At 54.2% G+C, this 57,671-nt stretch carries 49 protein-coding genes and 7 pseudogenes (3 of these 56 running past the window's edge); 28 read left to right on the top strand and 28 right to left on the bottom strand.

Annotated features, from left to right (window positions below):
- A protein-coding gene (locus tag FEJ81_RS22325) for a glycoside hydrolase family 13 protein (RefSeq protein WP_138247394.1) crosses the window boundary here: on the top strand, window positions 1-969 show its 3' portion. The gene continues 705 nt to the left of window position 1, outside the view; the window shows 969 of its 1,674 coding nt (coding positions 706-1,674); the start codon falls outside the window, past its left edge; its stop codon occupies window positions 967-969.
- A 184-nt stretch (window positions 970-1,153) separates the two neighbouring features.
- Here FEJ81_RS22325 and FEJ81_RS22320 read toward each other — a convergent pair whose 3' ends face one another.
- On the bottom strand, window positions 1,154-2,224 hold the full coding sequence (locus FEJ81_RS22320; protein WP_229504859.1) for a glucodextranase DOMON-like domain-containing protein: 1,071 nt from the start codon (window positions 2,222-2,224) through the stop codon (window positions 1,154-1,156).
- A gap of 27 nt (window positions 2,225-2,251) precedes the next feature.
- Window positions 2,252-3,103 (bottom strand): annotated as a pseudogene (locus FEJ81_RS24035) (glycoside hydrolase family 97 N-terminal domain-containing protein); the annotation flags it as partial.
- A 349-nt stretch (window positions 3,104-3,452) separates the two neighbouring features.
- Here FEJ81_RS24035 and FEJ81_RS22310 point away from each other — a divergent pair.
- From FEJ81_RS22310 to FEJ81_RS22295, 3 genes are all read left to right on the top strand, one after another.
- Complete coding sequence (locus FEJ81_RS22310) at window positions 3,453-4,523, top strand: TrmB family transcriptional regulator (RefSeq protein WP_138247391.1); 1,071 nt, start codon at window positions 3,453-3,455, stop codon at window positions 4,521-4,523.
- A 635-nt stretch (window positions 4,524-5,158) separates the two neighbouring features.
- Complete coding sequence (locus FEJ81_RS22305) at window positions 5,159-7,861, top strand: glycoside hydrolase family 97 catalytic domain-containing protein (protein ID WP_175416546.1); 2,703 nt, start codon at window positions 5,159-5,161, stop codon at window positions 7,859-7,861.
- A gap of 1,353 nt (window positions 7,862-9,214) precedes the next feature.
- The gene (locus FEJ81_RS22295) at window positions 9,215-9,850 is read left to right on the top strand and encodes an IS6 family transposase (RefSeq protein WP_138247389.1); all 636 of its coding nucleotides are present in this window, start codon (window positions 9,215-9,217) and stop codon (window positions 9,848-9,850) included.
- A 68-nt stretch (window positions 9,851-9,918) separates the two neighbouring features.
- Here the strand turns inward: FEJ81_RS22295 and FEJ81_RS23555 are convergent, their stop codons facing one another.
- The 3 genes and pseudogenes from FEJ81_RS23555 to FEJ81_RS23620 all read right to left on the bottom strand — a co-directional run bounded on the left by FEJ81_RS23555 (window position 9,919) and on the right by FEJ81_RS23620 (window position 11,347).
- Window positions 9,919-10,092 carry a hypothetical protein gene (locus tag FEJ81_RS23555; protein WP_175416545.1) on the bottom strand — a complete coding sequence of 58 codons (174 nt, stop codon included), beginning with the start codon at window positions 10,090-10,092 and terminating at the stop codon, window positions 9,919-9,921.
- A gap of 715 nt (window positions 10,093-10,807) precedes the next feature.
- The gene (locus FEJ81_RS22290; protein ID WP_138247151.1) at window positions 10,808-11,044 is read right to left on the bottom strand and encodes a hypothetical protein; all 237 of its coding nucleotides are present in this window, start codon (window positions 11,042-11,044) and stop codon (window positions 10,808-10,810) included.
- A gap of 121 nt (window positions 11,045-11,165) precedes the next feature.
- A pseudogene (locus tag FEJ81_RS23620) lies at window positions 11,166-11,347 on the bottom strand (hypothetical protein).
- Window positions 11,348-12,640: 1,293 nt separating this feature from the next.
- On the opposite strand from FEJ81_RS23620, the gene FEJ81_RS22285 reads away from it, so the two are divergent.
- From FEJ81_RS22285 to FEJ81_RS23635, 7 genes and pseudogenes are all read left to right on the top strand, one after another.
- Window positions 12,641-12,937 (top strand): hypothetical protein, encoded by a 297-nt coding sequence (locus FEJ81_RS22285; RefSeq protein ID WP_138247388.1) that lies wholly within the window; start codon window positions 12,641-12,643, stop codon window positions 12,935-12,937.
- Window positions 12,938-13,509: 572 nt separating this feature from the next.
- Window positions 13,510-14,793: a Cdc6/Cdc18 family protein gene (locus tag FEJ81_RS22280; RefSeq protein ID WP_138247387.1), complete on the top strand. Its 1,284-nt coding sequence runs from the start codon at window positions 13,510-13,512 to the stop codon at window positions 14,791-14,793.
- A 463-nt stretch (window positions 14,794-15,256) separates the two neighbouring features.
- Window positions 15,257-15,934, top strand: a complete 678-nt coding sequence (locus FEJ81_RS22275) for a nucleotidyltransferase domain-containing protein (RefSeq protein WP_138247386.1) — start codon at window positions 15,257-15,259, stop codon at window positions 15,932-15,934.
- Window positions 15,924-16,421, top strand: a complete 498-nt coding sequence (locus tag FEJ81_RS22270; RefSeq protein ID WP_175416508.1) for a hypothetical protein — start codon at window positions 15,924-15,926, stop codon at window positions 16,419-16,421. The genes FEJ81_RS22275 and FEJ81_RS22270 overlap by 11 nt, the downstream gene beginning before the upstream one ends.
- 748 nt (window positions 16,422-17,169) lie before the next feature.
- Entirely contained in the window at window positions 17,170-17,382 is a 213-nt protein-coding gene (locus FEJ81_RS23550; RefSeq protein WP_175416527.1) for a hypothetical protein, read from the top strand.
- 206 nt (window positions 17,383-17,588) lie between these two features.
- Window positions 17,589-17,855: pseudogene (locus tag FEJ81_RS22265) on the top strand (DUF955 domain-containing protein); the annotation flags it as partial.
- Entirely contained in the window at window positions 17,848-18,066 is a 219-nt protein-coding gene (locus FEJ81_RS23635; RefSeq protein ID WP_138247385.1) for a hypothetical protein, read from the top strand. The pseudogene FEJ81_RS22265 and the gene FEJ81_RS23635, both read left to right, overlap by 8 nt.
- A gap of 530 nt (window positions 18,067-18,596) precedes the next feature.
- On the opposite strand, the gene FEJ81_RS22255 is transcribed toward FEJ81_RS23635, so the two are convergent.
- Window positions 18,597-18,866 carry a hypothetical protein gene (locus FEJ81_RS22255; RefSeq protein ID WP_138247384.1) on the bottom strand — a complete coding sequence of 90 codons (270 nt, stop codon included), beginning with the start codon at window positions 18,864-18,866 and terminating at the stop codon, window positions 18,597-18,599.
- Window positions 18,867-19,134: 268 nt separating this feature from the next.
- Here FEJ81_RS22255 and FEJ81_RS22250 point away from each other — a divergent pair, with 268 nt between their 5' ends.
- Window positions 19,135-19,626 carry an MOSC domain-containing protein gene (locus FEJ81_RS22250; RefSeq protein ID WP_138247383.1) on the top strand — a complete coding sequence of 164 codons (492 nt, stop codon included), beginning with the start codon at window positions 19,135-19,137 and terminating at the stop codon, window positions 19,624-19,626.
- A gap of 77 nt (window positions 19,627-19,703) precedes the next feature.
- Here FEJ81_RS22250 and FEJ81_RS22245 read toward each other — a convergent pair whose 3' ends face one another.
- Window positions 19,704-20,888 (bottom strand): trans-sulfuration enzyme family protein, encoded by a 1,185-nt coding sequence (locus FEJ81_RS22245; protein ID WP_138247382.1) that lies wholly within the window; start codon window positions 20,886-20,888, stop codon window positions 19,704-19,706.
- Window positions 20,889-21,146: 258 nt separating this feature from the next.
- Between FEJ81_RS22245 and FEJ81_RS22240 the strand changes: the two genes are divergently transcribed.
- Window positions 21,147-21,707, top strand: coding sequence for an SWIM zinc finger family protein (locus tag FEJ81_RS22240; RefSeq protein WP_138247381.1), 561 nt, complete (start codon window positions 21,147-21,149; stop codon window positions 21,705-21,707).
- A gap of 778 nt (window positions 21,708-22,485) precedes the next feature.
- Here the strand turns inward: FEJ81_RS22240 and FEJ81_RS24490 are convergent.
- Window positions 22,486-24,132: an MBL fold metallo-hydrolase gene (locus FEJ81_RS24490; RefSeq protein WP_138247379.1), complete on the bottom strand. Its 1,647-nt coding sequence runs from the start codon at window positions 24,130-24,132 to the stop codon at window positions 22,486-22,488.
- A 477-nt stretch (window positions 24,133-24,609) separates the two neighbouring features.
- On the opposite strand from FEJ81_RS24490, the gene FEJ81_RS22225 reads away from it, so the two are divergent.
- A complete protein-coding gene (locus tag FEJ81_RS22225; RefSeq protein WP_138247378.1) occupies window positions 24,610-24,789 on the top strand; it encodes a hypothetical protein in 180 nt (59 codons plus the stop codon).
- Window positions 24,764-25,129, top strand: a pseudogene (locus tag FEJ81_RS22220) (Rossmann-fold NAD(P)-binding domain-containing protein); the annotation flags it as partial. The gene FEJ81_RS22225 and the pseudogene FEJ81_RS22220, both read left to right, overlap by 26 nt.
- 292 nt (window positions 25,130-25,421) lie before the next feature.
- Here FEJ81_RS22220 and FEJ81_RS24030 read toward each other — a convergent pair.
- From FEJ81_RS24030 to FEJ81_RS22185, 8 genes and pseudogenes are all read right to left on the bottom strand, one after another.
- Window positions 25,422-25,756, bottom strand: a pseudogene (locus tag FEJ81_RS24030) (IS630 family transposase); the annotation flags it as partial.
- Between the two features lie 456 nt (window positions 25,757-26,212).
- The gene (locus FEJ81_RS22215; protein WP_138247377.1) at window positions 26,213-27,115 is read right to left on the bottom strand and encodes a DMT family transporter; all 903 of its coding nucleotides are present in this window, start codon (window positions 27,113-27,115) and stop codon (window positions 26,213-26,215) included.
- 3 nt (window positions 27,116-27,118) lie between these two features.
- Window positions 27,119-28,081, bottom strand: coding sequence for an LLM class flavin-dependent oxidoreductase (locus FEJ81_RS22210; protein ID WP_138247376.1), 963 nt, complete (start codon window positions 28,079-28,081; stop codon window positions 27,119-27,121).
- Complete coding sequence (locus FEJ81_RS22205) at window positions 28,078-29,043, bottom strand: dihydrodipicolinate synthase family protein (protein WP_138247375.1); 966 nt, start codon at window positions 29,041-29,043, stop codon at window positions 28,078-28,080. The genes FEJ81_RS22210 and FEJ81_RS22205 overlap by 4 nt, the downstream gene beginning before the upstream one ends.
- Before the next feature lie 101 nt (window positions 29,044-29,144).
- The gene (locus tag FEJ81_RS22200) at window positions 29,145-29,936 is read right to left on the bottom strand and encodes an ABC transporter permease (RefSeq protein WP_138247374.1); all 792 of its coding nucleotides are present in this window, start codon (window positions 29,934-29,936) and stop codon (window positions 29,145-29,147) included.
- Complete coding sequence (locus FEJ81_RS22195) at window positions 29,933-30,727, bottom strand: ABC transporter ATP-binding protein (RefSeq protein WP_138247373.1); 795 nt, start codon at window positions 30,725-30,727, stop codon at window positions 29,933-29,935. Before FEJ81_RS22195 ends, FEJ81_RS22200 begins: the two co-directional genes overlap by 4 nt.
- Window positions 30,724-31,578 (bottom strand): ABC transporter permease, encoded by an 855-nt coding sequence (locus tag FEJ81_RS22190; RefSeq protein WP_138247372.1) that lies wholly within the window; start codon window positions 31,576-31,578, stop codon window positions 30,724-30,726. The genes FEJ81_RS22195 and FEJ81_RS22190 overlap by 4 nt, the downstream gene beginning before the upstream one ends.
- Window positions 31,579-31,584: 6 nt before the next feature.
- Window positions 31,585-32,637 carry an ABC transporter substrate-binding protein gene (locus FEJ81_RS22185; protein WP_138247371.1) on the bottom strand — a complete coding sequence of 351 codons (1,053 nt, stop codon included), beginning with the start codon at window positions 32,635-32,637 and terminating at the stop codon, window positions 31,585-31,587.
- Window positions 32,638-33,255: 618 nt separating this feature from the next.
- On the opposite strand from FEJ81_RS22185, the gene FEJ81_RS22180 reads away from it, so the two are divergent.
- A complete protein-coding gene (locus FEJ81_RS22180; protein ID WP_138247370.1) occupies window positions 33,256-34,011 on the top strand; it encodes an IclR family transcriptional regulator in 756 nt (251 codons plus the stop codon).
- 861 nt (window positions 34,012-34,872) lie between these two features.
- Here FEJ81_RS22180 and FEJ81_RS22170 read toward each other — a convergent pair.
- A pseudogene (locus tag FEJ81_RS22170) lies at window positions 34,873-35,455 on the bottom strand (IS6 family transposase); the annotation flags it as partial.
- A 710-nt stretch (window positions 35,456-36,165) separates the two neighbouring features.
- On the opposite strand from FEJ81_RS22170, the gene FEJ81_RS24025 reads away from it, so the two are divergent.
- From FEJ81_RS24025 to FEJ81_RS22155, 3 genes are all read left to right on the top strand, one after another.
- Entirely contained in the window at window positions 36,166-36,414 is a 249-nt protein-coding gene (locus tag FEJ81_RS24025) for a hypothetical protein (RefSeq protein WP_229504833.1), read from the top strand.
- Between the two features lie 373 nt (window positions 36,415-36,787).
- Window positions 36,788-37,702, top strand: coding sequence for a shikimate kinase (locus FEJ81_RS22160; RefSeq protein ID WP_138247369.1), 915 nt, complete (start codon window positions 36,788-36,790; stop codon window positions 37,700-37,702).
- Window positions 37,703-37,948: 246 nt separating this feature from the next.
- Window positions 37,949-38,251, top strand: coding sequence for a hypothetical protein (locus FEJ81_RS22155; RefSeq protein WP_138247368.1), 303 nt, complete (start codon window positions 37,949-37,951; stop codon window positions 38,249-38,251).
- Window positions 38,252-38,255: 4 nt separating this feature from the next.
- Here the strand turns inward: FEJ81_RS22155 and FEJ81_RS22150 are convergent, their stop codons facing one another.
- Window positions 38,256-39,215, bottom strand: a complete 960-nt coding sequence (locus tag FEJ81_RS22150) for a shikimate kinase (RefSeq protein ID WP_138247367.1) — start codon at window positions 39,213-39,215, stop codon at window positions 38,256-38,258.
- 388 nt (window positions 39,216-39,603) lie between these two features.
- Between FEJ81_RS22150 and FEJ81_RS22145 the strand changes: the two genes are divergently transcribed.
- Together FEJ81_RS22145 and FEJ81_RS22140 are read left to right on the top strand one after the other, a co-directional pair.
- Complete coding sequence (locus tag FEJ81_RS22145) at window positions 39,604-40,134, top strand: amino acid-binding protein (RefSeq protein WP_138247366.1); 531 nt, start codon at window positions 39,604-39,606, stop codon at window positions 40,132-40,134.
- A complete protein-coding gene (locus FEJ81_RS22140; RefSeq protein ID WP_138247365.1) occupies window positions 40,131-41,084 on the top strand; it encodes a homoserine dehydrogenase in 954 nt (317 codons plus the stop codon). Before FEJ81_RS22145 ends, FEJ81_RS22140 begins: the two co-directional genes overlap by 4 nt.
- A 325-nt stretch (window positions 41,085-41,409) precedes the next feature.
- Here the strand turns inward: FEJ81_RS22140 and FEJ81_RS22135 are convergent, their stop codons facing one another.
- The 8 genes from FEJ81_RS22135 to FEJ81_RS22105 form a co-directional block, all read right to left on the bottom strand.
- Entirely contained in the window at window positions 41,410-42,429 is a 1,020-nt protein-coding gene (locus FEJ81_RS22135; RefSeq protein WP_138247364.1) for a zinc-dependent alcohol dehydrogenase, read from the bottom strand.
- Between the two features lie 65 nt (window positions 42,430-42,494).
- A complete protein-coding gene (locus FEJ81_RS22130) occupies window positions 42,495-42,938 on the bottom strand; it encodes a universal stress protein (RefSeq protein WP_138247363.1) in 444 nt (147 codons plus the stop codon).
- A gap of 206 nt (window positions 42,939-43,144) precedes the next feature.
- Window positions 43,145-44,635 carry a tripartite tricarboxylate transporter permease gene (locus FEJ81_RS22125; RefSeq protein ID WP_138247362.1) on the bottom strand — a complete coding sequence of 497 codons (1,491 nt, stop codon included), beginning with the start codon at window positions 44,633-44,635 and terminating at the stop codon, window positions 43,145-43,147.
- On the bottom strand, window positions 44,636-45,121 hold the full coding sequence (locus FEJ81_RS22120) for a tripartite tricarboxylate transporter TctB family protein (protein ID WP_138247361.1): 486 nt from the start codon (window positions 45,119-45,121) through the stop codon (window positions 44,636-44,638).
- Between the two features lie 237 nt (window positions 45,122-45,358).
- Window positions 45,359-46,090, bottom strand: a complete 732-nt coding sequence (locus FEJ81_RS22115) for a Bug family tripartite tricarboxylate transporter substrate binding protein (protein WP_229504832.1) — start codon at window positions 46,088-46,090, stop codon at window positions 45,359-45,361.
- A 475-nt stretch (window positions 46,091-46,565) separates the two neighbouring features.
- Window positions 46,566-47,570 carry an MFS transporter gene (locus FEJ81_RS22110; protein ID WP_324618345.1) on the bottom strand — a complete coding sequence of 335 codons (1,005 nt, stop codon included), beginning with the start codon at window positions 47,568-47,570 and terminating at the stop codon, window positions 46,566-46,568.
- A gap of 48 nt (window positions 47,571-47,618) precedes the next feature.
- Window positions 47,619-47,744 carry a hypothetical protein gene (locus tag FEJ81_RS24305; RefSeq protein ID WP_267877954.1) on the bottom strand — a complete coding sequence of 42 codons (126 nt, stop codon included), beginning with the start codon at window positions 47,742-47,744 and terminating at the stop codon, window positions 47,619-47,621.
- A gap of 239 nt (window positions 47,745-47,983) precedes the next feature.
- Window positions 47,984-48,628, bottom strand: a complete 645-nt coding sequence (locus FEJ81_RS22105) for an MBL fold metallo-hydrolase (protein WP_138247358.1) — start codon at window positions 48,626-48,628, stop codon at window positions 47,984-47,986.
- A 178-nt stretch (window positions 48,629-48,806) separates the two neighbouring features.
- Here FEJ81_RS22105 and FEJ81_RS22100 point away from each other — a divergent pair, with 178 nt between their 5' ends.
- Entirely contained in the window at window positions 48,807-49,589 is a 783-nt protein-coding gene (locus FEJ81_RS22100; protein ID WP_138247357.1) for an IclR family transcriptional regulator, read from the top strand.
- A 902-nt stretch (window positions 49,590-50,491) separates the two neighbouring features.
- On the opposite strand, the gene FEJ81_RS22095 is transcribed toward FEJ81_RS22100, so the two are convergent.
- Complete coding sequence (locus FEJ81_RS22095) at window positions 50,492-51,166, bottom strand: type I 3-dehydroquinate dehydratase (RefSeq protein WP_138247356.1); 675 nt, start codon at window positions 51,164-51,166, stop codon at window positions 50,492-50,494.
- A gap of 114 nt (window positions 51,167-51,280) precedes the next feature.
- Between FEJ81_RS22095 and FEJ81_RS22090 the strand changes: the two genes are divergently transcribed.
- The 6 genes and pseudogenes from FEJ81_RS22090 to FEJ81_RS22065 form a co-directional block, all read left to right on the top strand.
- Window positions 51,281-52,210 carry an NAD-dependent epimerase/dehydratase family protein gene (locus FEJ81_RS22090; RefSeq protein WP_138247355.1) on the top strand — a complete coding sequence of 310 codons (930 nt, stop codon included), beginning with the start codon at window positions 51,281-51,283 and terminating at the stop codon, window positions 52,208-52,210.
- Window positions 52,211-52,559: 349 nt separating this feature from the next.
- Complete coding sequence (locus FEJ81_RS22085; protein ID WP_138247354.1) at window positions 52,560-53,249, top strand: 4-carboxy-4-hydroxy-2-oxoadipate aldolase/oxaloacetate decarboxylase; 690 nt, start codon at window positions 52,560-52,562, stop codon at window positions 53,247-53,249.
- 288 nt (window positions 53,250-53,537) lie between these two features.
- Entirely contained in the window at window positions 53,538-54,947 is a 1,410-nt protein-coding gene (locus FEJ81_RS22080; protein WP_138247353.1) for an FAD-dependent oxidoreductase, read from the top strand.
- 184 nt (window positions 54,948-55,131) lie between these two features.
- Entirely contained in the window at window positions 55,132-55,314 is a 183-nt protein-coding gene (locus tag FEJ81_RS22075; RefSeq protein WP_138247352.1) for a hypothetical protein, read from the top strand.
- A 453-nt stretch (window positions 55,315-55,767) separates the two neighbouring features.
- Window positions 55,768-56,940, top strand: a complete 1,173-nt coding sequence (locus FEJ81_RS22070) for an MFS transporter (protein WP_138247351.1) — start codon at window positions 55,768-55,770, stop codon at window positions 56,938-56,940.
- Window positions 56,941-57,056: 116 nt separating this feature from the next.
- Window positions 57,057-57,671 (top strand): annotated as a pseudogene (locus FEJ81_RS22065) (IS6 family transposase); it runs 20 nt beyond the window's last position.
- Window positions 57,646-57,671, bottom strand: partial view of a hypothetical protein gene (locus tag FEJ81_RS23545; RefSeq protein WP_175416526.1) — the final stretch only. The gene runs 169 nt beyond the window's last position; only the last 26 of its 195 coding nucleotides appear in the window; its start codon lies off the right edge, out of view — the gene reads right to left on this strand; its stop codon occupies window positions 57,646-57,648. The pseudogene FEJ81_RS22065 and the gene FEJ81_RS23545 overlap by 46 nt on opposite strands.

Here is a 57,671-nt window from a genome sequence, read left to right as displayed (position 1 = left end):
CTCGATGAAATGTGTGAACGCGTTCTCGACGACCGCGATGTGATGACCGTTGGCGAGATGATCGGTGTCGATGCAAACACGGCCCGCAACTACGTGAGCGAGGACAGTGGAGGGCTATCTATGCTGATCCACTTCGAGCACATGGAAGTCGATGCCGGTGATGGCGGCAAGTGGGATATTAAAGAATTCGACCTACTTGAGCTCAAACGAATTCTCACCGACTGGCAGGAGTCTCTCGCTGACGACGGGTGGAACTGCCTGTACTTCAATAACCATGACCAGCCCCGCGCCGTCTCTCGATTCGGTGACGACGAGGAGTATCGCGTCGAATCCGCGAAGATGCTTGCGACCGTTCTCTTTACCCTTCAGGGTACGCCGTTTATTTATCAGGGTCAGGAGATCGGCATGACCAATACTACGTTTGAGGATCCTTCGGAGATCCAGGACGTCGAAGCAGAGAACTACGTCGAGATGGCGCTTGAATCGGACGAGTATGACTCCTACGAGGAACTCAGACCCGTCATTGAGTACCGGAGCCGGGATAACTCGCGGACGCCGATGCAGTGGTCCGACGAGGAGAACGCCGGGTTCACAGAGGGCGATCCCTGGATTGGGGTCACCGAAAACTACGAGGATGTGAACGTAGAAGCCGCCCGAGACGACGAGATGTCGGTCTGGCACTATTACCGCAGCCTGATCGACCTGCGCTCGGAACGCGACGTATTCGTCCATGGAGCGTACGAACTCTTGCTCCCTGATCACGAAGAAGTGTTCGCGTACCGTCGCACGCTCGGTGACGAGGAGTTGATCGTCGTCTGCAACTTCTTCGACGGCGAACCCTCGGTCGAACTACCCGAGCTCATTCGCGTTGACACGCCAGAACTTCTTATCGGGAACTACTCAGTGAGGGAAGCGGCCGACAGTAAAATCAATCTCCGTCCGTACGAAGCACGCGTCTACGAGTTATAGCCGAGTAGTATTGGACGATACACGACGATCAATGCCGGAATACGCGGCATTTCATATTTTTGTCAGCATCAATGGGGGAAATGAGATTGGCGATCCCTATCTCACTCTCTGCGAAGGATTCCCGTTTGCAGATTCTTCAGCCGTCCATGATGTTATCATCCACGGGAATGGATGGAAGCTGAGCCTATTCAATGTCGGAGTACGGGAGTGCGTCTTCCTGTGAGACGCCAGATGGTGTCACCATATCGATCACATTCGGATTCATATCGTCGTCACGACCACCGCCGAACTGCCAGTCGTGTTGCCAACCGCTCTCCCAGGTCTCGGTGCTGACTACTTCGCGGATGCGGGTCTCCACGGAATCGTCTTGCGAGAGCATCAGCGGAGTTACCTCCATGTTGCTCACAGCGCCGATAGCATTCTTAGGTACGTCGAACATGATACCGTCCAGAGTCGACGACGCGTGCACCGTCACGTCTTCAGTGATCGTCGTCCCGTCGGCGGATTCGAGGCGAGAGGGATCCCCCTTGTTCTCTAGCTCGTCCACTGAGCCTTCGATATTCACGAAGCGGTAGTGGTACGGTTGCTCGAAGGTCGCGTTCACACCCGGCCGGGCTTCCGTCGATTCGGGGGCACCATCGGCAGTTGGATCTCTGAGGTAGAGTTCTGGCACCTGCATGGAGAAGCCGCCAGAGAAGCCCCGGGGGTTCTGCAGGTCGCCGTGGATCGTGAACAGGAACTGGTAGCGATCCTCGGTCTCCCAGATCTCGAAGGTGTCGATGTCGAACGCATCCTCGTTGAACCACCCGTGCTGCGGATACGTGTACGATCCAGGACCGTGGTCGTCGCCCTTCGGATCGGTCCACTCGGTAATTTGCTCGTCTAGAGGGAGATCGGTCTCGACGGTCACCTCTTCAGTGATGAGAGGGTCAGATCCAGCGGGTCCGACTGACACTTCGTACGTGCCCAGCTCATCGATCGTAACCGAGAGGTCGGTGTTCCCGCCACCAGGCGGGATCCGGACGAGGTCATCGGCGTACTTCTCACCGTCGATGTATACCTCGAACGATTCCCCGCCGATGACGGAGCCGTCGTTCTCCCCGTCGACGGTTATGAACGCATCTCCGATCGTGGGGTTCTTCGCGATGGATACGTCGAAGTACGTTTGGTTCGGTGCGGAGTACCGCGGAAGCGAATCGACCTGCTCGCTCGTGGCCAGTTCCAAGTGCAGCGCCTGGCCGCCGCTCGTCGCCATCGATACCACCATCGTGTCGTCTATCGAAACCACGACTTCGTCGATTCTGACCGCCGCCTTGTCGGTCTCAAGCCCGGCGTCCGCCGCGTCGGAGTAGATCGTCGCGACGTACTTTCCTTTCTTGTGATCGTCCTGTTCGTTCGACGTAGCCTCGAGGAATCCAAGGGGTATATCGAGGACGCGAGCACTTTCGTCGGTCATCGCGCCGACGTACCATTCATCGCCCGTCCGCATCGTCATCGGCGTGTGGACGCCGTCGAACGCTCCGCCCATTTCCGCTTCGAGCGTCGACTCGATCTCAGACAGCGGCGTCTGCTCGTACTCGAGCTCGAAATTATTGTAGTCGTTTGGGATCCACCATGACGTGTAATCGCCCGCAAAGTTGTACTCTGTGCGTTCGGACGTGGTAACGAAGTCGCCAAACGATTCGCCGAAGACGAACCGGATTCCGAGACCGTCGTCGAACGTCCGCACTTCGAGAGTCCCCGAGCGTCCCGGGTCTCCAGTCTCTTCGAGACTGAGGCGAAGCTCGGTGTAGTGTTCGCTGATCTCATCGTACTGGTCCCATACTGGCTCCCATGACGTATCAACTTCCGTTTACTCACTTCCCGTAACAGTGATTTCGCTCGCATCGCTTCCGACGCCGAAATTCGGTTGGTTCTTGAACTCGAATCCCAACCGGGACGATTTGACGACCGTCGAGTCTTCGAACGAGACGCTGTAGTGCGGCGTCCCACTCGAAATATCGACGGTGAACTTAACATTGCCCGCGGGTGAAGTGACTGTTTGCTTTACCGAATCGTCTCCCGGACTAACCGGTCGAGCGGTCTCTGCAGGAACGTTTAACGAGTAGGACGCAGCAGCGAACAACGAAGCCATTCCACCCAGAAACCCTCTTCATTTGCACTTGTTGACTGCTCGCTGTGAGCTGTCTCTTGACATCAACAATCACGATTATCCACCAACGATATGAACAGACAAGTTATACTTTTGAAACCAGATTTCATGTCCCAAGGGAAGGACTGATTTGTCTGATTCGCGCTCGCGCGTACGAAAAAGGAAATTTCGAGGTAAACAACCGAACTGAGAACACCACAATACCAAAAATGATTAGGGAATATTCTCTTTCACTCCGCCTATTCGGTTGAGAGAGTGTATTATAATACGTTACAACACCGCGATATGAGCCACGGCAGGATTTATCTAAACTGGCGATGATTGTCCATGTATGCCCGATGAAGAACTTTCCGCAATGCTGAAATCGTACGGCCTGACCGACAAGGAGGTTGATACGTATCTCACAATCCTAGAAGACCCGGGAGAGACGACCGCTAGTACGGTCGCCAACGAAGCTGGCGTCTCTAAGCGTCATGTTTACAATACGGCGGTTCGCCTTGAAGAGAAGAATCTAGTCGAGATAAACGATTTTGTGACCCCCACGATACTGCGTCCGACGCCACCAGAGCGTGTCGAGGAATCTCTGCATTCCGAGGTAGATACCCTCACCGATCTGATAGACAGCCGATTCAGTCAAGAAGAGAACGACATCGGACCAGTCGAAGTGCTCAAGTCTCGTACGACGTTCATCAAACGAATGCAACAGCTTATCGACAGTGCAGAAGAGATTATCACGATCGCCATACCTCCGTCGCTCCTGTCGAGTTTGAGTGGAAATCTGGAGGATGCGGTCGAGAGAGGTACTTTCGTGTTACTGGTGGTCTACGGGAGCACACTTGATCAAAACGACGCTGGCGCCGATCTGAGCATAGACGGACTCGCCCACGCGGTTCGCATCAGATGGGATGACATCTCTATCCAACTTACCGTGGACTCGAGATTCGGTCTGATCGCACCTCGTGATCTCCTAACGAACCCGGAGAAACAGTCCGCAGCAGTCGCATTCGGGCAGTCCTATCTCGAACCAGTGTTATTCGGAGCCTTCCTCGGCGATGTCTGGAAGTTTTCCGAAGAGATATACACAAAACCGGCTGACAACCTTCCCGAGACCTACACCAACTTTCTACTCACGACGTCTCAGGCGGCTCTACACGCCAACGACGGGCACGAGTTGCACGCCACCGTTGAAGCGAGATCGGCACATGACACCAGTTCGACTGAGCAACTGGAAGGGAGAGTCATGGAAATACAACAGCAAATCGTGGAACCCACAAGCGGCTCTGCCCTGGAACATGCGATCGATATCCGAACTGACGACGGTGTGGTTAGTATTGGCGGAGAACAAGCGGTTATAGAAGATTACGAAGCAGTAACGGTTCGGCTTGATCACAAGGAGTCGTAATCTTCACACAGGCAGGAAACAAACGGAAATTTTGAGGATAGAACGCCGGCGAAAACTGCGCTCATGCAAGAATACGGACGCGATCGGCATCACAGCGGCTCTGTTATTTTCTAAAGATCCCGTACTTTCACAGTCACCCGAACTTTTGAACTGCCATTTCAATCCTCTTTCCAGATTCGGCAATTTACATCACTAGAATTAAACTATTGTGAGCAAGATTGAGGTCCGAGCGAATGACATACTGAGCTGGATAGAAACAACAATCTCGCCTGGAGAACAACGTCTTCAATTCGGGTAAGACCTAAATCGGCTCCCATTTACGGGGCTACCGCTGAACGCGGGCAGGTTCAGTCATCATCCAGTTATCTGTAGACAGGGTGAAGTTGGTTCCTATAAGGCACAATCCATCTCACGGAGTGAGCTATTCACCCAAGTACCCATCATACTCGTGTGTTAGCTGTTCGAAATAGGAGGGCTAGCATTATCAGCTATTAAACTATCCCTTGTATGGATCCATAAAACAGATCGTTCTCGTCATCAAGTAGTGCCAAGTAACGCCCAGTTCTGCTATTCTTAGAACCATAGTGGTCTAATGCGAATTTTTATGTACCACAATTATGTATGGAGGACTTGCAATGGCGAGAGATACCAATACGTTAGAGGATGAACAAAGTAAGGAGGAAATCGTTTCCTCTGGTAGTACAGGTCGGCGGGGATTTCTGAGTACGATTACTGGGCTTGGAGTTGCTGCGTCGTTGCCGCTCGGAGCTGGTGACGCTAGTGCTGCACCGATCTCCGAGGGGCCGGTTCAATCCTCCTACTCGCTGCAGTCACCTGATGGAGCGGTAACGGTCGACATCAAAATCAGTGACGGGTCAGCGTCATATTCGCTGGCGTTTGACGGTCAGACCCTGCTCGATAGTTCGAACCTTGGAATTGAACTTGGCGATGGCACCTTGGACGGCAACCTCGCGGTCACAGGCAGCAGAACAGTCACGCACGACGAGACGTGGAGTCCAGTTTGGGGTGGTTTCAGTGAGATCCGCAACCACTGCAACCAACTGGAAATCGGACTGGAGACGACTGATTCTCCCCGTCGGGTGCTTACCTTGGAGTTCCGAGCGTTCGACGATGGCGTCGGGTTCCGGTACGTGTTCCCCGATCAGGAAAACCTCGGGGACTTCTCTATTACGTCCGAGAACACGGGCTTTGAGTTCGCCGGCGATTACGAGTCGTGGTGGATCCCCAACGACTGGGACAACTACGAGTACTTTTACTTCAACACGCCCATCAGCGAGGTTCATGCAGGCGACCAGCAGAACCATGACAAGACCTCCGATCCCCTCCCGGAGAACAATTCGGAGGTCAAGAAGGATGGTACCAACACGCCACTGACGATGAAGGCGGCCGACGACTGTTACCTGAGCATCCATGAGGCGGCGCTAACAGACTACGCCGGCATGACACTCACGCAAGTCAGTCAGGGGACGACCAGTTTCGAGTCGTCGCTGGTACCCCGACCAAGCGGTGATAAAGTCTGGGCGACGACCCCGCACGCTTCTCCATGGCGGACGGTGCAACTCGGTCGATCGCCTGGCGATCTGGTCGAATCGCGGCTCCTCCTCAATCTCAACGAACCGTGCAAGATTGATGATACCTCCTGGATTGAGCCACAGAAGTACTGTGGCGTCTGGTGGGAACTCCATATCGGGAAGTCCAAGTGGCCCAATGGGGAGGACGACGGTGTTTCGATTGGCGCACGGACGGAAAATGTCAAACGCTACATGGACTTCGCGAGCGAGCACGGCATCGGGACAGTCGTGGCTGAAGGCTGGAACAAATCGTACGACTCGGACATGATTTACACCGACTCCGGGGAGCATTTCGATCACCGAGATGCGTGGGACTATGGCCAGTCACTGAACCCCTCGGTCAGCTTCATGGCCCACAACGAGACCGTCGGCTACGTCGACCGGTATGAACGGCAACTGGATGATGCCTATTCGTGGTACGGTGAGGAAGTTGCCGTCAATTCGATCAAATCGGGCTACGTCGACGAAGACAACGTCAATCTACACGACCAGACACACCACCATCACGATCAAGAGATGGTCAAACACTACCGGCGGTCAATCACGACGGCCGCCGAGAACGAACTAATGCTCAATGCCCACGAGCCGATCAAACCCACTGGTGTCCGCCGGACCTATCCCAACTTCATGACCAGAGAGGGTGCCGCCGGACTCGAATACCAGAACTTCAGCGCCGATGGTATTCCTCCTAGCCACACCGTTACGACGCCGTTCACGCGGATGCTGGCCGGACCGATCGACCACTGTCCGGGCATCTTCGACGTGTTTTACGACGAGTACGAAGGCGGTTTGCAGGCTGATCCCGACTGCCGAGTCCAGACGACCCGAGCGCGCCAGTTGGCGCACTACCCGATGATTCTCAGCGGCCTCCAGATGGTCGCCGACCTCGTCGAGTACTACGTCGACGGTGACGACCTTTCCGACGTTCCGCCGGAGTTCCAGTTCATCAAGGATGTCCCCGTCGACTGGGACGAAACGACGGTCCCAACCGCATCCATCGGCGAGTACACGGCTATCGCTCGTCGAAGTGGAACCGACTGGTGGGTCGGCGTCGCCACCGACGAGAATCCCCGAACCGTCGACGTACCGCTTGAGTTCCTCGACAGTGAAACAACCTACACGGCGACGATCTACGCTGATGGTCCCGACTGCGACTTCGCGACCAATCCCCACGATGTCGAAAGGAGTCGATATCTGGTCGACGAGACGACGACGATCAAGTCGGAGATGGTAAAAGGTGGCGGACAGGCGATCCGGATTGAGCCTGCGACCAGCGATGAAACAGACAGTCTCCAGTGGTACAGCGGCGATGACATCACTGACACGGTAACGTATCAGTTGAAGGCAAAACACAGCGGGAAGTATCTCGATGTTGAAGGTGGATCGACTGATGACGGGGCGACAGTCCATCAATGGTCTGACGAGGGGCAGACCTCTGCCCACTGGATCGTTGACGAACTCAGTGACGAACGCTATCGGCTGCGAAACGAGAACAGTGGAAAGTATCTCGACGTCGAAGGCGGATCGATCGATGACGGGGCAGACGTCCACCAGTGGTCAGAAGCCGACGTTGACTACCAGAAATGGGAAATCGAGCATATTAGTGACGACGAATATCGCGTTGTCAACTCTCATAGTGCGAAGGTCCTTGCTGTCGAGAACGCTTCGGTCAGTGACGGGGCAAACGTTCACCAATCGGAGTGGGACGATACAGAGAATCAGCGGTGGGTATTCGAACGAGTGTAGCAACTCTCTCGTTCCCTGTAACTCAGAACACCTGCTTGACTCCCCACCACTAAAGCGGTGGGATTCAGTGTGGACTCCGGTTCCGGCTTCATCTGAGTCAGGAGACTAACCTCCGTTCACGATCACCGTCCCACTGTTCGGGTGCTCGTCCAAGGGCACTCCTCTGTCGCCGCCAGTTTGGTTGCGATGGAGAAACCGCTAGCTGATGTTCTTCGCAGCGTTGTAGTCTGTCTGATTCTCACACTGTGCCTGTGAGACGGTGGCATAGACTATTTCACTGCTTAATTCAGACCACCTCTGTAGATCATGTTCACGTATCATCCTCTAACCGTCTCTCCACGGCTTCAAGAGATTATGAACGAGTCCCTGTTTCAATGTCGTGTGGTCGTGCTGCGAAATCCTACTTCGTAGATCTATAAATTGCCTAGATTTTCACTTGCTAAACGCCAAATTGTGTTAAGTGGTAACAAGATATAACACCGATCCATCCGAAGGTCATTACAATCATACCAGTGTAAGGGTGATAACCAGAAAACGGAATTCCGTGGTGAGTTACGCAATTAAGATTCATTCTTGATGCACAACAGCCATCGAACGAACTCTGAATGACGGCTTCCTGCCGGAGTAAAGCCCGGTTTGACAGTCAGCCAAACGCGGGAGAGACGAAGCGTTCCCCAAATTCATCTTCTAGAACCCCAGTGGTACAGACAACATGGGTTCACACCAAGGCGGTGCTGCGGCAGAACACATCACGAACGATCGGACGTAGGGTTAGTCTGGACAGGCAGACTGGGGACGACGCTCAACGGAAGATCGTGCCGGTGCACTTTCCTTCGTTCGTTCCGTGATCTTCGTCTACGCTACCCTGACCCTCGCTCTAGCCAGCCCGGTGCTGGGCGTGTGGTGCCGCCAGCGCACGCTCCTGGCCAACCGGCGGACGTAGCTCGGCGGCGGCGTCGTGCTCGCCGTGCTGTTTGCCAGCCCCTACGCAGCGGTGCGGTCGTTGGCGACAACGACGGAGGTGACGGGTACGACCCTAGTACGGATGTCGGGAACGGCGCGGTCAACGAGTACGAGAATCAGTGGAACAACAGAGACGCGAACACGAACGATAGCGACGAGACAGCGACGAACAACACCCCGGAGGGGACGCAGATGACGCTCAGGGAGATACGTTGTGACGGTTCTATTGAATCCACCGACGGCGTCGGGGTAAGTCGTCAGAATGATTGAATTGAAGCGGAAGAGGAAGCTTTGTGCAAAAGACTCTCTTCCGCTTCGTTAAACAGGCTGTGTCGATGGCCGTGTTTAGTTAAGCGTGAAAAGTGAGGCGGTACGATTGTATGCTGGTCTATGGCAAAAATCGACCGCCTCAACGGTTGTAGCGACTGGATCGATTTGAGTGTTGTGGAGCGAGAACGGACACCGCGTCGGCTGATGGGGCTCGGTATTCGACTCCACCTTGCTGGATTATCGCTTTCGAATACCGTTCGAGAACTCGAGAGGTTCGGTGTCGAGCGATCGCGGAAGGCTGTTCACGATTGGGTACAGAAAGCCGATCTACAGCCAGCAACTGACACGACTCCGGATCACATTGCGCTCGACGAAACCGTGATTCGGATCGATGATCACCAGTATTGGCTGTACGCTGCAGTCGATCCTGGAACGAACAAGATTCTCCATATACGGCTGTTTTCAGCGACTACAACCGCATTGACTGAACGCTTTCTACGAGAATTACCCGAGAAACATGATGTCGAAGACGCTGTGTTTCTCGTCGACGGAGCACAGCATCTCCAGACAGCACTCCGCCGACATGGGCTCCGATTTCGATACGAAAAACATGGAAATCGAAACGCTGTTGAACGTGTCTTTCGAGAGATAAAACGACGTACCTCCTCGTTTTCAAATTGTTTTAGTCACGCCAAATCATCAACCGCAGAATCGTGGCTCCAAGCTTTCGCCGTCCGGCAGAATGCTACAAACTAAACACGACCCTCCCTTCACCCCCCACAAGGCCTGGGCTCCCCCACCTACCGTTTTGCTACTGCGAGTCGCTACTCGAGGAGTTCGTCGACGACCTCAGCGGGCTCGATGTTGTGATCGACGAGGCGATCGGCGGGCAGCTGCCACGCTCGTTCGGTGAGCTCGGGATGGGCCTCTTCGTAGTGGACTGAGAACTCGGTCAGTGCGACTGCGACCAGAAGGTTCTCCTGTCGATCGGTAAGCATCGCCGGCGTTGGCCGTGGCTTCCTTGATAAAACTCAGGACTCGGTGAGTAGAAACTGGAGGGCAAGGGTGATGTCAGACAGGTGTTTGGCAACAACCGATTTCCTCGCCAGATCAACGCAGTTACTATCTCTTTATCAATCTCGTGGCCACTGTTCCGTATCCGATTAGGCACTTCGAGAAGCGCCGGCCAGAGGCCGACGTTGGAACCTTCCTCCCTTGGTGGTGTGTCTGGTAGGTGGTGATTGGTCTGAGATCGGGACCACTTGATGTTCGGTGAGCCGACCTCAGTATAGCGAGAGCGATGTCTCGGAGCGGATCTGGTGAATCGACGACCAGGTCCCTATCTCTCGCTATCAGAATCTCAATACTCTAACCAATTAATTCTATTGGCCACGTAGTGGGGGAACAGCGCTGTTACCGGGCAAAATAGTTGATCGCTTCGCTGTCTATTCGTCGGTCGCTGGCGGAATTTCTACATGGCCAGTGGGACGATTCTTGCTCACTCGGAATCGGGGCGGCGTTGATATAGGCCAAGGCGAACATATTCACTGTCGCGTTCCCCACCACGCGACACGGCATCAGCACCCGAACCCCAACCATGTCCCGTATCCGCCCGGCGGCCATCCCCCTTGGCCCATCCGGGCGGCCTTTTGAGGTCTTCTCGAGACAATCAGGCGCCGAGCGGGTGTGATCCCCAAAGCGAACGGATTGCGGTTAGGTATCAATTTTCGCTGAGCAGTCTGTGCAGTACCAGACCTCACCCCCACCCTCTGGGTCTGGATTATTCGTTGCCTCAAATTCGGAGACATCGTCTCCACACTCTTCGCAGACGTAATACTCAGTGAACCTCTGTGCTGTATAAGACATCACAGAGAGAATTAGAGCCGCAAATACCCCGAGTCCAAGCATCGCTAACAGCGCTCCTGTACTCATGGTAAATGAGGGTACCATCACACTCAGCACGCGAACACCCCAGGTGACCGTCCTGTTTGTTCAATCTTTGACTCGCCCATTTCTCAGCTAATCGTTATTCAGTATATATGTCTATTACGACTGTTCATTTACCGCACTCTTAGGATCCAATCTCGAGTGCGCCGACGGCCTCGGCGGGCCGACATCGTGATCGACAAGGCGATCGGCAGCCTGCTGCTACGCCCATTCGGCGAGTTCGGGATCGGCGTCTTCGTAGTGGACTGAGAACTCGGTCAGTGCGACTGCGACGAGGAGGTCCTCCTGTCGATCGGTGAGAGACATCCACGACATTGGCTGCGGCTTCTATATGAATGTCAGCATTGGAATCCCGATGAACTAAGCCGGTTTCTCAAGATGGGGCAACCACCCTTAAGTAGTGTGACTGTCCAATCTGACTACATCATATGGACATTGACAGGATCAGGAGAGTGGTAGGGCAGGATTGGGTAGCTGCTAAAACTCTCCATCTGCGAATTTGGAGGAAACGCGATTTCTTTCTACTCAAATGGTTAATATACTGTCGGATAACGTTACCAACTACAGTAACAGGCATTTCATTTTATCTTCTATATTGGTCGAGTGGATCGCCGCAAGATAGTGTTATCAATATGCTATCGCTCACAATCTTCCTTTTACTATTTCCACTTATATTAGGTGTTTTATTGGCCTATTTCCTCAATTTGTTTGGCTTCGTGAAAAGAATCCTGTCAGATCCATGGTTTAGAAAGGGTGCTGATTCCGGTTTAGAATATGGCACTGAAAAATACAATCAAGTGATGGATAGATCCTATAAATGGTTTGTACGATCAACCACTATTTATGTCACCGTATGGTTACTATTGGCCGTTGTTGATATCTTTCTTGGTATTTCATTAGATCCCGTTACTGATCTATACCTTCATTTAGAAAGAGGTGCACTGTTCCTGGTTAATCATTCGCCTTTTGCACCAGTCACTGAAATAGGATCAAACATGGATACACTACATAAAGATATTAGATTTATAATCTTCTTTACGGTTATAATATCGGCATTTATGTACACTATTTCTTATCGTAGATATATGTTTGTAGCGAACCGACAGGGGGTCACAAAAAGCCGTTTTGGCGTATGGTATGGTCCATATTCGGTATGTTAGGCACCATTGTCATTTCTCACATACTGTATCAGTTCATATAACTCCTAATTAGTGTTTTCGCCTAACATCGCCTCTTCCGCTTTCTGGATCCTGATGTACTCCTCGCGGTCGGGATCGTCGCCATCAGGGTGGACATTCGCGCTCAACCGACGTGCGACCGCCTCAAGGATGTCTTCAGGGATGATTACCCCACCCCTATCCTCCACCGAAATACGGAGTTGAACACGCCCTCGCGGGCGCTTAAGCCGACGGGGAACGGTCAGCGAGCAGACGATGTGTTGATCCACGGACCCAGCGGTGTCGGCAAATCTGCATCAGCACGCTGGATGCTTCGTGAACTCCGGCAGCGATGGCAACTTTCGTCGACCGCTATTGAGTGCTCGGGCAAGACGCGAAACGGAATCCTCTACGAAGCGTCACTAAACACTCCGATGGAGGGGTGATACATCAAAACCAGCCGCACAGCGAACTCGTCGACGCTCTTGCAGCGGCCGTCGACGGCGAACCGTACGTCCTCGACGACGCCGATGTCATCCCTGATCTAGATGTCCTCGAGGACCTATTCGCCGTCGACAGCGTGTCGGTGATCGCAATCATCCACCAACAGGCCGAGTGGCTCAACCGCGTCGACCGCGTTTTCCGGCCCACTTCCACGGCGAGAGCCAGATCGAGTTTCAGAAGTACGGTGTCGACGAACTCGTCGATATCCTCGAGTCCCGTGTTGAGCACGGACTGACCGTCACCCGACCCAGTCGGACCACCTCGAGTGGATTGCCGACGAGACTGGCGATATCGCACACTGGGCAATCAAGTCGGTCTTGTCCGCTGCGGAGTTGGCCCTTGAGCGTGGTCACGATTACTTCCACGAGGAGGACATCGCGGAGTCGTTCGAGCACGCGATGCAGAAGACATAGACTGATCCAGAACGATACAGACACACCCCTCGTTTTCAGTGAAAGGAGGTGAATATGTGAAATCAACTCTGATCTCAGATAGAACTACATATAAAGTAATGGCAGTGAGAAAGACCGTTTCTTTCCATCGCTAGTTAGAGAACATCTCTATCTACTACTACACTACTACTTTACCTACACCAAAAATAATATAATAATTCAATCAGAGGATCCGTTCTCGAGTCGAACAGCAGGTTCTCTTGTACGGAGGCTTTCACTGAAAATCAGGGGTGGGTGTGACTGGTATCCACTCTTCAGACAATCCACCAATACGCCTTCAAACCTCTAATTTCACCTCTTTCACTGAAAATGGGGTGCGGTGGATTTATTATGGTTGTCTGTACTGAAATAGCCAATGGGTAACGATCCAATCCCGACTCCCTCAGTCGAGGATCTTCAGGATGACCCGATGGCGGACGAGTCGACGTCCATTTTTCGTCGTCGTGAACTCCTTCGACCGCAACACGTTCCACAGAAAGATCGAATCGTCGGTCGCGACCGAGAGATTGAGACCGTTGAAGCGCTCTTGAAGCCCGCTGCGTTTGGTGACCCCCCGGAGAGTGGCTTCCTATTCGGGAAGACGGGGACCGGGAAGTCACTCGTCGCGAAACACGTCACTGGTCGTGCTCGAGGGGTTGCACAGATGCAAGGAACTGATCTGACGGCAGCCTATGTCGACTGCGATCAGTACAACACAGAGACACGGGCAGCCCGGACGATGGCGTTCGAAGTTCGCGATGCGATCAATCCGGACCGATATATTCCAAAGGAGGGCGTTGGCGCAAGTCGATATTATGACTCTCTTTGGGGCTCTGACGGTCTTCTCCATGAGACCGATTCGTTGGTTGTTATCCTTGATGAGATTGACAAACTCGGCGATGATACCGCCGAGGTCCTCTCGAAACTCTCGCGATCGGAGGAAGCAGGGAAAACGGGTTGTTACATCTCGGTCGTCGCGATCAGCAACAAGACGGAATACTCTGACTCTCCCGATGAGCGTGTCGCCTCGAGCTTTCAGGATGATCCGATCATCTTCCCGCCCTACGACGCGAATCAGTTGCAAGCAATCCTCGAGCGGCGGAGTGATGCGTTCAAAGATGGCGTTCTCGAAGATGGCGTGATCCAACTGGCCTCTGCCCTTGCTGCTCGCGACCACGGTGATGCACGCCGTGCACTTGACATTCTTCGATCGGCCGGCAAGCTTGCGGAGAAAGACGATAGCGACCGTGTCACTGAGGAACACGTCCGAGAAGCCGACGAGTATAGTGATCTCAACCGGTCAGTGCAGGTCATCAAAAACGGTACGCCGCACTCGCGATACGCGCTCTACGCACTCGCATATCTCACAAAAGTGAAGTTGAAGGATTCGTTCTCGACGGGTGAACTGTACGACGGCTACTGTATTGTCGCCGAAGTGGCTGCTGGTGAGTCACTCACTCACCAGCGTGTACTGGATTTGATGAAAAAGTGGACGCTCCCAGAGATAACGGAAAGCCGGCACACGGGTGGCGGTAAAGGAGAAGGAAGCTATCGAACGCACCGTCTGTTGCACGACCCTGACGTTGTTATGTCTGCTTGTCTCGATTCGTCGGAAACCCAACGCAACGTACTGGATGCACTTTCGGAATCCTCAGTGTAGTCGCTGATCCTTTCACTGAAAACGAGGGGTGTCTCCACCTTCTGGCTATCCTTTCACTGAAAACGAGGGGTGCCACCCCTCATATCGAAATCGAACCTATTCCGTTATATTTGACCGATAGTAGCCGTCTCTCGCCACCTTGACGACCCGTAGATTTATGATGAAATCGTGTGACTGTTTTCAGGTCCGGATGCGGACGAATCCGAGGTACCGTCTATGTGGGACCGGCCGAAACAGTTGTTCGGGGCCGACTCAGAGTGATGTCAAACCCGCTGCGTAGTGTTTTTCACCCCCAGTGGGGTGAGGGGTTTCCGCATTACCCCAGAACAAGGTATGCCTTCTGTACAACTACACCAGCAACACTGGCGTATCGATCAAGTACCAGCCGAACCGGACATATCACCATCATTGGAGAAGACCGCCTTCCCAGCAGTTATTTATGAATCGGTGAAGAAATATATCTATGGGCAGTAAAAGTATCCAAAGAGGCGCCTCACTCGAGTTGGCAGTCCCTGTCCCTTCTACGGACCTCTTCAGTCACGCCTGTACTGGGGAGATTCTTACATTGCTTGTCGACAATCCCTATACAGCGTTCGGGATTCGGGATTTGAGTCGGGCAACGGATAATCCACATCGAAGCATTTCAGCAGCCGTTGACGACCTCGAAGCGGTTGGCTTCGTCGAGATCGAGCATAGTGGGCGGAAGAAGCTCGTTCAGATTAATCGTGCCCGACTCAGCAAGCCTAACGATCCAATTATCCAGATCCCACAAACGGAGTTTCACGCCCCAGTTCGAGAACTCGTCTCGAGACTGACTAACAACGTTGACGATATCCACGGAATCGTCCTCTTCGGCAGTGTTGCTCAAGGGAATGCTGATCGCCGAAGTGATATCGATTGTTTCGTCCTCGTCGACGGTACGCAGGCGACAGCCCAGCAAACCGCCGACGAACTCACGTCGGAGTTGAACGAGGAAGCCTTCGATGGTGACCGCTACAAATTCCACGTCCTCGTCGAATCCGTTGAGAGTGCGCGCCGATACGGGGATCGGCTGCGCGAAATCTTCGCCACCGGACTGACGCTTGAAGGATCCGACTCTCTCACCCAACTCAAAGAGGAGGTACTGACGAATGGACGATAGCTACGTCGACGAAGCGCTCTCCGACGCTGAGGTGTCCTTTCAGCGGACCCGTGGACAAACTGGTGAGTCCGATCTGGATGTCTCTAACACCGCTCTCGTTCAGCTACGGAAGGCCTGTCGGCTCCTCGAAGCAGCACGAACGCTCCGCGAGCAGAACGGATACTATACGGTAGTGATCGAGGCATCGTTTGTGGCCGCCGAGCGCAGTATTCAGTTCTATCTGCTGCATCGTGGACATGCATCTGGGGAGGACTTACGCTACGAACACACAGAGGTGTACCAGCAAGGTGCGAAGGTGAATTTGTTCAGCCAAGAGTTCGCTGACCGCCTTACCCAACTCTGGAAGCAAAACCGAGCCGAGGTGTACTATCGCGAGACGGTTGCCAGTGCCGAACAAGCCGATGCAATGCTGGCACTTGCCGAAGCAGTTCACCGGTATATTCTGAATGCCGCAACACTACGGCATGAATGCGTCTGCTCTCAGTGAGCAATGTGAATAAGTCTCGTCCCAAACGACCCATATATCCATTCCAGGACGACTACTCGCTGACCTTGATTCAGGCATGCCGGAGATCTCCCGCAAACCCAGCGGGTTTGATTGGTGAGTGAGTAAGGTTTACAAGACGATGAACGCAGAACTCGGGCTTCCAGCCCAAGCCCGTGACTCCAGTGGTTTGTGCCACGACTTACGGTAAGTACAAGGGAGGTACTGAACGAACTGCTGTTCCTAAATCAGTGTGGGAGTTGTATCACCGTCCCAACCCCGGTTTACGCTCCCACAGATTTATCTAGGGAATCCAGCCGTATAACTGGGAGGCTCGGTCATCAAACACTTACGAGATCTCCAAATTCGTCAGATCACGCAGCACAGAGACTGATCGCGGTAGGAATAATGAATGGATGCGGACTACCGGATTGTGGTTGGGCCAAAGATCCGGCAGCCGCGTCTATAGTCAGGGACTCAGTCGGAAAAAGGAGCACATCGTTCTACTATCTGTCCTGAATTTGACAGAGTAGACCGATCACTACAGCTGGGTACTGAACGCACTGTGAGTGATCAAGGAACGGCGGCCATCGAATCGTCTCATGCTTGGGCCGGTGAAACGGTTGATGACCGCCACTCTATCGGAGGTGCTGGATCCCATTGTAGAGAAGTACTGCATACACAGAATATTTATACCGGTATTGAAATTCGATCACTAGAACCGGAAGGTGAGCAGCGGTGACGATCCTCGTTGAGCGCGACGACTGGAAGCGAGACGAACGCGCAGGCGTCCAAGAGGCGCTGTCCCGTCCCGGATGTGGCAGCAGGTGAATCCGATAAGTGTGACTTCTGGCTGGTCGTCGACGAAACGCTCCTGGACCACTACCCCGAGTGCCGCTTCGACGAGCGCGACAGGCAACTGGAACTCGGAGACTTCGGTAGCGGAGGTGAGCTCAAGGGATGACCGTCTTCGAAGACACCCTCGAACTCTGGCACAACGCCCTCGAGGACGACGTCGCGACCGTCGACGGCTCAACCTCGATCGAGGCACTCCTTGAGGCATTCGACCGCTTCATCGCGCAGGGCACCGAGTCTCGCAATAGCGTCCTCGTCATCTCAATCGACATGGCCCGCGAGATCCCGCCGGGCTGGGTCGAGATCGAGGCGCACTCGCTGACCTCCGTCCACGAGTATGCGCATGCACTCTTGCATAGTGGCATCGACAACGAGACTGAACGGTCGAAACGCGAACTTGAGGCGGAAGCAGTCGGCTACATTGTCGGACGGTACTTCGGACTGGATACGAGCGGCTCAGCGTTCTACCTCGCTGCGTGGCAGGGCGAAGAGTCGGAAGTGATCTTCGACCGACTCGAGCGGATCAGTTCGACAGCCGCAGGGATCATCGACGTCGTCGACGAGGTGATGATAGATGAGTGATCAGGAACTCCTCTTCGAAATCATCGACTCGCTCGAAACGGTGGGTCTCAATCGTGACGAGTACCAACTCCACCGGGTGATCGATGTCGAATCACTCGAGCAACTCGTGAACTCGGCCGGTCCGCACACTGGACTGGAGATCCGATTCTCTGTTGGTGAACTTTGGCTCTGCGTGACGCAGTCCGATGTGCAGGGTCTTCGTTCGGAGTAAGAAGACAGTCGAGGGTCCCTTCCTCTGTGTCATTGGAACGGACCGTTAGCGATCAGTGGCAGGTGACCCGCGACCATATAGATGCGTATCGATCAGCGTCGGATAACGGAATAGCCACCACCTCTATATGTTCACTTCGTCTCGTTCACTCTATCGACGATGAAGGATCAGGGTAGTACAGAGGAGGTTTCCATCCGCTGTACTGAATGCGGAGCTGTCTATCCCGCGTTTCGACTTCCTGATGGGACATTGACGCGGGCTAGTAACAGGCCATCTTGCCGGTGTGGAAGCAATTCATTCGTTGAATTGCAAAGTGAGGACTGACTAGGCTACTACCTGTATTCCTGGATTTTCGTACCCAATTATGAGCCATTGGCTTCCGTTCTCAGTTGTACGCTTGACCAAGGCAGGTTGTTTTTTTTACTGCCAGAACCGTCACCGGTCTGAGTACTATCGGATTTGAACGAGTGATATGCGATATCAGATATCAGCCATCTTTTGAAGTGGGCGGTCACCTCCCGAATTATGCATTACACGTCAGTCTCTGGTGTCGTCACACGGAGTTCCCCATCAACCGCATAGACGTACCCTCGCTCGAGTAACCGGGTGAGTGCGTGGTTTGCGTCTTCGGGTTCGAGAGATAGAGTCTCAGCAGTGAGAAGCACCGTGAGCGCTTTCTCTCGAGGGACTGACTGGACGCCTTCTTCGTCGGCTGAATTGAAACAAGACGTACAGAGGACATCGTACGCGTCCACGATCCACTCCGGCAGCGGCGACCGCGGATCAGTAAGATCGTTCATCGCCCTTTCGGTATCATAGTCGTTGGTATTGAGCGGCTTAAAAATACCCCACAGTAACTGGAGAGCTACCGCTGTGAGATGTCTAGAAAATTTGACTCGGGATCGATAAGACCGTACATGAGGGTACCATAGAACGATTCGCATGACGTACCTTTCGATCTATTTGGACTGAACTGTCTGTTCACTACACGTGCGGACATACCCCTGAGGTACCTTGCCAACAACCTACACCCGAGTATTTATACTGTGCTAAACGCGCATAGCACACATGACCGGGAGTGGTACTATCAAACGGATTTTTATCGCATCTGAAGCCGAAGCGGAGATGGAAGAACAGACCGACGTTGAAGCAGTTGCCGGAAACGGTCTTCGAGGTGATCGCTACTTTAGCGAGATTGAGACGGGAACCTTCGTCGAGTGGGAACCAGATGAAGAACGCCACGATGGGTACGACCTCACGTTGATCGAGCAGGAGGCTGTCACAGCAATCGAACGTGAAGCGGGAATCGAACTCGCACCGGGAGAACACCGACGAAACATCGAAACCCGTGATGTCGCACTCAATCATCTCGTTGGACAACGATTTCGAGTCGGTGACGCCATCTGTCGAGGGGATCGACTGTGTGAACCGTGTAATCATCTTCAGCGCATCACTCAAGACGGTGTTTTGCAGGCACTCACTCACCGAGGTGGACTCCGAGCGGATATTGTCGAAGATGGGATAATTCGCCCCGGAGACGTAATCGAACCGCTCGAATAATCCGCACTCTTTCGTTTAGGGACAATTCGTATTTCTGCTTGCAGATCGGGACAGTCGGAGAAAAGGGGAACGTGCGCCTACGGTAGTGCCTTCCGGAGGTCCTCGCAGAGGTCATCAGCGTCTTCGAGGCCAACGGACACTCGGACCAACGTCTCGGGAATCTCTGCTGACTCCTCACTACGACTGAACTCGTCCGGAATCATTAGTGACGGTACCTCAACAAGGCTCTCGACCCCACCGAGACTAGCTCCCGGCGTGAATACCTCAAGTCCCTCTATGAACGCCTCAAGTTCGATGAGTGTGCCGTCAAACTCGAAGGACAGCATCCCGCTGTACCCCGACATCTGCTCACTCGCAAGCTCGTGTTGTGGGTGGCTCTCAAGACCCGGATAGTGGACACGAGTGACCCGATCGTGGCTCTCAAGGAACTGGGCAACTGCCATCGCGTTCTTCTCGTGGTGTTCCATCCGTGCGGGCAGCGTCTTGATACCTCGCGCAACGAGGTAGCAGTCGAACGGCGAAAGCATATTCCCAAGCCCGACCCGCTGCGCGAACGCTAATTGCTCGAAAACTTCATCGTCATCGGTGATAACAGCACCGCCGATCGAGTCGGAGTGCCCGTTGAGATACTTGGTAGTGCTGTGAACGACGACATCAGCACCCAGTTCAAGTGGGGCTTGGCAGTACGGACTCGCAAAGGTACTGTCCACGCCGAACAGGGCATCGTGGTCATCGGCGATGTCGGCTATCGTTTGGATATCGCACAACCTAATCAAGGGGTTCGACGGTGTTTCTGCCCAGATCAAGTCAGTGTCCGCATTGACTGCATCGGCGACGTTGTCGGGGTCACGGGCGTCAACAAAGTCGATGTCAACGCCGAGATGTCCGGCCATGTGTTCCGTGAGCAGTTTTTCGGTTCCGCTATAGATGGTGTCCGAGGAGACGACGTGCCCTCCCGGTGGGACCAGTGACAGCATCGTCGTCGATGTAGCGGCCATTCCGGAGGCGAACGCCAACCCATGCTCGCCGCCTTCGAGGCGGGCTAACTGCTCTTCGAGGGCTGCCCGCGTCGGATTGCTCTCGCGCGAATAGTCGTGTTCATTGGCATCTTCCCCGCTGGCCCACTCGAACGTAGTCGAAAGGTGGATCGGTGGGACGACGTCGTTCGTTCCATCTCTGTGAGGATGCGTCTCGGTTTCAGCTGCACCCACTGCGATGGTTGCGAATCGATTCCCGTCGAACTGGCTATTATGTCGTGTCATCAGATACTCACCACGAGACCTACTCGAACCCGATTTGGAGTGGTGTACATAGGAAGGTTCTCAATTGCGAAGGATAGACGTGAGCAGTCCTTCCCCTTTACCGCTCATCGAGTAGTCATAGAATAGGTATGCGAACCGCTCTATGACATCCTCTAGTACATTCCAATCAGACCACTTTCCCACTAACATGCCGGTCTATACAGTGTTTTTTCGCGCTTGACGGGTGAGGCGCGACGATGTGTGCCTCGAGAGTACCCCATGAGTACAGATCAACCGATCCATCGCGAGCAGCAGCAACCCCACCATGACCGCAGTAACACAAGTGACCGAGAGCAGAGGTATTCCGGAGACGTTGCTCGACTAAACGGGCATGAACTCATCGCAATCGATGAGTGGCTCCCAGGAAGAGAACCGACACAATACGATCACGATCTCACCGATAGCTCCGAGTATCGCACACGCTACTGGTGCTGCCGGAACTGTGGCCAAGAACGCAATCGTCGCGACGAGTTCAGAGGCCAGTGTGAAACACCAGCACCACCGACCCCACTCGAGGAAGGTGGCTACTCGATCAACGACCCACGAACTCGCCGTGCATTGAGTGAGGACATGGACGTCCACTTTGCCACGGCGGGCGCTCTCTATGAGATTGTGAGTGAGAGTGGACATACCTACGAGGTCGACATCGAGAAAGAGACGTGTAGCTGTCCAGATTTCGAGCAGCGCCAGCTAGAGAGTGGCTGTAAGCATCTTCGGCGTGTCGATCTCGAGATTCGAACCGGACTCGTCCCTGCACCGGATGGGACATTCGTTCGATAAGAGAGGTACTCGCTCATTCGAGGTGGTTTATTCCCCTAGAGGGGTGCAGGGGACGCGAACAAAGTCCACTGTACAATGCATGGAATCAAGATTCACAGCAATAGCGTCCGGCAGCGCTGAGACGATTCAATTCCTGAAACGAGGTATCGCCAGATGACCGACCGCGACGAGTGCCGAGTACCAACCTGTACGAGACTCGCCCGTGAGCGGTACGCCGGCCGGTTCTGTTCAAAGCGGTGTGATGTCCGCTATGAGCACCTCCAAGCGGACGCTCGAGACGCTGCTCAGGGGGATGTAATCAGAGGATCGGCCAGAACGGAGAGTCACCGATGACAAGCAGGTTCCTATCAGTGTATCCCCATCCTCCCTTCTACAAACTCCAGTCAAGCAACGATAGTCCTGAGGTTTATTAGAGAAGCCGCGCCCAACATCGGCGATGCCTCTCACCGATCGACAGGAGGATCTCCTCGTCGCAGTCGCACTGATCGAGTTCAGTGCTCACTATGAGGACGCTGCTCCCGAACTCGCTTAGCAAGCGTGGCAGCTCGCAGCGAACTGCCTCGTCGAGTACGATATCGGGCCTGCCGAGGCCGTTGATGCACTCGAAATGGGGTAAACGCGATCTGATACTCTCCTCGAGAAAACTGTAAAAGCGCCCGGTAGGTGGGGGTATCAACCGTCGCCGGCGGGATTTGGACAATGTTAGGGAGGGGGGGGGGGGGGGGTGGATTGGCCATGTCGCGCTTCCACCGCGCGACAGTGAATCCGTGATACCGTACTATTCGTCGCCCGGTTCTGTTTTGATAGTTACGTCGACTACGTCACCAGCGTCGACATCAGCGGCCTCTAGAAGTTGCAAGATCTGCTTGTCCGCACCATCGCTCAGTACGCGGGCTGAAACCGTCTCCTCTGATCGGTCGAGTGTCGTTTCAATCGCCTCGAGACGGGCGAGGACGTCTTCCTCGAACGATCGATCGTGCTGTCGGTCGTCCTCGTCACTTTCAGCTGGTTTCGAACTGTTGTTCTCAGGATCGGTACCGGAATATGGGTCCTCGATAGCTCCTGAAAACGTCTCTTCGAGGGCATCGAGATCGACACCTTCTGCCTCAAGATCGATCGACCCATGTCGACAGCGAGGTAGTGAGGCGTCAATCTCGAGTGACTGCTCTTGGATCGCTTCCCACTGTCGGCTTTGAATTCGACTTGCAGTCGAGTCGGTGATCCAATCGGGGACCTGCCACTCGCCGTTCTCGTAGAGGCAGTGGATCCCTGTATCGTTCGTTCCCCACGTAAAACAGCAATCGAAGCGCCGCTGAAATTCCTTGAGCATCCGTCCGCTCGCGTGTTTGATGACGACCTCTTTCGGAGCGATGTTGCGGACAATGTCGGTGATCGTCTCGCTACTGGGATGGTTCGACAGTGAAAACGCCTGTGTGGTACAGCGGGTGTCTGCTGGGTCGACCTCGTCTCCCGTCGTCAATTGAACGAACGCAGCAACAGGATCGTCGCCGATCGCCTGCAGGAGTCGCTGTGTACTGCCGGTCGTCGGCATCTCCGGTCCGGCAATCGTGATCCCGCCATCTGCCAGTACCTCGTTCGTCCGGTCGAAGACCGCTGTTGGTTCGACCCCAGACACATCGTACTCGAGGGTGTCGTAGAGTTTCGCGGCCTGACCGACGAGCGTGATCGGAACCTCGCGCTCGAGTATTTCCGTACAGTGACCCAGCAGTGTCGCGTAGTGAACGCCCGTTAACGAACTCGCTGCGACAACCACTCGTGAGCCAGCATACGCGTGCTCGAGGGTCGACCGAAGTGACTCATTCAGTGATGTCGTGTAGGAATCGTTGCTCGCGACGTTTAGCAATAGACAGTCGACATCGAACGGGTAGGATGTTTCCAGACCCGGGAATCCCGCACATGGTCGCGTCGTGAAGTCCCCCGAGATGAGAATGTGTTGCTCGCTGTTGAGGGGGTCGTCAGTCGCAGTCTCATCACGAAACCGGACCAGGAACCCTGCCCCACCAGGTGTATGGCCAGCGGCAACCGGCCGGACCTCGAGTCCATTGAGAATCGACGTCCAGTCGTCGATCGGTTCGAGGGCGTCGAGAGCGGCGGAGATATCCCCAAGGTCGTTGTCCTGTGTGGCTTCCGGGAGAGACTGCTCGAGGATAGCGGCGGTTGTGTCTGCCGTATAGACCGGAGCATTGTGTCGGACGTTCGTTGCGAGCGTGCGATAATGATCGATATGCGGGTGTGTGAGTAGGATTGCGTTCAGATACTCATCGTCTGCAAGTAGTGTGTCGAGATTGACGCCATCTCCTGCGTCGACGAGAATACAAGCACGCGTGCCATCCGCAGCTGTAAACCGTAGCAGCGTCGATTCGTTGCCGCTGTTGATATTTGCATGTTGATAGGAGACACGCATGCGTTTTATCTACATTAACCACAGCCCTGTATAAAGGCAGAGGATCTTCTTCCAAAAGTGTCACCCGGATCACGCGGTCACCGTCGGTAGCATTGAACCGACTGGTGAGAGGAGGACAGTTGAATCAGACATTTTCACAGCGAAATTGACACACGAACTCCAGTGGACTTCGTCGCATTCTTAACCAACACAATGGTCGTACGCGCAAGATTGTTGGTTAACACTCGAAGGAGTCGATGAATCTCGACTGTCCACCCGTCCTACCTCCACCAACTCGAGAACTCTTGGCTGCCTGACGGGTTGCCCATGTCTATACCGCAGCATGTTTGTCTACGCCGAAAGGCGCGAGGCGCGCTTTCCCGTACCCGGGTAAGTTTCGAGTAGTGTTACAGTCAGCAGATACAAGAACCGCTCAAGTTGTCTTAACCAACAAAACTATGGATTAGTGGGTTGTGTTGGTTAACACGAGAGTAGCCGATGTCCTACGAACCCCCGACCCCACCGGCGAACCTCCCGACGGAGATCGTTAACACGCTCAACGAGTCGGACCCGGAACGGCTCCGAGACGTTGCTACGCACGCCGAAGCGCTAGCCGAGCACAAGGAACGTGAGGCCCGTCTCGAGGAGTCGCCCTGCAGTAGGAATGCAGGGAGATGAGTCAGGTCTCCATTTTAATCCGCCGTCCGTGGGGTGCGTAACCGAACTAGTCGCCAAGCGTGCACCTGCATCGACGGCTATCGCAGGAGCGTTTCACAATCTCGCTGCCGACCGCCTTGCCGACCTCAACGCTGACCTTGACGTCGATACACTCGTAGTGGCCAACGACGAAGAGGTACGTCAGCAGGTCATCGACCTCGTAAACGAACTGGCCGGGATACGGGCCCTGAGTGCCGGGCCGCTAGCAAATGCGGCTGAAGTCGAAAGTGTTACGCCACTAGTTATCAACATTGCCCGCTACAACGACAATATGCACGATATCGGCGTCCGGTTCACCTAAACTACTACAGGAGTATAGAATTTTCTTCACCAAATCGGTCTACCGGGACAGCAGGTCACGGTGGAGTTCATACTTATGGACATAAGTACGCGAATATATTTGGAGTTCACTCTTACGTAGAAAATTGTTGATACTGTTGAGCGGTCGCTGTAGAGTCGAAGAGGACAAGGGCACTGCGTCAGCGATGCCCGACACGGATGATTCCGCTCGATGTGTTTGGGTCGGAATCAGTCGCAGCGGACCTGTTCCAACAGGTTCGCTGACGTGACGGTGTAACCTGTCCTCGCTGCCGTTCTGATCTGAACTCTTCACGGAGATACTGACGAACCAGTGGAACGGTCCACGCGGGCGCGTCAAAGTTTGGATGGCCCCCTGGTCGTGGCTCGTCGTAGACAACTTCTTCGAACGGCTCATCGGCGACCGCTTGAGTCGGCTGGACCACTTTGACGCCCATCCTTCAGAATATCTGCACAGTTCGGTTGCGTCCTCTTGCGTTACCTCATCGATCTCTTTGTACGTGATTGCAGCCATGAGCCGCTCTGTTGCGGCTGCATCGTCAACCTCCGCCAGGTGCTGGCGGAGGTAGTCGGTCAAAACGTTAACCAGAGCCACTAACTCAGTATACAGATTAGATCTTTATGTATTTTAGCTGCCAGTATGAGCATGAAAATCCTTCTCTGGCTTGTACGCGATTCCCCGTATCTCTTGTCGGTACTACTGAAGTACTCGAACACCAAACACGGACACCGACGCACCACCGATCACTACCGGCATCCAGTAAATCGCGCCTCTGAAAACAAGAACAGTTGAATCAGCAGTTCAGTGAGCTTGAAACCCGGTTCCAGATCTTCAAAGAGCAGGTGAGAACCCAGCTCAAGAAAGAGATTAGATCAGGGAGTCCCTGTCATCAACTCCTTCTTCTTCGTTTGCTTCAGTAAGTCCAGAGAGTTCGTGTCTGACTGTTTGAGGCATCGATCCAAAGTTCTGTTACAAGGGGAATTATTATTGATGAACTGATGTAATATAGATGGTCCAAATATAGGTGTAGAGGTTTGACCGATTAGTTTGTTTGGTTGATGCCGATCATGTGGAACCGTATAGAGTAATAATAATAGCACCGACCACAATAACCCCTGCAGCGGCCATTGTCTGCCTCGTTACTTGCTCTCTGTGTGAGAGCGCAAGATAGGCGACAAACGCGACGAGCAGTGGACTCGTTTGGACGATCGGAACAACGATCGAGACGGCTGTCCGCTCCAATGCCATGTAATACGCATAAAGAAAACCCGTATTCACGAGACCCGCTGCGATATACCAGCGGCCAGAGGCCTGTAGTACTGATCGGAGTGTTGGTAGTCGGTCCACAAACCAGAGGTATCCGAGGAAACCAATACTTGCTGCGAGAACCTTAATTGCTAATCCGACGTAGACGGGAGTTCCTTCTTGGAACCCTAGTTTGACAAAGCTAGGCTCGATGCCAAAGAAGAATGCAGAAGTTAATGGTACTATGAGGATCATTGCAGATGAGGTATCGCTTACTTTTGCCTGGCTACTAGTTATTTCGGTTGAGACTAGTATAATACCAGTAGTGATAAGCACAATTCCAAGAAAGTGTTCAAATGTTACAGGCTCTGAAAGTACAAAGATCGCTACAATCGTCGCGTGCAGTGGTTGAGACGATTTAATTGGCTCAGTCCGACTAGCACCAATTCGTTCGATACTTAGGTAGTAGAGCGACCGTGCGAGAACTGTCCCGGTGATGCCTGCTGCAATGAAGACGATCAGTGAGAATACCGTCACTTGATAGGCAGGGTAATAGTAGATCGTGACTGGGACAACCACAAATAGAATGTTGCTCGCTAGTACGACGAGCAATGCATCAATGACGCCGCCTTCGTCGGTGCCGATACGAATGAAGATAGCTTGCAGGGCAAGACAGATCGCTCCCGCCATGGCAAGCCCGATCCCGACGAAGGTAGCTGACATTTATCAGTTGAACGCGGATAGAACCTCTGTTGCGATCGTTTCCATCGTCTCCATCGTCTCTTCAGTATCCATATCCGGATATGTAAACCGGAAGATCAGGTGGTCGAGATCGAGGGCATCCCGGTAGGTCTCAATTCCTTCGGTGCACTCCTCGGGAGTCCCCACGATTATGCGCTCGCGAGCGAACTCCTCGAACCGATCGGACTCATAGTCCTCGAAGAATTGGTGCCCCCGTCCGGCGTAGATTTGGTACTTCTCATCGAGATGCTCCTTTGCGCGCTCCATCGCTTTAGTGCGCGTTTCACCAACGACGATGTCTCGAAGTAGTGGGCGTGATGCCGGTGTACCGTCTAGATGCTCGTCATAGAGTGCTTGCTTTTCTTCAAGAACGTCGAGGCTGGCGACGGCGCCCGGTATCCAAGCATCGGCACGTTTGGCCGCTTGCTCAAGCAAGTAATTCCCCCAGACGCCGTACCAGATCTCTGGACGCGGCTCCTGCTGAGGCTGGGGAGCAATCCCGTAATCGTCGACAGAAAAGTGCTTTCCATCGAACGAGACCCGGTCTTGGGTCCAGAGTTTCTTTAACAGGATCGTCGTTTCAATTGTTCGGCCGACCCGATCATCGAGAGAGACGTCAAAGGCCTCGAACTCAGTCGGATCATAGCCGACGCCGAGTCCACAGGTGAATCGTCCTTCGCTGATGACATCGAGCATTGCGACTGCATTAGCTAGCCAGACCGGATTGTAAAACGGGGCTACAATAATATTAGACCCGAGCTCGATCTCGGTCGTGCGACTGGCGACCGCAGCAAGGTTGAGCAGCGATGTTGGCCACCACTGTTCGTCCGGTGTGTAATGTTCAGCGAACCAGACCGAATCGAAGCCGAGTTCCTCGGCAGCTTCGATCTGTTCGAGCGTCGGCGTGAAATCATTGCCTCCCTCCATCGGACGTAGGCCGAACTTCATTGGCTATCACCCTCGAGCGCCCCGTGAGTGATCAGTTGATCACGCAGGTCAGCCCGTTCATCGTCGGCGACGACCGGTTGCGGACTGCGGACGTAGTCGTCCTCAATAATTCCTTGAAGCTTGAGGCAATACTTGATTCGCGAGGTCGCTGTGACGATGGGCTGCCTGAATAGCAATTCTTTGACCTCAAGTAGCTCTTCTTGGATCTCAAGCGCCTCGGCGTAGCGATGCTGCCGAGCGAGGTCGTACATTTCGACCCATCGTTCAGGAAGAACGTTGGCAACACCGACGAGTGCGCCGTCAATGCCGAGCATGAATGACTGGGCAAGGAAGCGGTCGTTCCCAGAGAGGATGTCTATTTCGCCACCGTCGTTCTTGAGCGTGTGAACGACGTCGGTGAAGAGACTAACATTGAAGCTAGCCTCCTTGATTCCGATGACGGACTCAAGCTGGGAGATGCGTCCGAGCGTCTCCGGTTCGTACCAGTAGGACTCGATGGGGACCTGGAAGAGAACGATAGGGACGCCGGCACGTTCGTCGAGTTCCTGGAAGAAGCGATAGCGCATCTCCGGCGAGGTGTTCCCCCAGGCGAAGAGTAGAGGTGGAATCACCATTACTGCGTCGGTACCTGCCTCCTGAGCGGCGATGGCCTTTTCGACCGCCTCATCGGTTGACCGCGGAGCGATCGTACTGACGTATGGCAGGTCGTCGTCGATTTCCTCCGTGACGATTTCGAAGACGCGACGCTTCTCTTCGAACGTTAGCACTGGTCCTTCACCGACGCGCGTACAGGAGATAAGACCGCCGAGACCGTCGACACCATTGAAGTATTGGATCAGTCGTCGGAGGCTCTGTTCGTCGATGTCGCCTTCGGACGTGAGCGGTGTTACGTGGGGGACGAAGACGCCGTTGAGTTCGATTTCGTTCTCGATTCCGTTCGCATCTGCCGTGTTTGCTGTCATTGTATCGTTGGATCGCGTATCTTGCGGGTATTTCTACGTAGACTGTACTCCTCGATGCATGAGTGGCGAGCTCGGTCTCTAGTGAGTGACCGATAAAATCGTTAGCTCACATTGGAATCCCTCCATTTGAACGTCCGCCATTCGACCGGCTTCAATACACCATACTCGATGGTTAACATTACTAGGACAAATACCAGTAAGTAGGCTAGCAGCGCGTCAATCCTACCTTGGGAGTACCAGTATCGGAACATTGAGCCGATTCCTGACTGGATGCCGAACACCTCTGCTAATGCGACGATCTTCCAGACCATTCCGAGGATGTATCGGAATGTGCCGAAGATGTACGGTGAGAGGTGCGGGACATAGACGTCTTTCCAGACCTGAAACGACGAGGCGTCGAATGCGGCTGTCATCTCAAGTAGGCCAGTGTCGACGCTTTTCATCCCCTCCCAGAGATTTACGATGCCGAATGGCGTCGCTGCAACCAGTACAGCGACGATAACCGACATCGTGCTAAACTGGAAGAGGATCATGCAGATCAGGATCAGGATGACCGTCGGGATCGTCATCCAGAACGGAAGCCAGTCCGAGAGGACTGCCTCAACTGTCTCCGAACGCCACATGAGGATGCCGAAGACGACGCTGAGCGACAGCGCGATGACTGTCGCAATTAGGACCCGGAGGAACGTCCGTTCTAGATGATAGATAGCCGTATAGCCGCGTGGGCCGGGCTGGAGTGAGAATTCGATCGCCAGTGAAAAGACGTGTGCTGGCGTTGGTAGAGTCGCTGGATTGGCGATCGCCATTGCAGCGAGTTGCCACATAGCGACGAAGGCAGCGATGGGGATCGCTATTTGGGAGATCCATCCCGCGGCAACGACCTTTCGCATCATTCCATCTCCTCCAGTAACTCCTCAGATTCTTCCTCCGTGCTTCCTTCGAGATGGCCGAAGAACTGATTCATCAGCTCTGTCTCGAGCTCGACCAGTTCTGGAGCCTCGAATTCGCGCGGGCGCTCAACGTCGATAGTCGCGCGATTGAAGATCTGTCCATCGTTATCAATGAACAATATTTTGTCTGATAGATAGACGGCTTCACTGATGTTGTGAGTCACGAACAGAACCGTCTTTCCGGTCTCTTGCCAGAGGTCGAGGACGTCTCTGCGGAGCTGTCGCGCTGTGAGTTCATCGAGCGCGCTGAACGGTTCGTCCATCAGCAAAACATCGGGATCAACTGCGAGCGCACGAGCAATACCGACACGCTGTCGCTGTCCGCCAGAAAGCTGGAGAGGGTAGCTGTCCTTGTTCTCGAGCAAGCCAACCATCTCCAGACTCTCTTCGATTCTGGTGTCGTGTTCGGATTCAGGGATGCCCTTGGCTGTCAGTGCAAACGAGATGTTCTGCCGGACTGTCCGCCATTTGAGTAGCCGCGGATCTTGAAAGATATAAGCGTACGATAATGAGGCTGGGTTAACTGGCTCCCCATCACGGGTTATCGTTCCGCTATCGCGTGAAACGAGACCCGCGAGGATGTTCAACAACGTCGACTTCCCACAGCCAGACGGCCCCATAATGGTTGTGAACGATTCTTCTTCGACGACCAGATCAACATCTTGTAGGACCTCAAGCTGTCCGCCATCGGGTTGCTCGAATTGTTTCGAGAGATTTTGGATCTCAATTGTCATACGCCTGGTTCCTCCATCGTTTCGGATTCGGTCGCGGGGCGCCACTCGAAGAGGCGCTGTTCGTACAGTCGGAGCAGGCGCTCAGCACCGAATATCAGCCACATTATCGGGAGCGCCCATGCAATGATCATATTGGCCTGGAAGGTCTGGTAGTAGTAGTCCACGATGAGACCGACGCCGGAAGTTGTCCCGAAGATTTCTGCGACGAGTGAAATCTTCCAAGAAAGGGAGAATGCGATGCGGGCCGTTGACAAGAGGTACGGCCGTAGATGAGGCAGATAAACCTCTTGCCAGACTTGTGCCGTCGATGCATCGAACGTAGTCGCCATCTCTACGAGTTCGGCATCGACGTCTTTTGCGCCCTCCCAGACGTTGACAATCACGTATGGGGTGACGATCATGAAGATCGTGAACGCGGGAACCAAGTACGTCGTCAAGCCGAACCAGAGCACACCCAGAAATGCCCAGATGAGCGCTGGGAACGACATGAAGATCATGACTGGCGTCGTCAGGTACTCATCGAGGAATTTGTTCGTACCCATCAGGATACCAACGGTGGTTCCAACAGTCATCGCGGCACCGAATCCAAGGAGGATTCGCGCGATGGTGATCCCGTAGTTCGCGATGGGATCGTATCGACCGCTTCCGGAAACGACTTCGTACACGTTGGTCGCCAGTAGACCGAGGCCTGGAAACTGGTTCGGATTAAATGCTAGCGAAAGCAGTTGCCATCCTATTAGAACCAAGCCAAGACCTCCAAGCCGGGCGAACATGGTTCTGTTGCCGATCCGTGAGGCTATCACCTCATGATCGTTTGTCCAGTTCGTCAGTGTAGTTGTCCAGTTCGCCATTGTGGATTACAGGGCCTCAAGGTCCTCATTGGTGTAGGCATGCTCATCGATGTCAGGGACGGATTCAACGCCACCGTGTTCATGGACGTACTCAATGAGCTGCCACTTGCTGTCAATGTAATCCTCGCTCCACTCCTGCTCAAAGACCCGTTCTTGTTCGACCTGATCGATGACGACCTCTATCTCGTCCTCGTCTTGGAGCCCAGCCAATTCGCCATACTCGTTGATTGCCTCCTCAACGTTGTCTCGGAAGAGGTCAACAGCGTCTTTCCAGCCAGCTACAAGGCCACGAGCTTCGTCGGGGTTCGACTCCACCCACTCCCGTTCACAGACCATACTCGTTACTGGCGGGGCGTAACCTGTTTCGTCCTGCCAGACCTCGACTGGATCGAAGATAGGTCGAACATCTGGATTGGCCAGCCCGCGGATACCGAAGCCGGTGAAATTCACCATGGCATCGATTTCCTCGTCTTCAACGAGTAGATTCCACAGTGCTGGCGGATCTGTGGAAATTACCTCCTCTGGGTCCTCCTCCATATCGAAGTCGAGGACACTCCCCCACATTGCTTGGTTAGTAAGTGTATTTGTGGAACCCCAGGGTGGAATGCCGAGAGTCCGTCCTTCGATATCGTTAACGGATTCAATGTCAGAGTCTTCTCGGACAAACGTCTGGGAGATGATGTTCATGTGGGGCCCGATGACGACCAAGTCCTCACTGTCGTTTATATTCTGGATACTACTGAGCGTCGGAAAGCTCGTGGCCGATGTCTGGTTTGCCGTGAACGAGCGTGTGAACTGTCCGAAGCCAACGACGTTCTGGTTAATGTTGACATCGTGTTCTTCCCAGACGCCATTATCCATCCCGTAGTCGTAGACTGGGATGTACAGTGCACCTTCGCTCCCGTAGATCTGGAGCTGTCCACCGTTTCCAGACTGAACGAGAGATGAGCAGCCACCCAGTATGCTAAGCGATCCTGCTGCACCGACTGCTGCAGTCGTCCGTAGCATGTTACGTCGGCTGTGGTTAATCGTACCGTCAGCCGTGTTGTGGTCTTTCATACCTCACAATCGCCCATCCAGGACTATTCCATATAAATGTTGCTCAAGATTGTACACTTGTTTTACGGGATATTATGGATTAGAGGGTATGTCTCCTGTATCCCTGATATTAGAGAGGATAAAGTGAGAGGGTAGATACGCTAATATTGGATATTATATACACTTAAGTAGTAGACTAGCTGGGGGAATAGCGGAATTCAGGCCAGTCTGCGTGCTATTTAGCGAAATAATTCGATATGGATCTTTCGAGCACTTCAACAATCTTATCCAAGATAAGTGGATCTTATATGTGCTCTGATTGCGCTCATGCTTCAGCGCGCGGTAAGCTCAACGAATTCGAGCCGTATGAATTACAATTTTATAATACCGATTTCCAGGCGCGATCCTGTGTACCGTTTTGGCATACCAAATAATCGGTGAAAGGCTACAATATAGCGATCTTACCCTGATGCGTGGCGTATTCTCGATCTCGTGTATTCATCCGGTAATATTGGAATTTATATTGTAGAAGGGATCTGCACGGCAATATCATTGATTATAATAAGGGATGGGGGATAGAGTAGTAAGCGCTAATCCTATAATACTGTATCTTATATACTAAGATGTTGCATATCGACCATGAGTTCAACGTCAACCTTGTCAACTATTGATAAGACAGTACAAATCATCTATGCGGTCAGAGAACTCGATGGGGCTCGGGTTTCGGAACTGGCTGACCATTTAGAAATGTCTACGAGTACAGTTCACTCTCATCTCGCCACGTTGGAGGCAAATGAGCTCGTCGTCACAGAGGGAGACGAGTATCACCTTGGTATGCGCTTCCTCCAACTCGGTAAATATGCCCAGCGACGACGAGAAGGATACGTCCTTGCTGACGAATATACAGAAAAGCTTGTTGAAGAGACCGGGTATCGTGCTATCTTTTTTGTCGAAGAGCATGGTCAAGGCGTATTTATTCATATGTACTCAGGTGATCACCCGCCGTGGATGCACACTGACGCTGGCCAACGCGCGCACTTGCATCCATTGGCTGCAGGAAAAGCAATTCTTGCATTCTATCCGGAATCAACGGTGCTGGAAATCCTCCGTGAGCAGGGAATGCCACGTAAAACCGAGAACACGATCACTTCACCGAATGAATTCCTAGACGAACTAGAGGAGGTTCGAGAAACAGGAGTCGCCTTCAACGATTGCGAGAACGTCGAGGGGATCCGAGCTATCGGCGTTCCTGCGAGAGCCCCTAGTGGCGAGGTAATTGGTTCGTTCAGTATTTCTGGCCCGAAGAACAGTATGCCTGACGAAGAGTTCCGAGAAGAGTTACCAAAGGTACTGAAAGGTATTGTTAATGAGTATGAACTAGAACTGACGCTATGACCTGTCTAGCTCCCATCTCAATGATTGGACTTAGTAAATCAATCGACTTGTACTGACGACTGCTAAATTACATCGTTAAGAAGGGAAAGCCGTTCACAAATGTCTAGAACCACTATTTCGTCGATGGTAACCCCGTAAATATTTGGTATCCCACAGGACGGACGCCGACCCAGGGATCGTTATCACCTACTGGCTTATCGACAGAGACAACGGCTTTAGTCTTCCACAGCAATCACAGGAGTTCAATGTACTTAACTCAGGAACAGGAGAACCGCTTTCCAGGAAATCGAAAGACATCTGAAATAATCTAGACAGCGGCACCCTCTAGTTAGCCCAGTTTGAGGAACAAGCAGGTCAGAGAGTGAGGTTAGAACTATGCTCGCAGACCTGCGCAGCGAGTGCTACGCGGCGGAATTAGATGAATATTGAGAACGGGAACGGACGGCGACGCCCATCAGGGCGTTCGCCGTCCAGCTTCATGCAACCGGTTGTTCGCTTTGAGAAACACAAGCAATTCTTTGCACACTCAGCGTTGAACGGTCTCATCAAGCAATCTGGCACTGGGTATATCGCTGGCTGCAGCGTGCCAGACCTGCCGACGGCGAAGCCGTCGCGGATCGCGGTTGATGAAACCGCTGTCAAGACTAACGGCGACCGATCTTGGATGCATACTCAATAAATATTGATGCGAAACTCATCCTTGATGTAGCACTTTTTGGACGACGAGACACCGATCAACTGCTGCGTTTCTGCATGGATTCGTCGAAAAACACGTCTCTCCGACGCTGAGTTTCTTGTTGATGGTACTAGCTGTTTGGCTATCCTCTCTCGATTAGGATTAAGTGTCCGCCTCGACTATGTCGATCGAAACCACTTTTCGAGAAGGTTTTGCTCGGTATAGCTGACCTGACCGCTCGAACCTAATCGAGAAAGGGTAGTCCGATAGCCGAATTGACGACGAGAAACATAGCCTCCGAAAGATCGTGTTTCTCTTTGAGTTGATGCAGAAACGCAGCCGCTGGATCGGTGCCGTGCCAACCAAACAGAGCGACGTCGAGAATCAACTTTGTCTCGATGTCTATTGCAGCATCCAACCAAGACCACTCGTCATTGATTTTGACAGCGGTCTCGTCAACCGCGACCCTTGACGGCTTTGCCGTCCTCAGAACGCGAAGCGTTCTGATGGGCCGCACGAGAGCTCCGCTCTCGTGGACGTCGGCGGGTCGCACCCGCTGTCAGCCAGCCGATGTACCCACTGCCAGATTGTTTGATGAGAGCGTTCTACACCGATCAAGCGAAGAGCCGATTGTATCTCTCGAAGCGAACAACCGGTCGCGTGGAGTCGGACGGCGAACGCCCTGACGGGCGTCACCGTCCGTTCACGCTCCCAACATTCATCAAATTCCGCCGCGTAGCTCTCGCTGAGCGGGTCTGCAAGCATCATTCCAAACTAACTCTACGACCTGCTCACTTCTCAAACCGCGCTAACTAGACGGTGCCACGGAACGTGAGCTGACAAACGAGAACTAGGTCAACTCGCTGTCGATCGCTGATCATCTAGATACGTTTTCTTTACTCTCTGGATCTCTCACTCGGACGGCACTGAGTTTTTCGTCTCCTCAATGGGCATGAGGTCGTTGCGAACAAACATTTACTGTCAGACGAAGATGGGGAAGCGAACTACGATCAACACTCGAATCGCCGTCGATTCCTTGCTGCACTCGGTATCGGTAGCATAGTGGAAACTGTCGGATGTGCTAGCTCTGGTGGCAATGGCGATGGTAGGAACGGCAACGGAAATGGAAATGGAACTGAGGACAATTCAGAAATGACTATTGACGCACGCTTTGGAGCGACGGTAACTGCTGACGAATCAGCATCGATTGACGTCGACCATATTGTTGATCTGCTGTTCCAACCGCGAGAGAACCCCCCGATTCCAGAATTCTATTTCGAGCCGACAGGGCTGTACATTGAACCTGGCGACACGGTCAAGTTTAACATGGCGACGCCACATCACAACGTCAACGCCTACCATCCTGCATTCGGGTACAACCAGCGGGTACCTGACAAGACACCTGCCTACTTGGCACCGTTCTACCAGGTGGCGATGCGTGGTACTATACATTTGAACAAGAGGGCGTCCACGATATCATGTGTACACCTCTCGAACTGTTCGGGATGGTCGGCCGGATCGTTGTCGGATCGGCGAGTGGCCCCTGCGCAAATCCCGTCGGCGAGGCACCTGGGAATGAGCAGTCACGGCCGCCGGAGTACACCGCCGGCTCTGTGCTCGGCGATCCTGCGCTCGTGGCGGAGGCGATTGTCGAATCAGAGACTGTCGCCTGGAGCGATATTGCCGCCGAAAACAAACAGCCGATGTTGAGACCAGTTGAGGAATAGAGCTACTGACGATAAATTCCGTTTCTTTTATAGGAATATCGACTTGTCATCGAGATATCAACGACGTTGAGCCGAAGACCTCGAAGGTGATCGTGAAGACGTTTCCGAGACGTGGAGACCTCGTTGCCCTATTCCTGCCGCTCGCCATCCATTGACATTCGACGGCGAAGCGATCACAATGATCGTCTGAGAACCGAGTTTCGTCGCGCTCTGGTCCGTTACAATCCCAGGAACACCAAAATACGTCAAACGGATGGCGGCCACAGTTACTACGCTGGAGAACGGAAGCCGAATATTTCCGCGATCTGTAACTCTAACGTACGGACCGTTTGAACCAGTATATCTTTATGCGTGGTAACAAAATAGAATAGCAATGAAGGGTCACGCGACCGCACCCGCTGCCGGGACGATACTCAGTCCACTTGCCAACGGTTTCGGATCTGCGTTTGCGATCGATATGTACAGTACTGCAACGGTGGAACTTAACGATTCTGGCTCGATTTCTAGCGAAGTCTCCACTACTGAAAACGGCTCGGAAAGCCTATCGAATCTCTCTGAAAGATGTCTGGAGGCATGTATTGAAACCGTTGGCGATAACCAGGGTGGATCCGTGTATGTTGAAACTGAAGTCCCGTTGAACTCCGGTCTGAACGCGACCAGTGCAACTGCTAACGCGGTCGTATTAGCAACAGTGGATGCGCTCGGTATGTCAATTGGAGAGGGTTCGGCTCAGGATACGTCTGATACTTCGGGGTCGCACGAATCACGCGATTCGCTCCCGCTGATTGACGTAGCAAAGCTTGCAGTAACGGCGACCGAAGATTCGGACGTTATTATACCGAGTACGTTCGACAGTGCAACGGCCTCGCTATTCGGGGGAATTACTGTTACGGATAATATCGAGAATGAGATTATTCAACGCGATCAAGCGGAGTGGGACGTCCTCGTTTGGCTTCCTGCAAAGCTAATGAGTGGGGAGATAGACTACGAACGTTGCAAACGGTTAACGATTATCGCGGACCAAATTCTCGAACTGATCCAAAAGGAGAGATACACGGATGCGATGATGCTCAACGGGTTCGCCTTTAGCTCCGCGCTCCGATTCCCCAGCCAACCGATCGTCGAGGCGCTTCCGCTCACGAACGGCGTTACTGTCTCTGGAACGGGACCAAGTTATATTGCGGTCGGGAAAACGAGCACGTTAGAGAAGGTCCGACAGTATTGGGAACTCCGCAAAGGATCTGTTGTGGAGACGGCAGCAGTACGTGATGGGGCGCAAATCGTTTGATGAACTGTGGCCGACTGAGACGCAAGTGAGCAAGGCTGTACCATCGGTGGCGCGCTTTCCGAACGAATCGTTCACTGTCATGCCGCTACGGAAATAATCGCGCGGAGTCCGTTAGTATCCGGGGAATCAGTTAGCTGCTAGTTATATAGTACACTATCTAATATTTGTCTCCTCATCGGATCGAATGAATACCTATTGGATTACACACCAAACGATTTATTGTGGTATCTGGCGTAATATGAAACAATGCAGTACCATAACGAGGAGGAGGAGAAAGTGATCCGCGATAAGGAGGGACAACTGATTCGGGTATATTACGATGACGAAGAAGTGTTCCACAGGCATCACGAATGTGCTAACTGTGGATGGACCGGAGAGGTCGATTTCTATCCGCATCTGAAGCTCTGTCCTGACTGTAGTACTCCCCGTGGCAAACACGGTCTCCACAGGAAGCTGTGGTACAACGGAACGTGGGCCGATGCCCGCCTCGACGAACTGAAAAACGACATTCCATCAGCTGGCTGTTTCAACCCCGGAACGACCGACTAACTCCTCATGCGCTATCGAGAATATGCGCTCCCCTCTCGACAGTTTTCGTAAACCAAACTGATCCTTCCCGAAGTTCCCATTTTTCTTTCACCTCTTCAAGGTCGTCCCGTTTTCCAACAGCGACGAAACTTGGACCCGAACCAGACAGTGAAACGCCCTTCGTCGCAGGAAGCGCCTCGACGATCGGTTCACAGGTGAATCGAAGTGCCGAACAGAACCCGAACCCGTTGATCATCATTGCATCCTGGTATTTTTCTCTCGAGACGAGGTCGAGAATTTCGTCCGCGAGCGGAGCGAGTTGCTTACAGCGGTCGTGATCAACTTCGGAACTGAACGCTTGCTTGGGGGGAGTCCAGACGAGAACATCCCAATCGACGGTATCCCTCGTAATGAGTTCGTCCTCTAAATTATCCGTAACTGTCACACCACCGAACATCGACGCCGTTGCATCGTCGAATGCCCCCGTCGTCGTCACGTTCGCATCGCGTGCTGCTTCGACACCGATGCGAGTCGCTGTCAGGAGCGAGACTGCCTGTCCGTCCTGCTCGAGATCGTCAACAGTCCCATCCTGACCGGAAATGAGTCGTTGACCTCCATCGCTATACATGGCATTTTGATCAGTCGTGTCTATGATAGAGACATCGAGAGCGTCTAACGTCGCTAACACCGCCGCATTCGCGACGACGCTCGATGATTTGAGGCCGGCGGCCATTGGAATATCGCTATCAGTTCGAACGACACCGCCTTCGTTATCTCCGAACCGCTCCACACATCGTTCGACGCATCGCTCGATGAGACGTGTATCCATGTCTGGCTTATCCGCTACTTCCCCATAAATATCCCCGGAATCATCGAGTTCCACGGTTGCAGTGCCGTATTTGTCGATACCGAATGCAGCCCCGTATCCTGTCGCAAAAGCACAGAGTATTGTTCCCGCAGCGGGAGCAGCGGCGTGGCCCTTCATTGCCGGCCAGTATGAAAAGCAAATATAAAGGGGTAGCGGTTCGTGAGTGTTTTGCCCACACATGGGCAGCCGATACCGGTGGGAACAACCTCGATACTCACTTCAGACCCCTGCCGATGGAAAACGATGGTCTCCGCCGAACGGATCTGGTATAGTAGCCACTGGAAGTCACTGTACACCCGATCGCACAGCTATCGTGCAATCGGCGGGAAGGGTTTCAGTTGTTACTATAATATTCACACATATGATTAAAGTTAACATTATACTAATCTTCATAAAATAGATATAGTGTAGCCGTAGTTAGAAAAGGCAATATTTGTGGGCATCAGAACGTACACCTTCCGCATAGTAGTATTAGGTCTGTGAACGATAGATCAGGTGTTTGTCGATGAGTGATACCGAAAATGAGGTTAGCCCATATACGCTTCGTCTTGAACTCGCTGATAAGCCAGGGGAGTTGTTACGAGCACTCCGACCTATTTCAAATAAGGGAGGTAATTTACTGTCTATTTTCCATGAGCGAGGGAATATTACGCCTCGAGGACACATTCCTGTCGAGGTCGATATGGAAGCAACTCCGACCCAGTTTACATCTATCGTCGATTCACTTCGATCCGCCGGTGTTAATGTCATCGAAGCGGGATCAGATCAATACAAGGGGGAGTTGAGGGTGGTTCTCGTAGGCCATCTCGTCGATACCGATTTATCTGATACGCTACAGCGGATCCAAGAGAGCGGCGGTGCATCGATCACCGATATCGCTCTTTCCACGCCACTGGAAAAGGGGGACATTTCGAGCGCGCAATTGCGGCTATCTGCACGGGAAGGAGATTCGGAACAGATCCTCAAAGCCATTCGGTCGATCGCCGACGAGAAAGACCTACAACTCATCGAACCGGCAATGGAGGAAGACCAATGAAACTCGCAGTATTCGGCGTCGGCGCAGTTGGAGAATCGGTCCTGAAACTCGCGAGCAAAGACGATCACGAGATCGTTGCTATTGCAGATTCGACAAGTGCTGCGGTAGACGCGGATGGCATTGCCGTCGAGAAAGCGCTCTCTCGCAAAAGCTATCGAGACCAGGTTGGTAGCGAGGCGATCGAGGACGCACTCGCGGCGAACTACGACGTGCTAATCGAAGCGACGCCGACGACGCTCGATGACGCCGAGCCCGGATTCTCGCACGTCCGAACTGCGCTCGAACGCGACCGTCACGCCGTGCTCGCGAATAAAGGCCCAGTCGCACAGCGATACGCCGAACTGCGCGAAATCGAACGGAGTAGCGACGGGACGATGCTATTCGAGGCCACTGTTGGCGGCGCTATCCCCGTCCTGTCTACGATTGCGGATCACAGCGGCGAGGTGACCTCCGTTCGCGGCGTTCTCAACGGAACGGCGAACTTCATCCTGAGTCGGATGGGAACCGAAGGACTCGATTACGAGCACATTCTGGCAGAAGCCCAAGATCTCGGTGTCGCCGAGGCCGATCCGTCCTTCGACGTCCAGGGGACGGACACGGCGCTGAAATGTGTCATCCTTGCAAACGTTCTCAAAGACGGTGATTATACGCTCGCCGACGCGGAAGTAAACGGAATCGAAAGCTTACCTGGGAGCGCACTCGAGGTCACCGCACAGGACGACCGAACCATTCGGCTCCTCGGAGAGGTTTCCACCGAGGGGACGATTCGTGTCGGGCCACGACTCGTCACCAAGAACAGTTCACTCGCCGTGTCCGGGACGGTCAACACCGTTCAGTTAGAAACGGAACATTCCGGTACGCTAAACCTCTCCGGTCAAGGCGCAGGTGGGCCTGAAACCGCGAGTGCAGTTCTCTCTGACGTGCGGCGGTTAGAGCGAGAAGAATCGTAGTTCCGGCCTCGTCGAGATATTCCCGACGGGAATTGCCATCTATAGCGCCAACTAAACGGATCTTACATCGATCCCACGACAGCAGCGCGGTTCAAAGCACACCGTGAGCGAGAATTACAGACTGTAGGAAGGCTATAGAGTAATTGTTGGTGGCCACGACAGCTGACGGAACGCCTCGCCGTTAGAGTCAGTCTCTGCAGTCGCCTTTCAAACACCACTCTCCGTTCGAGCCACACAAACCTGTACGGGCGCAAGTATTCGCTTCCGTTTCGGAGCGCCGCCGTATTGACACACACACACTGATCATCCGACAGGTCATGCTCGATCAGAACACAAAGACGGGTTTGCACACTTCTCCGCTGTGGGCGTCCTCAAATGCGTTCTCAGCAGAGTCGATGTTGTAGATTGTGATGAGTTCGTCGAGGTCGAGACTAGCGTTCTCAAGGACGCGTATAGACTGCTCGAAGTTCGACCACAGCGCACTGTACGACGTTTTGATATTGATTTCCCCTCTGACTAGCGGAGCCGTCTCTATCTCGCTCGGTTCGGAGGGAATACCGACCTCGATGATTTCTCCGCCCTTTCGCACGTATTCCGTTGCCGACTCGAGTCCGCTCTTGTGACCCGTCGTATCGAACACGGCGTCAACGCCTAGCCCATCTGTCGTTTCGTCCACATAGTCGCGCACGGAGTCGGATTCGATATTGAGCGTCTCGATTCCGAGCAATTCCAAGGCCGGCAATCGGCACTTCGTGTCGTTTGCTAAGCCCGTCGCGATCACTTCCGTCCCCATCGAATCGAGGAGGGACGCACACAGTATTCCGATCGGACCGGGACCCTGGACGAGGACAGTGTTCCCCGGTTTCACTGAGGAACGATCGTAGACAGCGCGGGTAGAGACGCTCAATGGTTCCGTTATCGCCGCGTGTCTGGACGGGATCGTCTCGGGAATCTCTTTCACGTAGTCCGCGTCGACGGCGACATACTCCGCGAATCCGCCGTCGGTTTCGAACCCCCGCTTCACTGTGTCCTGACAGATATTCTCGAGTCCCTGCTGGCACTGGAAGCAACGGCCACATGTATGAATCGGTTTTTCGACGACCTGCGCACCGACTTCGACGTTCGAGACATCAGTTCCAGTCTCGACTACTTCACCGGTATACTCGTGACCCATGATACGGGGCATCTTTACCCAATCAAAGCCCTTCTGAAGGTATGCATGCACGTCACTGCCGCACAACCCAGCATGCGTCACTTCGATGAGGACCTGCTCGTTCGTGATGGTCGGTTGTTCGACATCCTGTACGGACAGTTCTCGCTCGTCTGTTTGAATGATTGCTTTCATTGGTAGCTGATGTACCCGGGTCTCACGATAGCGACATGTATGGCTGCGTCAGTTGGTCAAACGATTCACTCGTGATTAAAGTTCACGGTCACGGATCCGTCGAACTTGAGCATGAGAGATTGCGCCGCGTCGCGGAAGAGCACTTTTCCGGCGGGCGATCGGCGCTTCGCGGTGATGAAGAGGTGATCACAGGAGAGGTCAGCCGCGGTCTCGAGAACCTCTTTGGGGAGCGGCCCGACGGCACCGCGTGCCGAGTAATTGACATCCGCATCAAAAACGCGTTCCGCGGCCTCGCGTGCCGTCTTCTCCGCTTCCTCTTTGATCGACTCGGAACTCGGTGCTTGGTGGCCCTTCCTCGATGCCTCCTTAACATCGTTTTGATAGTTCTCTTCATTAATGAATTTACAGACGACGATCTCGGTCTCGGTTCCCGTTGCAAACTGATTTGCTAAATTCAACAATCGGGTATCGACTTTCTCTCCCAGTATTGCGACTAATGCAACATCCATACGATAAGTATCATCCGAAGCTACAAAAATCTTCCCTGAACAGCCCGATAGGTGAGACAGGGGTTTCCTCGGCCTGTTGTTTTCTGTCGGCGTTTCGCTCCCTTCGCGGATCGACCAAATCAGTGCCGGCAGCCGAGTGGAACGAGTAGATTATCGGTACACCGTTACAATCGCGAATCAATAACCAGGCCGACGAGTGGGAACGATCAGGACGAGTCGGTGAACCCGCTCATACTCTGGTACGCTGGTCTCGCCAGAGCGAGCGCACAGAGCATCAAGAAGAAGAGCGCGATGTGGCTCTCGAGGAAGATCATATACGACCCATCCGAGATCGTCAGAGATCGTCGGAAGTTCGTCTCGGCGATCGGACCGAGAATGAGGCCGAGCACCATCGGAGCCAGCGGATATGCCCGCTGGCGGAGTAGAAAGCCGACGATACCGGCGATGAGCATCACCCATGCGTCGAACACTGCGGATCGCAGGGCGATCGATCCGATGACACAGAGTACTAGGATCCCCGGCCACAGATAGTGAGACGGAATGCTAATAATCCGAACCCAGTAGTGGACGCCAGCCAGACCGAGTATAAGGATGAGAACGTAGATCACACCGAACCCGACGAATATCGTGTAGAGCAGATCCATGTGGTCGGTGTAGAGCTCGGGACCGGGCTGAATGTTGTGGATGAGTAGCGCACCGATGAGAACGGCCGACACCGTGTCACCGGGGATACCGAGCGTGAACGTCGGGACTAGCGCACCACCGGTACTCGCATTGTTCCCAGATTCGGCCGAGGCGACGCCCAGAATGTTCCCTTCACCGAACGGGTTTTTATCGGAGTCGAACCATCGTTTCGCTTCGTTGTACGTGAGGAACGAAGCGATGTCGCCGCCAGCGCCTGGGATGGAGCCGACTAACGTCCCGAGGACACCCGTTCCCAGCGAAATCGGGAGGACCGATTTCACATCGCTGAGAGAGGGCAGATAGCCGTTTATCTCCTGTTCAACCTGCCGGTTAGTCGTGATTCCCTCGGAGTACCTATGGAGTCCTTCGGCGATCCCGAACAGGCCGATCATCACAGCGATAAATTCGACGCCTTGGTACAGTTGCGGGATATCGTACGTGAATCGCTGATGTGCCGTGATCGGGTCGAGACCGATGGTCGCGAGGAGCATCCCCATCAGTCCCGAGATCATCCCCTTGGCCACCGAGTTTCCGCTGACGCTCGCAATTATCGTCAGTCCAAACAGTGCGAGGGCGAAAAATTCGGGCGATCTGAATTCTAGGGCGAAATCCGCGATCACGGGTGAGAGGAAAATCAACGCGAAGACGCTTATCATGCCGCCGATAAACGAGGAAATGACGCTGATCCGAATCGCTCGGCCAGCCTCGCCCTTCTGCGATAGCGGGTAGCCATCGAAAATCGTCGCCGCCGCTGCCGGCGTCCCCGGCGTTCGAATGAGAATCGCGGGAATCGATCCGGCGAAGACTGCACCGCCGTAGACCCCGAGCAGTAACATCATTCCATTCCCGGGATCCATCCCGAACGTAAATGAGAGGAGGACGGCAATCGTCATCGTCGCCGTCATTCCCGGAATCGATCCCATGATGATACCGGTGAGAATGCCGGCGAGAATCAAGAATAGCGGCAGTGGTTGCAAAACGGTCTGCAACGCCGTGAGTAGTGCATCAATCATTTAGATCACCAGTGGAATGTTCGGGAGAAGGTTCGAAATGGGAATAATGCCCTTCGGAAGTCGAATGAGGAATATGACGTCGAAGATGTAATAGAGAACGAGCGGGCTACCGACTGCAAACGGGATGAGGAGCGGTTTCGAGGTAAGACCCGAGTAGTACGAGATAGCGAAGAGAAAGAGTATCGATGCGACTAAGAACCCGAGTACCGGGAGCGCGACGAGATACGTGACCAAGAGGCCAAAGACCAAGAGAACTGACTTCAACCCCGACCGATCGATATCGAATCCTGGCTCCATCTCTTCGTCTCGAATGATGACGGCGATCGAGAATACGATTATGCTGACGCTGAGAAAGATGGGGAAAAATCCAGCTCCGACTTGTCCCCTATCGGGGAATCCCTGTGCGGTATTGATGACGAACAGGGACAGGAGTATGAACCCGACGGCGATCGGATTTTTCGTGATTGGGTTTTGCTTAATATTCATTTTTTGTATTGGAGTGGTTGCTACGTTCCGGACCCTTACTGACGACGGTCAACCTGCACTGAACACAGCTGCGTAGTTTCATTATTATCATCTGGAAACTTCATACATACGTATGCCGAATGCGGGGTTGTAAATCCGTCGGTTAAAATCCTCATTTAAAACCGGAACCCCGGCGAGCGTGTCGGTTCTCACTGGTATGAAGAGGATGAACACAAGTACTCATCCTCGGTCCGAAAGTTATCCGTCCAGACCGAGTTCCGAGATGATCTCTCCGTACTTCTCGTACTGGGTGCTCATAAATTCATCCAACTCGTCGCCCGTGCGTTGCTTCATTTCGTAGCCGCCGTCCTCCATGAAACTGACGAAATCGTCGTCTTCGTAGATCTCTTCCCACGTTTCGACGATTTGCTCGTACGTTTCGTCGTCGACATCCGTGGAAACGAAGTTGGCCAACCACGACCCCAGCTGTAGATCGTAGCCCTCATCGGCGAGGGTGGGGACGTCCGGGAGTGCGGAGTGCTCGCTATCGGCCATCACACCGAGACACTCGAGTGGTCCGTCGTTCACCTGCGGTGCGACTTCGGGCGCGCCCGATGCGGTCACGTCCGCTTCGCCGTTTACGACTGCCGTGATAGCCGGGTCACCGCCGTCGTACGGAACGTGCTCGACGTTGCCATCAATTCCGGCTTCCAACGCGAATCCGGCGCCCGCGATGTGATACGTTCCTCCAGTACCGGAGTTCGACATCGTGACGCTGTTGTCCTCCGCGTACGAGACGAAGTCCTCAAGGGTGTCCCACCCGGAGTCCTCGTGGACGGTAACGGTTGACGGCGTCACGGTGTACTGCATGATCGGTTTGATCGAGTCCGGTCCGAGATCGGAGATTCCGAGGTGCTGGAACATGCAGATTTCGCCCGCTGCGAGGCCGATCGTGTGTCCGTTTGGAGTGGCGTTGGCGGCCGCGTTCATCCCAACGGAGCCGGATCCACCGGTCTGATTGCTAACGACCCAGGCGACATCGGAGAGCCGTTCACCGGCGTCGGCGATTGCTCTGGAAGTTTGGTCGGCACTCCCTCCAGCGGCCCACGGTGACACGATTTCAACCTGTTGAGACGGCCATTCGCCGCCGTTATCCCCGGATAGATCACCGATACAGCCTGCAAGTCCGACGGCGCCCGTTACACCGATCCCCTTCGCGAAATCACGTCTATTCATGCCACTGTTTGATGATGGACCATTGCTATTGTCTCGCATATCCAATCACCTATTTGAGTTTATTATATATATAGTTTATTGCGCATAGTCTGACGAAGCGTATTTTACTACTGTCATAGAGGTGATCCTCAAATATCACTTCGTCCGTCTACTGTCGCGTCGGTTCGCTATTCGCCGACCCGCATAAAAGATGGAGCGAAACCGCGCGGATTGGCTCTGCGATCTTCGGTCAACCAGTCATCATTCCGGGACGCTTTAAGTGTGATTTGCGACGTTGGAACGGGTCACAGCGAGAATCTCGACGAGCAGTACCGCCAACAACAGGAGCGGAAGCGACATGGCGATCTCGATTCCGAAAGTACTGGCGAGGATCCCCACGAGGAGGGGGAGAGATCGAAATGCCTGCGAAATTCACGGCCGTCGCGATAGCGTTTACGGGTCCGCTATATTCCGGCGTGGATTCGACGCCAAAGGCGAACAGTGTCGGAAACACTCCCGCCATCAGAAACCCTACGACGGCGACGCTCGCCACCATTACTCGTCCGGTAGTCAGAAGAAAGGCGGCGTAGGCGGGTATCGTACTGCCCACAAGGACGAATAGCAACAACAGATACCGAACTCTCCCGGCCAAGTATCCGGACAGCATGCGGCCGGGGATATAGGAAGCGAGGTGCACGGAGAGGAGAAGATTCGCCGTCGCGGTCGGAAAATGCCGTGTTGCGTAGTACGGGAGCCACGTGAATATAACGCCCTCTATCGCACCAGATGCCATCAGGCCGAGAGCCATACTGAAGACCGCGGGTCGCTTCAGCACGTCCCATAACGAGGTCAGCGAGAGGCGTTCCTCGTTATCTAACTGGTCCGGTCGATCCATCGAAATCAACAACGCAAACGGTGCGATGAACGCGACTGCCAGGACGAGATAGGCTATCCGCCAGTCCCCGATCGACAGCATCCCGTTTACGAAAATCGGTTCGGAAGCCGCTCCGATGGCCCAAACGGCAGTATACGTGTTGAATACCTCTCCGCGGTTAACCGGAAAAAGGTGGCTCAGTACAGGACGATCAATTGCACGAAAGATCCCAGCTGTCGCGCCCTGGAAAAACAGTAATACGAGCAAGATTGGAAAGGAGAACGCTTGGCTCACGAGGAACGTGCTCACCGCCGTGCCGATAGCACCGATCAGCAGTAACCGCTTGAGGTTCATCTGTCCAGTCTTGAAACCGACCGCCAGAATAGCGAGGAGGAAACCGATCGTCGCGGCCGGACTGATCAGTCCAAGTTATCCTTCCGAGAGGCTGAACGACGTCTGAAAGCTCGTCAGAAGCGGGCCACGCATCTGCATCGTGATCGCTTCAGCCACGACGAACAGGAAGATGATCGCTGTCCAGTCGTATCGCGTCTCCATTACAGTTAGGGCAACCGGGATTGGCCATAACAGTACCGATACCGGCACGTGGAACGCTCCCCGCGAGTTCGAGAGTACGGTATCAGTCCTATCTTCATTCCAGATGAAAACAGTAGTGACAAAGTTGGTTCTCGAGGAACGTCGCGCCCATAGTGACGAAAGCTGTGGTCTAGCGGGATAACGGCCGTCTGAAGGACAGATCAGTTGGAATCCCGGTGAGAGAATATTCGTGCAGCGGGTTACGGTCGCGGATCCCACTCGCGTTCGACCAGGAAGTCGTCCAATTTCTGCTTCGGATTCTCGAAGACGTTGGAACCGTGGAACACGAGCACGGTGTCGAAGTCGTACTGGAGTAGATCATAGAGGTTGATCTCTGCGGCCTCGTGATCCTCGTTGAACAACGCCGGTGGCGGAAGGAGATATCCCTCCGGTAACCCGGCTCGATCTGCGCCGTCTAGGGCGTCTCCTGAAATGAGGATGTCTCGATCTTGGAGGAGCAGGGCGGACGTGGCATCGGTGTGACCGGGGATCTGGATGACACGGATGTTTCCGTCCAAGACGTCGTCGTCTTCGAAGCGCACATCCGGTTCGTAGTCGATCGCCTCGTGGAGCTTCGACTCGTTGTCCGCGGCAACAAGTTCGGGATCGAACGCCTCCATCACGTGGTCTAGGCCGCCGTGGTGACCGTGGTCTCCATGGGTGATGATAACGCGGTCGATCGAGCCGAACTCGTTTTCGATTGTCTCGACGAGTTCCTCACCGTTCTCCTCGAACGCCGTATCGATGAGGGTGATCGTCCCTTCCGGCTGGTTCTCGAGGACATACGTACGGACATGTTCGAACTGAATCGCGTAGATATCGTTGATGACCGATTGCAGACTCATACGGGCACAGATGGTCAATCGTGCCAAATAAAACTAACGGTAGCCCCATCGAACGGTACTGATTTAGCGGTTTTCTGTGTATGCCCGCCGACCTCAAGTGTGAACGCATCTCACTTTCGGTTCAAAATAGTCGAAATCATTCCAAGTGTTTAATAGCTCCTACGAGTACGGATGATACATGGGAGATGAGAAAGTGGACGAGGGTCGGCGGCTAAAGAGCGTCGATCAGGCGTTCGATATAATCGAATATCTCCGAGAAGGGGATTCGGCCACGCTCACCGAGATCGCCACTGATTTCGGAATGCCGATGAGCACGGCTCACATCCACCTCTCTACGCTCGTGGAGAACGGCTACGTGATCAAGGAAGATAACGAGTATCGGTGTGGCCTCCGATTCCTGCGTACTGGCGGAGAGTTACGGGATCAGATGACGCTCTTCCAGGTGTCGAAGACGGAGATCGACGATCTCCAGGAGAAGACGGGAGAGATCGCCAATATCGGGACTATGGAGGACGGCTATCTGGTGCAACTGTATAAGTCCGAGAGCTCCAAGTCAATCGACGACAAATCGCCGCTCGGCTCGCACCTCCACCTCCATTCGACCGCGATGGGAAAAGCGATTCTCGCCCATCTCTCCACGGAGGAGATCGATCGAGCTATCGAAAAACGCGGAATGCCACAGTTGACGACGAATACGATCACGGAGCGTGATGCATTGGAAGAAGATCTCGAAGTGGTCCGGGAGCGAGGCTACGCGATAAATCGCGGGGAAGACTTCTCCGGCGTCTGTGCGGTAGCGTCCCCGATACTGTCGGGAGAAAACGAAGCGATCGGTGCGATCTGTATTAGCGGCCCGCGTAGCCGTATCGATTCCGAACGTATTGAAGAGGAGTTTGCGCCGGCACTGTCCGACAAGAAGAACATTATCGAGCTCAAAATCAAGCAATACGAGGACAGATAAATCACCATATTCGAAAAAAGGTGTTCTTTCCCTTGTTTCCGTTTGATCGATCACGCTGAGACCACTCACGATAGTATCTTTACATCCATATGGACGTAAGACACGAATTCCACATTCTTGAAGACAGTACTTAGGTGATTGTCCCACCAGGGCAACCTCGAGATCCCACACGTTCAGAGGTAACGCTCCGATTCGCGGGTAGATTCTCTGATTCTCCATTATAGTCACCATCGTTTACAATCATATGTTTGTGATGCCTCGATTCAACGATATTGAACCTATCCCTACGTGAGTGACGATAGCCGCTGCGACGCAGTCCGGTCACGCGTCAGTGTCTCTTTCGCCCAGGATTGCGGAGGTTCCGTCGCCGAAGGTAAGACGGTCTGAGAGACTGGTCAGTTCATCCGTTGAGACACCCTGATGCGCCGAAGGAGCCACCGTCCGAGCGAGTGGACCCGCTTGAGCGGGTTCACAGCGCTCACCGCTGCGTTCAACAATCCACATTCGTGACCGACCGCGAGTGCACGAGGCTGAGACCACGTGTAGTTCAGCTGAAGGTCGACGATCGCACCACTCGGTGGCATTCGATTCTCTTTCTCGAACGAGAAGGATCCGCCCGCGACGTGCACGTCGGCGAGTTATAGTAGCCACTAAAATGAGTTACATAAATCGAAACGCGGCCGTACGATCAGGTATGCAGTGACGTTCAGTGGCACCGATAGCGTTACGGTTCGACAGCAACGCGTCCGCAGTCCGTTTTCGGACTGTCCGCCACCGTGTCGAAGGATTCGCTGCTTGGCGGTCGAGCGTTCGAGAGATGTCGGTGAGGACGAGTGGGATCCTATTTGCCTGTTTCCCGTCCGTGACGGATCTTTCGTCCGATCGATCGGGAGAAACGTCGATCAGGAGAGCTGTTCGACGAGCTGTCGGAGCGTCTCGACATCATACTGGCCAGGTGCAGTCGCCTTTTCTGGGTCGACCGGTGCGTATCCGATACGCGAACCGTACACGACGGCCACTGCGCGGGTGTGACCGCCGACCGGCCCCATCGACATGGTGGCAACCGGATCTCCCTGCGCTGCGTGTCGACGAGTCGTCTCTAGGAGGGCGAGCGTATCATCGGGGTCGTGGGCCGTGACGGCGAGTTTGGCCACGTCGCCGTATTCTCTCGCTTCCGTGAGCAGCCGATCCAGTTCCGCTTTCGAGGGGGTCTCCTCAAAGTCGTGGGTCGAGACGATGACGGAGACGTCGTGATCGGCCGCCGCGTTGAGGAGGTCGCGGCCGTCGCCTTCGTTCAGCGACGCGAGTTCGATATCGACTGCCTCGACCGCGTCATAACCGACTGCTGTCTCCAACGCGTCGATACGGCCTTCGTTCGACGCCTCGCCGCCCTCCCACTCGGCACGATTCGTGGCGATGAGCGGAAGTTCGCCGTCGTACTCCTCGAATGCAGCGACTGGAGAATCCGCAAGATCCATCCGAAATTCGACCGCGTCGGCGTGTTCGCGGGCGTCCGGTTCCTCGGCGAGGTCCGCCGTCGCTGCTGCCAGGGTGAACGACTCGAAATCGAGTGGCATGGGCGTGTAAATGAGCAGGGTAATTTTGATTCCGATGATACCGGAGCTTTTTGCCAGCACCAGGCCAGCTGACAGAATGTTTTAAGTACTAGTCCTGTATACTCTCGATCGAAGATGAGCAAGCAAAATGTACTCGTTACGGGACCGTATGGTGAAGCAGGGGAAGCGATTTTAGAGCATCTCGTCGAGAAGGATAAATATGAATTCACCCTTCTCGATATGCAGGACCACCCCGATTACGAAACCGTCGTCGCGGACATCGCGGACTACGACGAGATTCGGCCGGCATTTGACGGCCAAGATGCAGTCATCCATCTGGCCGCTCAATCGGATGCCGGTGCCGAGTTCGAGGAAGTAATCGAACCGAACATCGTCGGCACGTACAACGTGATCCAGGCGATGGAGGACGCCGGCGTCGAAAAGCTGATTTTCGCCTCGTCGATGCGAGTCATGGGTCTCTACGAAGAGGATCATTCGCCCGAACTCTTCGAGGAGGACTACCCCAGTGAGTACGATCCGCTCAGGCTCGATCACAAGGACCTCCCTAAACCGGACAGCTATTACGGCGCCACGAAAGTATTCGCGGAGAACATCGCCCGGTCGGCCGTCAGACGCGACGGGCCCCTCTCGCAGGCGTTCGGCCTCCGTATTTCCAGCGTTCGAACGAAGGAGTACGATCACCCCTACGGCGACGCCGAACGGGGAGTCGATCGCAGCCGGGAGCACGAACTCGGATCGGAGGACGAAGTGTGGGACCAGTCGCAGACGGGCTCGTGGGAACGAGGAAGCGACGAGTATCAGGAGATGGTCAAGCGAATGCACGCGAGCTGGACCTCACAGCGCGACTTCGCACACATGCTGGAGTGTTGCCTCGAAAACGACTCGGTTACGTTCGACGTGTTCTACGCCGTCAGTAACAACAAGGCACGCTGGTTCGATCTCGAGCACGCGAAGGCTGTCATCGACTACGATCCGAAAGACGACGCGTCGGAGTGGGAGGGACCGCCGAACGTTGACGAAGAAGCTAATACCCCAAATCAGTAACCCGAATGCGATAGCCGAATAACGGGATCAGTCGAAATCGTCACCAACCCGTTTGACCAGCTTCCGGAAGCTCGAGAGCCAAGTCACGTTCACGACGGAATCGGTGATCCTATAGTAGAAAACGAATTACATACCGATCACAACCCGTCGTGCAATAGGTATGCATGGGCTTTCAGTGGCTACTATACCTGCCGCGTTTCAGGCTGTGTGATGCCAGCGATTCGTCCGATTGTCCGACAAGAACTGCGTTCACGACTTCCGAAGGGATCGATACTTCCCATACAGTCCGTGAGTGGCTCGTCGATGGTGAACCGATAGATTAAGGGCTTTCCGTTCAGATTTTGCCTATATGCATACGGTAGAACCGCTCGAGGAGCGGGTAGATCGCGATATTGTTTCGGAATTCGAGGGCATCCCGAGCTCTATCGTGTCGGACGTCACTGGTAACGTCGGTTTTGCGATGGATTCCGGAATCAAACCGATTTACGAGGGCGCCGAAATGGCGGGAAGCGCAGTGACCGTGAAAGCTGCTCCGGGAGATAACCTCATCATTCACAAAGCGATTACAATGGCGAAACCGGGAGACGTCCTCGTCATCGATGCCAACGGGTACCTCGAGACAGGACATCTCGGCGAACTCATGTGTGCATCGTGTAAAGCACAGGGTCTCGCCGGAATCGTCATTGACGGCGCGATCCGAGATCGGCGGGACATCGAAGAAATGGAATTCCCTGTCTACGCGCGTGGCGTTCATCCCCAGGGGCCGCTCAAACAGGACCCCGGATCGATCAACGTCACCGTCTCCTGCGGAGATGTCAGCATCAAACCGGGCGACATCGTGGTGGGAGACGACGAGGGTGTGACGGCGGTGCCGGCGGACAGCGCCGAACGTGTGCTCGAAGATTCTAAGGAGAAACTCACCGCCGAAAGCGATCTCCGGGAGCGGGCCGAGGCCGGAGAGTACCTCTTCGAAATTAGCGGTTATAACGAGTTATACGAGGAGATGGATGTCGTCGGTCCCGAGGATTCGGTCCAGTAGTACGGCGTCACCAATAGACGGACGGTGCGCTTTGATTCGCCCACAGTTCGGCACCGAACCACCGATGAGAGTATCGGCCCCATCGAACCGCCGACCGGACGAGCGGCGTGAGAATCGTAGCAGTCTCGATCGAACGTGTTCCCGATAACGTTTCGGAACCGATCCGCCACTTGAACCCGCTTCGAACGGGAGCTCGCGCTATTTCTCGCACAGCGATCACGATTTCTATCGGCGGAACTGAGACCGAGTGGAGGAAAACTTATTGCGCATGGATCCGATTTGAGGTGTGTGAGCATACGAGACACAGAAGCTGATATCGTCATTGCCGGTGCCGGTATGGCTGGGCTGGTCACGGCAGTGAGGGCACAGCAATGTGGCGCGGACGTGATCGTGCTGGAGAAGGGAACGAGAGCCGGCGGTTCGATGTATCTCTCAGGGGGAGAAGTGTGGGCGTACGACTCGATCGAGGAAGTTCGAGCGGACATCCCGAACGGCGATCCCGTGTTGCAGGAACTCATCGTCGAATCGATCGAGGACGGACACGAGTGGCTCGAGGAGTTAGGCGTGGAGCTTGACCCCATCCCCTCCGACATCCCCGGGAGTGGCAAGAAGATTGAACCGGAGGCGTTCACGAGTCGAATGGTCGACATCGTCGAGGATAACGAGAGCGAGATCCGGCTCGGTACCCCGGTGAGCGAACTGCGTACTCGTGATGGGAAGATCGAGAGCGTTGTCGCCATGGGCTCCGACAACGAACCGCTCAAGATCGAAACCGAAGCGGTCGTGCTGGCGACCGGCGGGTTCCAGGGCAACGAGCGGCTGGTCGAGCAGTTCATCACAGAACACACCGAGAACCTCTGGCTGCGAGCGAACCCGTGGAGCACGGGGGATGGACTCGAAGCGGCAGTAGACATCGGTGCGAAGACCACGAAGGGGATGAGTAAGTTCTACGGACACAACCTCCCGGCACCGCCTGCATCGATATCGGCGAGTGACTTCCGAGAGGCGGCACAGTACTACGGTCCGATGGCGCTCGCGCTCGGCGTCGACGGAAACCGTTTCGCTGACGAAACAGACTCCGAGATCGAAGAAGCGCTTCCGCAGGACACGATAAAAGACGCGGGCGGTCGCGCGTACTACATTCTAGACCAGGACGTCTACGACAGTCCGTCGTTGGCCGGTCACGCTGGGGAAGACGTCGAACTCGCTAGGGAGATGGACGGACGCGTCGCGGAGTGTGCGACCCTGGACGAATTGGGGGAGACGATTACCGACTGGGGTGGCAACGGGAGGCAAACGGTCGAGACCATTCGATCGTACAACGAGGCCATTCGAGAGGACGAGGCGCACCTATTAGATCCCCCGCGGTCGGACAACCAGTACACGATCGAGACGCCGCCGTTCTACGCGGTCGAAGTCCAACCCGCGATCACGTTTACGACGGGAGGCCTGGATGTCGATTCGGATATGCGGGTCCTTCGACAAAGTAACTCGGCGGCGAACTTCGATGCGGGATACACGCCACTCGAAACGGACGAGATGTACTCAAATTCGATCCCCGGACTATTCGCAGCGGGGGTCGACGTGGGGAACGTGAGCAACCGCACCTACCAGAGCGGTCTCGGACAGAGCCTCGTAACGGGTATAATTGCGGCCGAGAACGCAGCGGAGTACGCCGCAGCAGACACGAAACCGTAATCACCGTGTCCCTCGTGCGGTAGAACGCTGTGCAGCGGACTACTAAGTCTGGGCTGTTCGCGTTTCGTCGCGACCTGCATGCGTCGGGGCGCACATCCCGAGAACTTGAGTGAGCGTTCGAGTTTCGGGACGGGAAAACATGTTCGCGAAAGCTATCTCCTCGCTGGGTGTGAAATCCGGAAGTATGGTCGAATCTGATCCGACCCACGATGACGAGTGCTTCGACTGTCCGCACATATACCCTGACCGAAACACGTGCACGTACAGAGAACACGAAATCCTGATCAGCGTATTCATGCGGCAGTTCAGCGACGTCTGTCCGGTGTACGAAACGTATCCGATCGACAACTGTCCCTGGCACGAGTGAGACAGACGGCCTCAAGACGGTCCGTTCGTCAGGGGTCCCATACTCCGTGAACCGGTCGATACACCCACCACCCCAGTCGCTACCGGGTGATGTCGCCGGGCCGGATGAGAGCGGTACCGGGCGGATCGGGACGAATGTGTCGTAGATCCAGAATATTTATAGTAACCTAAGAGAGAGTCCAATACGGATTACGAATAGATAGCGCGGTCATGCAGAGATCCAACTATGCAGTATCTCCGCAACCAGAACCGGTTCAGGAACGCACAATGAGCGCAGAAAGCGTGCGCCGAGTCCGGTATTAGGTAGTATGCGAAGTGCTTCGTCTCTCAGATCTCCAACAAGCGGCCGCGTTTTCAGTCACGGTCGCGCTTTCCTCGAAACTGGTGGCGGAATCCGGCGACGAGTCCTGCAACGAGCCATCGAAACCGACGGTAGCTCTGACGTTCGCTTCGTATGAACTGGTCCTATCGAAACACCGTTCTCAGTCTGTGTACGGTCGCGTTCTTCGTGACGATGGCGGGCCGGCTCGCGATCAGCCCCGTCGTTCCAGACATAACCGCCGAACTCGGCGTATCGAACGCCGTCGTCGGGACCGCTCTGACGGGTATGTGGCTGGCGTACGCCCTGACGCAGTTTCCGAGCGGATTACTTGCCGATCGGTACGGCGAGCGCCTCGTCATCCTCGTTTCCGTGGGTGGAACGGGAGTGTTCGGTCTCTGTCTAGTGGTCGCACCGCACTTCGCGATCTTCTTCGTCGGAACCGTGTTACTCGGTGCGGCGGCTGGGCTCCACTACAGTGTCGCGACGACGCTGCTGACGCGGACGTATACCGATCTGGGAACGGCGGTCGGCATCCACAATAGCGGTGCACCTGCCGCGGGACTCGTCACGCCGGTCGTCGTCACCTGGATCGCCGCTACCTATGGCTGGCGACTCGCGCTCGGTCTAACGACGGTCATCTCGATACCCGTGTTCGTCCTCTTCTTCCGGTATATTCGACCGACGGAACCCCGCTATCCAAACCAGCGGATCCGTGAGAAATTGAAGTTGGTGCCGCTGCTCGAGATCCTCTCGAGACCGACGATTTCGTTCACTGTCCTCGTAGCCATCATCTGTGACTTCACGTGGCAAGGAATCGCGTCGTTCTTGCCAACGTTTCTCATTCAGTACCAGGACTACTCGCCAACGGTTGCGGGAACGCTTTTCGCCGCGTACTTTCTCGTTCAGGGAGTTCTGCAGATCGGTGTCGGGTCGCTCTCTGACCGATATGGACGCGATAGCGCGACGGCGCTCTGCCTGCTCTCGGGAATCGCTGCGCTTGGGCTACTTGTTGCGACGACCCGATTCGCTCTGATCGCGCTCAGCATCGTCTTGCTCGGACTGAGTATGGGGTGGGGCGCTGCTGTAATGCCACGGTTCATGGATCATCTTTCCGGCGACGAACGCGGCGTCGGATTCGGCTTCATCCGGACGGTGTACATGATCGTCGCATCGACGGGTTCGGTCGTCACCGGGCTGGTCGCCGACCGCTACGGCTGGGCGATCTCGTTCGCCGTTCTCATCGCGTTACTGGGAGTCGGACTCGGGCTCCTCGCCCTCAACTCACTGTTCGGGTTGGACCTATAGCAGTCACTGAAACGGATTACACGCTGATCGCATCGCTGTTATGTAATTAGCTGTGTGAATTTGGTGATGTTCAGATAAGGTTGAAGGAGTGAGACGTAGCGTTTTCAAAGTGATCCATGCCCGAAAACGCACGCCTCAGTTCTAGTATCGGCCAGATTGACTTGGATTTTGTGGAGCGCGAGGCAACACCGCGGCTGTTGATGAAGCTCAGTATCCAGCTCCATCTTGCTGGACTCTCGCTTTCGAATACTGTTCGAATTATCGATATATCCGGTGTTGAACGGGCTCGGTCGACTGTTCATAACTAGGTTCACAAGGCAAATTTACAGCCCAATTCCTGTCGAACTCCGGATCACGTCGCAGTTGACGAGACGGTGATCCGGCTCAGCGATGAACAGTATTGGCTGTACGCAGCTGTCGATCCAGAGTCAAAGAATCGCTCTATACAAAGCTTGAACCGACTAGAAATAAGGTTATCGCTAGTGGATTCTTCACGGAATTACGCAAGAAACATGACATCTATGATGCGGTGTTTCTCGTCGATGGAGATAAATCACTGAACTATGCCTGTCAACGACATGGCCTCGATTTCAGATACGAACGACATGGAAATCGGAACAGTGTCGAACGTATCTTTCGTGAGATAAAACGTCGAACTTCATCCATCTCAAACTGCTTTAGCAACGCCTACGCAGAAACTGCTGATCAGTGGCTTAGATTGTTCGCCTTTG

The sequence above is a fragment of the Natrinema versiforme genome (genome assembly GCF_005576615.1).
In the GTDB taxonomy this organism is placed as follows: Archaea; Halobacteriota; Halobacteria; order Halobacteriales; family Natrialbaceae; genus Natrinema; species Natrinema versiforme_A.
The sequence above is the reverse complement of the archived record's forward strand: the minus strand, read 5'-3'. Positions and strand labels throughout refer to the sequence as shown.

Excerpts from the sequence above, each read along its gene's own strand:
- FEJ81_RS22275 (WP_138247386.1), top strand. The coding sequence starts at position 15,257 with ATGGGCAGTAAAAGTATCCAAAGAGGCGCCTCACTCGAGTTGGCAGTC.
- FEJ81_RS22245 (WP_138247382.1), bottom strand. The coding sequence starts at position 20,888 with ATGACACGACATAATAGCCAGTTCGACGGGAATCGATTCGCAACCATC.
- FEJ81_RS22115 (WP_229504832.1), bottom strand. The coding sequence starts at position 46,090 with ATGAACGCGGCCGCCAACGCCACTCCAAACGGACACACGATCGGCCTC.
- FEJ81_RS22100 (WP_138247357.1), top strand. The coding sequence starts at position 48,807 with ATGGGAGATGAGAAAGTGGACGAGGGTCGGCGGCTAAAGAGCGTCGAT.
- FEJ81_RS22135 (WP_138247364.1), bottom strand. The coding sequence starts at position 42,429 with ATGAAAGCAATCATTCAAACAGACGAGCGAGAACTGTCCGTACAGGAT.
- FEJ81_RS22105 (WP_138247358.1), bottom strand. The coding sequence starts at position 48,628 with ATGAGTCTGCAATCGGTCATCAACGATATCTACGCGATTCAGTTCGAA.
- FEJ81_RS23635 (WP_138247385.1), top strand. The coding sequence starts at position 17,848 with ATGAGTGATCAGGAACTCCTCTTCGAAATCATCGACTCGCTCGAAACG.
- FEJ81_RS22280 (WP_138247387.1), top strand. The coding sequence starts at position 13,510 with ATGGGTAACGATCCAATCCCGACTCCCTCAGTCGAGGATCTTCAGGAT.
- FEJ81_RS22205 (WP_138247375.1), bottom strand. The coding sequence starts at position 29,043 with ATGACAGCAAACACGGCAGATGCGAACGGAATCGAGAACGAAATCGAA.
- FEJ81_RS22130 (WP_138247363.1), bottom strand. The coding sequence starts at position 42,938 with ATGGATGTTGCATTAGTCGCAATACTGGGAGAGAAAGTCGATACCCGA.
- FEJ81_RS22255 (WP_138247384.1), bottom strand. The coding sequence starts at position 18,866 with ATGAACGATCTTACTGATCCGCGGTCGCCGCTGCCGGAGTGGATCGTG.
- FEJ81_RS24305 (WP_267877954.1), bottom strand. The coding sequence starts at position 47,744 with ATGGAGACGCGATACGACTGGACAGCGATCATCTTCCTGTTCGTCGTG.
- FEJ81_RS22070 (WP_138247351.1), top strand. The coding sequence starts at position 55,768 with ATGAACTGGTCCTATCGAAACACCGTTCTCAGTCTGTGTACGGTCGCG.
- FEJ81_RS22125 (WP_138247362.1), bottom strand. The coding sequence starts at position 44,635 with ATGATTGATGCACTACTCACGGCGTTGCAGACCGTTTTGCAACCACTG.
- FEJ81_RS22150 (WP_138247367.1), bottom strand. The coding sequence starts at position 39,215 with ATGAAGGGCCACGCCGCTGCTCCCGCTGCGGGAACAATACTCTGTGCT.
- FEJ81_RS22215 (WP_138247377.1), bottom strand. The coding sequence starts at position 27,115 with ATGTCAGCTACCTTCGTCGGGATCGGGCTTGCCATGGCGGGAGCGATC.
- FEJ81_RS22290 (WP_138247151.1), bottom strand. The coding sequence starts at position 11,044 with ATGGTACCCTCATTTACCATGAGTACAGGAGCGCTGTTAGCGATGCTT.
- FEJ81_RS22145 (WP_138247366.1), top strand. The coding sequence starts at position 39,604 with ATGAGTGATACCGAAAATGAGGTTAGCCCATATACGCTTCGTCTTGAA.
- FEJ81_RS22120 (WP_138247361.1), bottom strand. The coding sequence starts at position 45,121 with ATGAATATTAAGCAAAACCCAATCACGAAAAATCCGATCGCCGTCGGG.
- FEJ81_RS22095 (WP_138247356.1), bottom strand. The coding sequence starts at position 51,166 with ATGCCACTCGATTTCGAGTCGTTCACCCTGGCAGCAGCGACGGCGGAC.
- FEJ81_RS22075 (WP_138247352.1), top strand. The coding sequence starts at position 55,132 with ATGGTCGAATCTGATCCGACCCACGATGACGAGTGCTTCGACTGTCCG.
- FEJ81_RS24025 (WP_229504833.1), top strand. The coding sequence starts at position 36,166 with ATGTGTACACCTCTCGAACTGTTCGGGATGGTCGGCCGGATCGTTGTC.
- FEJ81_RS22180 (WP_138247370.1), top strand. The coding sequence starts at position 33,256 with ATGAGTTCAACGTCAACCTTGTCAACTATTGATAAGACAGTACAAATC.
- FEJ81_RS22200 (WP_138247374.1), bottom strand. The coding sequence starts at position 29,936 with ATGATGCGAAAGGTCGTTGCCGCGGGATGGATCTCCCAAATAGCGATC.
- FEJ81_RS22185 (WP_138247371.1), bottom strand. The coding sequence starts at position 32,637 with ATGAAAGACCACAACACGGCTGACGGTACGATTAACCACAGCCGACGT.
- FEJ81_RS22210 (WP_138247376.1), bottom strand. The coding sequence starts at position 28,081 with ATGAAGTTCGGCCTACGTCCGATGGAGGGAGGCAATGATTTCACGCCG.
- FEJ81_RS22155 (WP_138247368.1), top strand. The coding sequence starts at position 37,949 with ATGCAGTACCATAACGAGGAGGAGGAGAAAGTGATCCGCGATAAGGAG.
- FEJ81_RS22240 (WP_138247381.1), top strand. The coding sequence starts at position 21,147 with ATGAGTACAGATCAACCGATCCATCGCGAGCAGCAGCAACCCCACCAT.
- FEJ81_RS22320 (WP_229504859.1), bottom strand. The coding sequence starts at position 2,224 with ATGGCGACGAGCGGCGGCCAGGCGCTGCACTTGGAACTGGCCACGAGC.
- FEJ81_RS24490 (WP_138247379.1), bottom strand. The coding sequence starts at position 24,132 with ATGCGTGTCTCCTATCAACATGCAAATATCAACAGCGGCAACGAATCG.
- FEJ81_RS22305 (WP_175416546.1), top strand. The coding sequence starts at position 5,159 with ATGGCGAGAGATACCAATACGTTAGAGGATGAACAAAGTAAGGAGGAA.
- FEJ81_RS22310 (WP_138247391.1), top strand. The coding sequence starts at position 3,453 with ATGCCCGATGAAGAACTTTCCGCAATGCTGAAATCGTACGGCCTGACC.
- FEJ81_RS22195 (WP_138247373.1), bottom strand. The coding sequence starts at position 30,727 with ATGACAATTGAGATCCAAAATCTCTCGAAACAATTCGAGCAACCCGAT.
- FEJ81_RS22295 (WP_138247389.1), top strand. The coding sequence starts at position 9,215 with ATGGCAAAAATCGACCGCCTCAACGGTTGTAGCGACTGGATCGATTTG.
- FEJ81_RS22090 (WP_138247355.1), top strand. The coding sequence starts at position 51,281 with ATGAGCAAGCAAAATGTACTCGTTACGGGACCGTATGGTGAAGCAGGG.
- FEJ81_RS23555 (WP_175416545.1), bottom strand. The coding sequence starts at position 10,092 with ATGCTTACCGATCGACAGGAGAACCTTCTGGTCGCAGTCGCACTGACC.
- FEJ81_RS22085 (WP_138247354.1), top strand. The coding sequence starts at position 52,560 with ATGCATACGGTAGAACCGCTCGAGGAGCGGGTAGATCGCGATATTGTT.
- FEJ81_RS22140 (WP_138247365.1), top strand. The coding sequence starts at position 40,131 with ATGAAACTCGCAGTATTCGGCGTCGGCGCAGTTGGAGAATCGGTCCTG.
- FEJ81_RS22160 (WP_138247369.1), top strand. The coding sequence starts at position 36,788 with ATGAAGGGTCACGCGACCGCACCCGCTGCCGGGACGATACTCAGTCCA.
- FEJ81_RS22190 (WP_138247372.1), bottom strand. The coding sequence starts at position 31,578 with ATGGCGAACTGGACAACTACACTGACGAACTGGACAAACGATCATGAG.
- FEJ81_RS22270 (WP_175416508.1), top strand. The coding sequence starts at position 15,924 with ATGGACGATAGCTACGTCGACGAAGCGCTCTCCGACGCTGAGGTGTCC.
- FEJ81_RS22250 (WP_138247383.1), top strand. The coding sequence starts at position 19,135 with ATGACCGGGAGTGGTACTATCAAACGGATTTTTATCGCATCTGAAGCC.
- FEJ81_RS22225 (WP_138247378.1), top strand. The coding sequence starts at position 24,610 with ATGTCCTACGAACCCCCGACCCCACCGGCGAACCTCCCGACGGAGATC.